The sequence below is a fragment of the Pseudomonas sp. W17 genome, from assembly GCF_040268305.1.
Lineage (GTDB): Bacteria > Pseudomonadota > Gammaproteobacteria > Pseudomonadales > Pseudomonadaceae > Aquipseudomonas > Aquipseudomonas protegens.
In genome coordinates, this window is the sequence record NZ_CP158490.1 from 5012501 (window position 1) to 5070171 (window position 57671).

The following is a 57671-nucleotide window of genomic DNA, read 5'->3' on the forward strand; positions in this document are numbered from 1 at the left end:
CGGAGCCGAGAACGGCATTCAGACCGCCGCCCTGGGCGTCATGATTGCTGCTCTCTTTGTTGCACCCATAGGCATAGTCCATGCCGGCGCCGCACTACTGACCCCCTCCCTGATCCCGGTTGCCCTGGGAGTCGCCATCTTGTCCACAGCCCTCCCCTATAGCCTGGAGATGGTTGCCCTGACTCGCATGCCAGCCCGTACCTTCGGCACCCTGATGAGTATCGAGCCCGCTTTCGGCGCGCTTTCCGGCCTATTGTTCCTCCACGAGTACCTGTCCCTGTCCCAGTGGACGGCAATCGCTTGCATCATCCTGGCTTCCGTAGGCGCCACCATGACCATGCGCCGCGAGGCCAAACCAATAGTTGCAGTTGATTGAGATTCAACTCTGGTAATTGGTGCTCATTTAGGCCATGTTTAGCCGGCTACTCAACGTCGCCCAGGGAGTTGCCGGACAGGGATATCGCACACGCAAAAGACGACAAGTAATGCAGTCACACTCGGACGCCAGATCCGGGGCTAGCGATAAGGACGGGGATGAAACGATTTTTGATACTGTTGGCCGTACTTGCAATTGCAGGCTGCGCGGCGACCGCGAAAACCGAAGTCAAACGGGGCAAGAAAGGACTCCACATCAACTGCTCGGGTTTATCTTCTTCCTGGGAAAAGTGCTACACCAAGGCGACTGAGTCCTGCGGCCCCAAAGGCTACAAGGTCATCGCCAAGTCCGGTGATGCCGTGGAAGACCCAGGCGACTACCCCTTCGGCCTGAACCCTGCCGGCTACACCAGCCGCAGCATGATCGTCATCTGTAAATAGCCTTGCCGGTCAACTTGCGGGCAGCCGCTCCAGCTGCCCGATGATCTGCTCATGGCTGGACGCCAGTACCTGATGCTGAATGGCTGGGTTCACCAGCATTCGCGCTACCACCAACGCGCCAACGCACTGGGACAGGATCGACCAGGCCAGGCTCTCGCTGCCCAGAGTCTGCGCCCAAGCCTGGTGCAAGCGGCAGATCCAGTCCTGCGCTTCCTGCCGCACCTCTAGGCTCCCCCGGGCAATCTCCGCACCCAATGCCGGCAGTGCGCAGCCAGCACCCGGCTGTTGCAGATGCGCCACGCTCAAGTACTGCTTCAGGCAGCGACGCAACTTCTCCTGATTCTGCTGCCCCTCCCCGCCCAGGCGCGCCAGGCTCTGGCTCAACTCGCGCTCGACAATCGAGCTGAACAATTCGTCCTTGGAGGTGAAGTGGCTATAGAAAGCCCCGCCACTCAGGCCAATGGCTTTCATCAAGGCATCCACCCCCACAGTGGAAAAACCTTCGTTCTTGGCCTGCGCCGCGCTGCTTTGCAGCAGACGCTCGCGGGTTTCCTGCTTGTGACTGGCTGAATAACGCATTCCCTGACGGGCTCCCAAGTTCTCTTGACGACTGAAAAATCATAGCATAACGTTCGTTTAGTTAACGATCGTTTACCAAAGAGCGAACCTCCCATGACTGCAACCTTGAACAAGAACAAAGTCGTACTGGTAGTGGGTGCCGGCGACGCGACCGGCGGTGCCATTGCCAAGCGTTTCGCCGCCGAAGGCTTTATTGCCTGCATGACCCGCCGCAGCGCGGACAAACTGCAACCCCTGGTGGACGCTATCCAGCAGTCCGGCGGCCAGGCCCATGGTTTTGGCTGTGATGCACGCAAAGAGGAGGACGTGATCGCGCTGATCGAGCAGATCGAAACCCAGATCGGCCCTATCGAGGCCTTTGTCTTCAATATTGGCGCCAATGTGCCCTGCAGCATTCTTGAAGAAACCGCACGCAAGTATTTCAAGATCTGGGAAATGGCCTGCTTTTCGGGCTTTCTCAATGCGCGGGAAGTGGCCAAGCGCATGGCCAAACGCCAACGCGGCACTATTCTGTTCACCGGCGCCACCGCAGGCGTACGCGGTGCCGCCGGCTTTGCCGCCTTCGCCGGGGCCAAGCACGGCATTCGCGCCTTGGCCCAGAGCATGGCGCGGGAACTGGGCCCCCTGAACATCCATGTCGGCCATGTCATCGTCGACGGTGCCATCGACACCGATTTCATCCGTACCAGCTTTCCCGAAAAATACGCCCTCAAGGACCAGGACGGCATCCTCAACCCCGAGCATATCGCCGAAAACTACTGGTACCTGCACAGCCAGCCCCGGGACGCCTGGACCTTCGAGCTGGACCTGCGCCCGTGGAACGAACGCTGGTAAGGCCTTCTCCGATAACAACAATCAAGGAGTCTAAAACATGAGCAAAAAGGTGGAGTTCTTCTTCGACCTGGGTAGCCCGACCTCATACCTGGCCTATACCCAACTGCCAAAAATCTGCGTCGAAACCGATAGCCAGCTGGTGTATCAGCCCATGCTGCTGGGCGGGGTCTTCAAGACCACCGGCAATGCTTCCCCCATCAGTGTTCCCGCCAAGGGCCGGTACATGCTGCACGACCTGGCGCGCTTTGCCCGGCGCTATGGGGTGGAGCTCAACTTCAATCCGCACTTTCCCATCAATACCCTGCTGCTGATGCGCGCCACCACCGGGGTACAACTGCGCCTGCCGGAACGTTTCGGTGAATTCCTCGACTGCCTGTTCTGCGCACTCTGGGTGGACAAACGCAACCTCAACGACCCGGCCACCATCACCCAGGTCCTGGAGCAAGGTGGCTTCGACCCGCAGCAGATCCTCGACCTGAGCAATGACGAAGAGGTCAAGGCCGCCCTCAAGGACAAGACCGAACAGGCGTTGCAAAAAGGTGTGTTCGGCGCGCCCAGCATGTTCGTGGGAGACGAACTGTTCTTTGGCCAGGACCGCCTGGATTTCGTCCGCGAAGCCTTGAACGCGCAGTAACCTGCCCTGTCCCTGGCAGCAGCCACGCCATTGCCAGGAACCCATCGCGTGACGTCACCCGCCTTGCGCGGGTGACATCTTTGCTCAGATAGCCGCAGTACGAACCTGCAACCACTCCAGGGCCGGGCCCTCCAGCAGCGGGCTGAGGCGCCGGCGGACTTCGGCGTGATAGCCGTTGAACCATTCGCGCTCATCCTCGGTGAGCAGCGATGGCTCCAGGCAACGGGTATCGATCGGGCACAAGGTCAGGGTTTCGAAGTTCAGAAACTCACCGAACTCGGTCTTGCCCGCCTCACGGTTGAGCGCCAGGTTCTCGATTCGTACGCCCCAGCGGCCAGGGCGGTAGGTCCCGGGTTCGATCGAAGTGATCATCCCCGGTTGCATCGCGGTCTGCGGCGTCGCTGCGGCCTGATAGGCAATCACCTGCGGGCCTTCGTGAACGTTGAGAAAATAACCGACGCCATGCCCGGTGCCGTGCCCGTAGTCCACACCCTCGGCCCAGATCGGCGCCCGGGCGATGGCATCCAGCAACGGCGACAGAATGCCCCGCGGAAACTGCGCCCGGGACAGCGCGATAACGCCCTTGAGCACCCGGGTGCAATCGCGCTTCTGCTCGGCACTCGGCGTCCCCACCGGCACCATGCGCGTGATATCGGTGGTGCCCCCCAGGTACTGGCCGCCGGAATCGATCAGCAACAGGCCATCACCCTCGATCACCACATGCTCTTCAGGCGTGGCGTGGTAATGGGGCATGGCGCCGTTGGCGTTGAACGCAGCAATGGTATTGAAGCTTAGCGAGACATAACCCGGGCGCCGCTCACGGGCGGCCGTCAGGCGCTCATCGATGGTCAGTTCGGTAATGCGTTCACGCCCCAGGGCGCTGTCCAGCCAGGCGAAGAATTCGCAGAGCGCCGCGCCATCCTGCTCCATGGCCTGGCGAATGTGCTCGGCGTCCGCCAGGCTCTTGCGCGACTTGGCCAGGGTGGTGGGGTTGAGCCCCTCCAGCAGCTTCACCCCGGGGTTCAGGTGCTCCAGCAAGCCCGCGGTGACGCGCGCCGGGTCGATCTGCAACGCTACGCCCTCCGGCACTGCCTGCAAGGCCGCGGACACCTCTGAATAGTCGCGCAGGCTGACGCCATCCATCTCCAGTTGCGCGCGCAATGCCTCATCGACCTTGCTCAAGGCCACGAACAAGGTCGCCTGCTGTTGGCTGATCAGGGCAAAGGAGACAAACACCGGGTTGAAGGACACATCGGCGCCGCGCAGGTTGAACAGCCAGGCAATGTCATCGAGGGTAGCGATGAAATGCCAGTCGGCGCCGCGCTCCTTGAGGGTTTCGCGCAACGCCGCAAGCTTCTCGACCCGGCTCTGGGTGGCCTGGGGCGGCAGATGCTGATAGACCGGTTGATCAGGCAATGACGGGCGGTCGTTCCAGGCTTCTTGTAGCAGGTCGATATCGGTACGCAGGCTGGCCCCGCGTTCCTGCAGCTTGCTGCCCAGGGTACGGGCCGAAGCCAAGGCCATGACCGCGCCGTCCACCGCCACCACCGCACCTTGCGGGGTCTGCTCGGCCAGCCAGTCCAGGGGCCCGGGCTGGCCCGGTTGCAACTTCACCAGTTCGATGCCGCTGCCCTTGAGTTCCTTGGTGGCCTGCTCCCAGTAACGGCTGTCGGCCCATACGCCGGCAAAGTCAGCGGTCACGATCAAGGTCCCGACCGACCCATGAAACCCCGACAGCCACTGGCGCCCTTGCCAGTAGCCCGGCAGGTATTCCGACAGGTGCGGGTCGGCCGAGGGCACCAGCAAGGCGTGAATGCCTTCGCGGCTCATCAGCTGACGGACATGCGCCAAGCGCTGGGGGACCACTCCATTGGTCGAAGGCTGGGTACTCATTGTGTCTCCTTAACCGGCTTAATCATTGTTATGGAAGATCGAAGTCACTCGACCCTCAAGGTTGTGTTGTGGCCCAGAACGCAGGGGCTGAAGCGGTCGCCGCCTGGATCAGTTGAGCGGCGCGATCCACATCCTGTTCGCTGGTGAAACGCCCGAGGCTCAAGCGGATGGTACGCGCGGCCTGCCCGGCATCATGCCCCAGCGCCAGCAATACATGGGAAGGCGCATTGCTTGCCGAGTTGCAGGCCGAAGTCGCGGAAAAGGCCAGGGCCGCGCCCAACGCCGCCCCATCAAAACCTCCCTCGGTGAAGGTCAGGCTCAGGGTGTGGGGAATGCGCTGGGTGACACTGCCATTCAAGCGCAGGCCGGCGATACCCGCCAGTTGCTCCAGCAGGCGCCCGCGCAGGCGCACGATGGCGGCGGTTTCTTCCTCGAACAGTTCGCCGGCCAGGGCGAAGGCGGCGCCCATGGCCGCGATCTGGTGGGTGGCCAGGGTTCCGGAGCGCAAGCCGCCCTCATGGCCGCCGCCATGAATCTGCGCCTGCACGTGTTGCTGCGCCCGCGGCCCGACATACAGCGCGCCGATGCCCTTGGGGCCATATAGCTTATGGGCCGAGAACGACATCAGGTCCACCGGCCACCGGGCCAGATCGATGGCCACCTTGCCCGCACCCTGGGCGGCATCCACATGCAACAGGGCGCCACGCTCACGCACCACCTGGCCAATGGCCGGAATGTCGTTGAGGGTGCCCAGTTCGTTGTTCACCAGCATCAGCGACACCAGGAAGGTGTCGTCGCGCAGGGCTTCGCTGACCGCTTGCGCGGTGATCAGGCCATCGGCATCCGGCACCAGGTAGGTCACTGCGACCCCGGCCTCCTGCAGTTGCCGGGCGGTGTCGAGCACCGCCTTGTGTTCGATCTGGCTGGTGATGACATGGCCGCCGCTCACGCCCCGGGCCTGCATCACCCCCTTGAGGGCCAGGTTGTTGGATTCGGTAGCGCCGGAGGTCCAGACAATCTTCTCGGGCTGCGCACCGACCAGTTGTGCCACTTGTTGCCGGGCGCGCTCGACGTAGCCGCGCGCTTCCCGGCCGAAGGCGTGTGAACTGGACGCCGGATTGCCGAAATGGGCGTTGAAACCCAGGCACTCCAGCATGACCTGAATGACTCGCTCATCCACCGGCGTGGTGGCGGCGTAGTCGAAATAAAGAGGACGCTTGTTCATGACTGAAAACCCGCAGAGCTTGTTCCAGGGTCGGCATATGCTGGCAAAAAGGCGAGGCAGCCATGCGCCATGCATAGGCGGCGCGGCAACGGCTGGCCTTGAGCAATACCCGATCGGATGCAGTTAAAGAAGAACATCTTCGTTTAAAAGTGCGTAGGAACGCTCCTGCATCGCAGCTTACAGGCTCGAGGCAGCGCCATGAAGCGCCGTTCAACTCATCTTTTCGAACAACAGCGGTGCCAGGGAAAGCACCAGCAAGGCGGCCATCAACAGATTGAACAGGCGCAACCAGCGCGGGTTGCGCAACACATTGCGCAGCAAGCTGCCGCACGCAGCCCAGAGGCTCACCGTGGGCGCATTGATCAGCGCGAACACCGCGGCAATCACCAGCACATTGGTGAAGTAGCCCTGCAACGGGGTGTAGGTACTGATGGCCCCCACTGCCATGACCCAGGCCTTGGGATTGACCCACTGGAACGCCGCGGCGCCCCAATAGCCCAGCGGCCGACCATGGTGCTGCTGTTCATCGGACAGCGGCCCGGAACGGGCAATCTTCCACGCCAGGTACAAAAGGTACGCTGCGCCAACGTAGCGCAGCACGCTGTACAGCAGCGGGTAGGCCTCGAACACCGCCCCCAGGCCCAGGCCGACCGCCAGCACCAAGACAAAGAAACCGCAGCTGATGCCGAGGATGTGAGGAATGGAACGGTTGAAGCCGAAGTTCACCCCCGAGGCCAGCAACATGGTGTTGTTGGGGCCGGGCGTGATGGAAGTGACCAGGGCAAACAGGGCGAAGGCCAACAGCAGGTCAGGGGAAAGGCTCATGGGGGCAAGGTCCGGGGCAGGTCGGTCAGGCCTCGACCCTAACCCAGCCTCAGGCTGAAACCCACGGACAGTTGCTGAAAACTTGGACCAGTACAGTTTTTCTCAACTGGCAGGTTGATGGCGACTGATATTACGCTGCGCACTCATTTCACCCTGGCTGTCGAAGCTCGCCGGGCGGCCCAGCAACTCGGCCTTTTTCTGCTGGTATTCATCGAAGGACAAACCGCGCCGGTTCAACGCCTCCATAGCCAGCTCCCGGGTTTCCTGCGCGGTATAGGGCCGCAACTCCGGTGCACCGGGGCTGGCACAACCGGCCAGCACACTGGAAACCAACAACAGCAAGACAGCAGAGAAAGCCTTCATGGCGAGCACCTGGGGCGGGTTGCGAACAATGGACACAGGCTACTCGCGCGCCATCAGCGGCAAAAATCACCCTGCTCGATAGTGGCTATCGATCGTTGCAAGGCCAGGGGGCTGCGCACCTTCATATTCAATAAAGCTCTATAAATATGGAAACAAGCTCTTTTGAGGAATAACAACAAGCCTTTATAACAGTCCCATCTCGCCCGCCAACTGTTGCCAGAGCAACTGTTGGCCAGGCAACAGCCGATCAACAAAACAGCGGTTGGGCAACAGCACCCGGCAACTGCAGATCAGCGCAAAACCGCGCCGTACAAGGGCTGCAAGTCTTTGGTACAGCTCTTGCTCCAGAGCCCGGGACCTGCCACTGCTCGTTGAGCCACTGTTTAAAAAGGAAGTGATCATGTCCCGCCCCTTGAACGTCGTAGCCCTTTCCGGTGGAACCTGGCGCCCATCGCGCACCCTGGTGCTGACCCAGGCCCTGCTGGCTGAACTGTCCGGGCACCTGTCCTTCAACGCCCACCTGATCGAACTGGGGGATATCGCCCGCCCGGTGGGTGCCGCCCTGTCGCGCCAGGAACTGCCGGCCGAGGTTGAAGCCGAACTCCAGGCCATCGAGAACGCCGACCTGCTGATCGTCGCCGCCCCGGTGTATCGCGGTTCCTATCCCGGCCTGCTCAAGCACCTGTTCGACCTGATCGATCTCAATGCCCTGATCGATACCCCGGTGCTGCTGGCCGCGACGGGTGGCAGCGAACGCCATGCCCTGGTTCTGGATCACCAGCTACGCCCACTGTTCAGTTTCTTCCAGGCCCTGACCCTGCCGATCGGCGTGTACGCCACCGAGGCCGACTTCAGCAATTACCAGATCACCAGCGACCTGCTCAAAGCGCGCATCCAGCTCGCCGCCGAACGGGCCGCGCCGCTGTTTCGCGCCCACCCGACCCACCTGCTGAAAATCGCCTGAGGAGCTGTCATGGATGTGTTCTGGTTTCTTCCGACCCACGGCGACGGCCATTTCCTCGGCACTGCCCAGGGCGCGCGCCCGGTCACCCTCAACTACCTCAAGCAAGTGGCCCAGGCCGCGGACAGCCTGGGCTATCACGGTGTGCTGATTCCCACCGGGCGCTCCTGCGAAGACTCCTGGGTGATCGCCTCGGCCCTGGTGCCCCTGACCGAACGCCTGCGCTACCTGGTGGCGATCCGCCCGGGGATCATCTCCCCCACGGTTTCCGCGCGCATGGCCGCGACCCTGGATCGGCTGTCCAACGGCCGCCTGCTGATCAACGTGGTCACCGGCGGCGATCCGGACGAAAACCGCGGCGACGGCAGCTTCCTCAGCCACAGCGAACGCTATGAAGTCACTGACGAATTCCTGCAGATCTGGCGTCGGGTGCTGCAAGGCGAAGCCGTGGACTTCGAAGGCAAGCACCTGCATGTGCAGAACGCCAAGGCGCTCTACCCGCCCGTGCAGAAACCCTACCCGCCGCTGTACTTCGGCGGTTCCTCCGAGGCCGCTCATGAACTGGCGGCGGACCAGGTGGATGTCTACCTGACCTGGGGCGAGCCACCGGCGGCGGTGGCGCAGAAACTGGCCGACGTACGCGAACGTGCAGCGCGCAAGGGCCGCACGGTGAAGTTCGGCATCCGCCTGCATGTGATCGTGCGTGAGACCGAGGACGAAGCCTGGAAAGCCGCGGACAAGCTGATCGAGCACATCAGCGACGACACCATCGCCGCCGCCCAGCAGTCCTTTTCCCGCTTCGACTCCGAAGGCCAGCGGCGCATGGCAGCGCTGCACGGCGGGCGCCGCGACCAATTGCAGATCGCCCCCAACCTCTGGGCCGGGGTCGGCCTGGTGCGCGGTGGCGCCGGTACCGCCCTGGTGGGCAACCCGCAGCAAGTGGCCGAGCGCATCAAGGAGTACGCGGACCTGGGAATCGAGAGCTTCATTTTCTCCGGCTACCCGCACCTGGAAGAAGCCTATCGCTTCGCCGAGCTGGTGTTCCCGCTGCTGCCGGAGCCCTATGCCAGCCTGGCCGGCCGCGGTGTCACCAACCTCACCGGGCCGTTCGGCGAAATGATCGCCAACGACGTGTTGCCCAACAGCCGCTGAAATCCCCAATGCTGTTGCAGGAGCCGGCTTGCCGGCGAAGGCGATCTTCCGGCCCGCTTCGCTGGCAAGCCAGTTCCTGCAGCTCGCAGCACCTTTTCCCGGCCGCCACAACGGCCACGAACGAGGAACACCGCGTGACTGCCAAACCGCAAAGCGCCCTGTTGTCCCCCCTGCAGACCGCCCGCCAACTGGCCGCCGAGTTTGCCCTGACCGCCGTCGAACGCGACGAGCGCGGCGGCACCCCCAAGGCCGAGCGTGACGCGCTGCGCCAAAGCGGCCTGCTGGCCCTGAGCATTCCCAGCCAGTTCGGCGGGCTCGGCGCGCCCTGGAGCGAGACGCTGAACATCGTCCGCGAATTCGCCCGGGTCGACAGCTCCATCGCCCATGTCTTCGGCTTCCACCACCTGATGCTGGCCACCGTGCGCCTGTTTGCCAAACCCGAACAGTGGCAACCCTGGTTCGAACAGACCGCACGCAAGAACTGGTTCTGGGGCAACGCCCTGAACCCACTGGACACCCGCACCGTGGTCCGGAACCTGGGGGGCTGGCGCGAGTTTTCCGGCAAGAAGAGCTTCTGCTCCGGTGCCAGCGACTCGGAAATGCTCATTGCCTCGGCAGTGGATGAAAGCAATGGCGGCAAGTTGCTGATCGCCGCGATCCCCAGCGGCCGCAGCGGCATCACCCTGCACCACGACTGGAACAACATCGGCCAGCGCCAGACCGATAGCGGCAGCGCCACCTTCGAACGGGTACGGGTGGAGGAGTCGGAACTGCTGCTGGACCCCGGCCCGCTGAGCACACCATTCGCCTGCCTGCGCCCGCTGATCGCCCAACTGACCTTCACCCACATGTTCCTCGGCATCGCCGAAGGCGCCTTCGAAGAAGCCCGGCAGTACACCCTCGGCGAAACCCGGGTCTGGCATAAGTCCAGCGCCCAGGACGTGCGCCAGGACCCCTACATACTCAGCCACTACGGCGAATTCTGGGTCGCCCTGGAAGGCATCCGCCTGCTGGTGGAGCGGGCCGCCGCGCTGCTGGACCAGGCCTGGGCCAAGGGCCCGGCCCTCAGCGCCGAAGAGCGCGGGCACCTGGCCACGGCCATCGCCACCGCCAAGGTCGCCGCCAGCCGCCAGGGCCTGGAGCTGTGCAGCCGCCTGTTCGAAGTCACCGGCGCGCGCTCGACCCACGCCTCCCTGGGCCTGGACCGGCACTGGCGCAACCTGCGCACCCAGACCCTGCACGACCCGCTGGACTACAAGCTTCATGAGCTGGGCGACTGGGCGCTGAACCAGTCCCTGCCAACCCCGACTTTCTACTCCTAGCCTTCTGTTCGACGGAGAGTGCCGATGCAGCTTCTGACCCTACCCCCTTCGCCCGCCCTGGCGACCTCGATCCGCGCCACCGCCCAGGTGTTCGAGGACCCGAAATCCCAGGCCCTGCTGGCGCACCTGCAACAGGTGGCACCGAGCGAAGCCAGCGTGCTGATCATTGGCGAAACCGGGACCGGCAAGGAGCTGGTGGCGCGCCATATCCACAACCTCAGTGCCCGGCGCAACCGACCGTTCGTGGCGGTGAACTGCGGTGCCTTCTCCGAATCCCTGGTGGAGGCGGAACTGTTCGGCCATGAGAAAGGCGCCTTTACCGGTGCCCTCAGCGCCAAGGCCGGGTGGTTCGAAGAGGCCGACGGCGGCACCCTGTTCCTCGACGAGATCGGCGACCTGCCCATGGCCATCCAGGTCAAGCTGCTGCGGGTGCTGCAGGAGCGCGAAGTGGTGCGCCTGGGTTCGCGCAAGAGCATTCCCATCGATGTGCGCGTACTGGCCGCCACCAACGTGCAACTGGAAAAGGCCATCAACGCCGGGCATTTTCGCGAAGACCTGTATTACCGCCTGGACGTGGTCAGCCTGGAACTGAGCCCGCTGCGCGAGCGCCCCGGCGACATCCTGCCGCTGACCCGGCACTTCATCGAGGCCTACAGCCAGCGCCTGGGCTACGGCAGCATCAGCATCAGCCCCGAGGCCGAGCACAAGCTCAAGAGCTACAGTTGGCCGGGCAACATCCGCGAGTTGGAAAACGTCATCCACCACACCCTGCTGATCTGCCGCAACGGGGTGATCCAGCGCGACGACCTGCGCCTGTCCAACATGCGCATCGAACGCGCCGACGACAGCCACCCGAGCCACGACGACTCTGCCGAGGCCCTACTGGAACGGGCCTTTGAAAAACTCTTCGCCGAACAGGCCGGGGCCCTGCACGAAAAGGTCGAGGATGCCTTGCTGCGCGCGGCCTACCGCTTCAGCCACTACAACCAGGTGCACACCGCCAACCTGCTGGGCCTGAGCCGCAACGTCACCCGGACCCGGCTGATCAAGATCGGCGAACTGGCGGTGAACAAGCGGCGCCCCATCGATGCGCCCAACGAGCGCACCCTGCAACTGTCGATCTAGCCCGGCAGGTCGCAGTGCAAGGCATTGTCGTGGCTACGGGCGATGCTGCTGCGCACTTGGAATGAACCGAAGGTCACGGTCTTGGCCTGGTGGGCGAGGATCAACTGCCAGAAATCCTGCTCGCCGTTCTCGAAGCGCCGGAACGCCGCTTCGCCGGCTTCCCGGGATTGCCATTGCAGGTAATTGAGCACCCGCCGGCCATCGTCGCTGGCCTGCACGCTGGCACTCAGAAAACCGCCATAGCCCTGGGCCAGGCGCTCGGTCTGCTCGGCCAGGGCCGATACCAGGGCCTGTTGCTGATGGGGCTCGATCTCGAACTCGATCAATTGGGTAAAGCTGCGGGTCTTTTCAAAGGCGCTCATGGATCACTCTCCACTGGGGGCAAACAGAATATTGCTGTTGAATGCGCCGCAGGGTAAAACCTCTAGTTAAGTCAAGGTCAAGCGTATTTTTCCTCCCGAGGTCCACTGATGATCGAACCCGACTCCCGTCATAAAGAGCTGAGCGTCGGCCAACTGTCGGCCCGCAGTGGCGTAGCCGTCACCGCGCTGCATTTCTACGAAACCAAGGGCCTGATCCACAGCCATCGCAACGCGGGCAACCAGCGCCGCTACCCACGTTCGGTGCTGCGCCGGGTGTCGCTGATCAAGGTGGCCCAGCGCCTGGGCATTCCCCTGGCAGAGATCGGCCAGGCCCTGGCGACCCTGCCCGCTGACCGCGCGCCCACTGCCGCGGACTGGCAGCGCCTGTCGGAACAGTGGAGCCGCGAACTGGACGAACGCATCCGCCAACTGAGCCTGCTGCGCGAGCGGCTGAACCAGTGCATTGGCTGTGGCTGCCTGTCCATGGAAGGGTGCCCGCTGCGCAACTATGGAGATGCCCTGGGAGACGCCGGCCCGGGCGCCCGCCTGCTGGAGCCCGACGCCGCCACCGACACCCCGTAGCCAGCGCCTGCAGCAACATCGCGTTCATATTCGTAGGAGCCGGCTTGCCGGCGAAGGCGATCTCACGGGTCTCTTCCCTCGCAAGCCGGATTCCCGCTCAGCGCTGACAGGTAAGAAAGCCTGTGGAGCATCGTAAGTAAAAACGTCCCTATGCTAATGTCGCGTCCTGCTTCCTACGACGAGCTCCGCTTCCATGCCAAGGACTGCCACTTTCGAAAAGCCACGCTGGCTGCGCGATCTGCTGCGCTTTCTCCCACTGAAAAGCCAGTTCGTACTGTCCGGCAACGTCCGCGACCTGCAGGCCAGTGAGGTCGCCCCCGGGGTTATCACCCCCCAGCCTTTCAACCTCAACCTGCGCGATGAACTGCTGGCAGCCGGCTATGCGCAGGTGCTGAGCTGGGATCCCCTTGGCGGCCTCAGGGTTTTGCTGCCCCCCGGCAGCGAGCCGGCCCAGGCCGATAACCTGCTGCGCGAGCTGGGCCTGACCCCGGTGGACGGGGCCGCGCCGGCCGGCCTCGACCTGTTGTCGGCGACCTTGCCGCGCCTGGTGGAGCGCCAGGGCGCGCCCCTGGCCCTGATTGTCGATTTCGCTTCACGCCTGGTGATCCGCAACGACGCCCTGAGCGCCGCAGAACACCAGCTGTTCACCCAGGCCCTGGTGCTGTCCCACCAGGCCCGCAGCCGCCCGGCCGGGGAACAGCGCACGCCGTTCTTCAACAGCATTCTCTGGGTGGTGGAAAAGGAAGGCGACCTGCCCGACTGGATGCTGATCGACAACCCACGCCTGCGGCCGATTCCCGTGTCCAAACCCGACCAGCAGGCCCGCCAGGCCCTGGCTCCGGCACTGTTGCGCGGCCTGCCCGGCGCCCAGGAGGCAAGCGAAGAAAGCCGCGACAGCGCGGTGCGGGCCTTCGTCGAAAACACCGAGGGCCTGCTGCTGCTCGACCTCAACGCGATCGTCCAGCTGGCCCGGGTCGAAGGCCTGGCCATGGAACGCATCGGCGATGCCGTACGCCGCTATAAAGTCGGGGTCACCGAAGACCCCTGGCTGAAGATCGACCGCCAGCGCATCCGCCAGGCTGACGGCTTCATCCGCCAGCGGGTCAAGGGCCAGGGCCACGCCGTGACCCACATGCTGGATATCGTCAAGCGCGCCATGACCGGGGTCGGCGCCAGCCGCAAGGGCAACCGGCCCCGGGGCGTGGCCTTTCTTGCCGGGCCCACCGGGGTCGGCAAGACCGAACTGGCCAAGACCATCACCAGCCTGCTGTTTGGCGATGAAAGCGCGTACATCCGATTCGATATGTCGGAATTCAGCGCCGAACACGCCGACCAGCGCCTGGTAGGCGCACCACCCGGCTATGTCGGCTACGACGTGGGCGGCGAACTGACCAACGCGATCCGCGAAAAACCCTTCAGCGTGGTGCTGTTCGACGAGATCGAAAAGGCTCACCCGCGGATCCTCGACAAGTTCCTGCAGATCCTTGATGACGGTGTGCTTACCTCAGGCCGGGGCGACCGGGTGTACTTCTCCGAGGCGCTGATCGTCTTCACCTCCAACCTGGGCATCTACCGCCAGGGCGACAACGGCGAGCGAGTCGCCAACGTCCAGCCCGGCGAAGCCTTCGAAGCGGTGCAAGGCAAGGTCCAGGGCGAGATCGAGCGCTATTTCAAACTGGTGCTCAACCGCCCGGAAATCCTCAACCGGATCGGCGAGAACATCATCGTCTTCGACTTCATCCGCCCGGACATCGCCGAGCAGATCTTCCAGCAGATGGTCGGCAATATCCTCGCCGACCTGGCGGCCCAGGCCCTGCATGTGCAGCTCGATGACGACTCGCTGCACAACCTGCGCCAGCTGTGCCTGCAGGACCTGTCCAACGGTGGCCGGGGCATTCGCAACCAGTTGGAGGCGCACCTGCTCAACCCCCTGGCCCGGGCCCTGTTCGACCAGGATGCGCAGCCCGGCCAATCCTTCGAAATCCGCCAACTGCAGGCCGGCGGCCTGCAACTGCTTGCCCGCGCCTCGTGAACATCAGCCTGTCGCGGGTGCACTTCCCGGTCACCACCCTGGGGCCGGGGCAACGCCTGGGCCTGTGGTTCCAGGGGTGCAGCATCCGCTGTGCAGGCTGCATTTCCGCGGACACCTGGGGGCCGGGCAAGCACCCCTTGCCGTTGGCCCAGGTGCTGGACGACCTGCAACCCTGGCTGGCCCGGGCCGAAGGCATCACCCTGTCCGGCGGCGAGCCCTTCGACCAGCCCGAGGCGCTGCTGGCCCTGCTTCGAGGCCTGCGCGAGCGCACCGGGGTCGACATCCTGGTCTACAGCGGCCACTCCCTGGAAACCCTGCAACCGCTATTGCAACAAGCCGAAGGCCTGCTGGATGCATTGATCTGCGACCCCTTCGAGCAACAACAGGCGCAAACGCTGGTCCTACGGGGCAGCGACAACCAGCGCCTGATCTTCTTGACCGAGCTGGGCCGCCAGCGTCTGTCCACCTACCAGCGCCCGCTGCACCACGAAGACCGCGCGCTGGATGTGATGTTCGACGACGACGGCAGTGTCTGGATGGCTGGAATTCCCCGGCGTGACGACGTGCTGCGTCTGCGCGACCTGCTGCACGACCAGGGCCACCAACTCCAGATCAGCGCCCACACCTCACGCCGCCGTTAACCGGAACCGCTATCGATGATACGTTTTTGCCCCAATTGCCAGACTGAACGCCCACTGGCCGAAATTTTCTGTGAAGGCCAGGTAGACAACCGGGCCTGCGGCTGGGAACTTTCCGCCGAAGCGATTCATCCCGAAGGCTGGCACCCACAACCGGTCATCACCCTCGAAGCGCTTGAGCCGCAGCCACCGGTCGCGGCGGACAGCGGCTCCCCCCTGCTCTGCGGCAACGGTCATGCCATGGCGGATGGCGACTTGATGTGCCTGGTCTGCGGCGCCGACCCGCTCGCCCCGGAGCAACAGCCACCCGCAGCGCCCCCAGCCGCCGACAGTGAAACCGTGATCGAAGGCTGGCGCCTGCTGCGCCAGATCAGCAGCGGCGGCGTGCGCGAGCGCTTTATCGCCGAGCACCGGGAAACCGCGCACCAGGCGGTGCTGACCCTGTACCAGGCCGGCGCCGAACCCGACCCGTCGGTGTACGAAGCCCTCAAGCGCCTGCCCCGGGAACACGTGCCGGAAATCATCCTCACCGGCCGCTGGGACGAGCGCGCCTTCGAAGTGGCCGAGGAACTCACCGGCGGCACCCTGGCCGACCTGGGGATCGTGGTCAGCGACAGGGCCGCGGTGCAGCACATCGTCCGTGAACTGGGCCAGGCCCTGCATGCCTTCAGCGAAGCCGGCCTGCGCCACCGCGACCTGCGCCCGGCCACCTTGCTGGTGCGCAGCCGCGAGCCCCTGGACCTGGTGATCAGCGGCTTCGGTTCGGCGCGGCTGTCGGAGTTCGACCTGGACATCGTCTCGCCCCTGGAAACCAGCCGCTACATGGCCCCCGAAGCCATTGCCGGGGGCGTGGCCGCGGCCTCCGACTGGTGGAGCCTGGGGATGATCCTGCTGGAACAGCTGACCCAGGGAGAATGCTTCGCCGGCATCAATGCCAACGCCTACCTGATTCACATTCTGGCCAACGGCGTGCTGCTGCCGGATGACCTCGACCCGCGCCTGGAACTGCTGCTGCGCGGCCTGCTGGCCCGGGACCGCCACCAGCGCTGGCAATGGCCTCAGGTGCAGGCCTGGCTCCAGGGCGAAAGCCCCAGCGTCCCGGCCTCGGTCGCCAGTGAAGAGGACGCCGAGGAAGGCGCCAGCGTCGCCCTGGGCAGCCGGCGCTTTCGCCGGCCAGGGCCGTTCGCCCTGGCTGCCGCCGAAGTCGAACACTGGCCCCAGGCCCTGGATCATCTGCTGCGCGGGGTGATCGTCACCTGGGCCGAACAGGCCGGTTTGTCCGCACGGCAGCTGGCGGGCCTGCGCCAGGTGGCCCAGCACGAAGGGCTGGACGATGATACCCGGCTGATGCTCGCCTTGAAACTGCTGAACCCGGAAATGCCCCTGATCCAGCGCGGCGAGATCGTCACCCCTGGCTGGTTGCTGGAGCATCCCCTGGACGGTTACCGCTTGATCAGCGGCCCGGCCCCGGACCTGCTGGAACGCCTGGAGACCGAGCACTGGCTGTCGCGGCTCAAGCTGCGGGCCGAACAGGTACGCCAGCGCGCCCAGCACCAGGCCATCGAACTGGACGAGGAGCAACTGCGCATCTACCTGCTCTCCAGCTCCCGCGCCCGTCTGGCCGCACAGTGGGAAGAACGCCAGCGCCTGCTGCCGGACAGCGAGCACAACGGCATCCTGTCCCTGGCGGACCGCCGCTCCATCAGCGAAGAAGACCTGATCGTGCTGCTCAGCGCCGCCATCGGGCAGTTCCGCTCGGTGGACGCGATCCTCGAAGAAGCCGCCACCCTGGCCCGCGAAGCCGTGGTCCTGAGCTTCGATGCGGCCAGTGCGCGTGCCCTGCTGGGGCTGCCGCGCCCGGCCTTGTACCGTGAAGTCGACGAGCGCATCAGCGGCTTTGCCCGTTGTGGCGTGCCGAGCGTCGATGAATGGGCCGAGCAGTTCCGCCTGGAACGCCGCATGCCCCTGGCCAGGGCCCTGGTGCTGCTGGCCATCGGCGCAGAGCAGTGGCTGGAGCCGCAAAAGCAGCACTACGTGTCGCAGATCCTCGACTTCTTCGAGAAGAAGGTCGCCAGCGTGGTGCTGCGCGGCCCGCTGGTGCGCATGAGCATCGGCAAGACCACCGCCCGGGTCGACCTCAACGAATTGCACAGTGAGCGCAGCCCGGCCCCGGCGCTGCTGGATCACCTGGTGGCGCGCAACGCCCAGCCCATCAGCCTCGACCCGGCGTGCTTCGCCGAAAACCCGCAGCTGGATGCACGGCTCAACAGCCTGTACCGCCAGAGTTCGCTGTACAAGCGCGACACCGGGATCGATGGCCTGTACCTGGGCTTCCCCTTCCTCCTGACCCGGGACGCGCGTGGCACCACTCGCACCCGCATCGCGCCGTTGCTGCTGTGGCCGGTCAAGCTGCTGCTGGAAGTCGGCAGCCGCGGCAAGGTGGCCCTGGTCTTCGACAGCGAGCGTGAAGAGGTGCGCCTCAATCCGGGGCTCGACACCTTGCTGGGCATCGATGCCGCCAAGCTCTGGCGCAAGGCCGCCGATGAACTGCTGGGGCGTTCGGCGCTCAAGGCCGCCGACGTGATGGACGCCTTCGGCATGCTGGCCACTGCCAGCTCCCGGGTGCTCGGCAGCCTGCCACCGCCGAGCACCGAAGTGCAGCCCTACCAGGATCAACTGGCCTGTGCCGCCGTGCTGTTCCATGTGGCCTTCATGGGCCAGGCCATCGGCGAGGACCTGCGCCAGCTCAAGGCCCTGCCCCCCGGCGGCACCGGCCTGGAAACCGCCCTGCGCCTGAACCCCGCGGAGCCCGACAGCGGCGACAGCGCTGCCACCGCGCTCGCGCCTGAACTGCAGCGCTTCTTTACCGTGGCCAGCGACCCCTCCCAGGAAGCCGCGGTGCTCCAGGCCCGTCACGCCCCCGGGCTGCTGGTGGAAGGCCCGCCCGGCACCGGCAAGAGCCAGACCATCGTCAACATGGTGGCCGACGCCATCGGCCGCCAGCGCAGCCTGCTGATCGTCTGCCAGAAGCACGCCGCCCTGGAAGTGGTGCACAAGCGCCTGGTGGCAGAAGGCCTGGGCAACCGGGTGGTGATGCTCAACGACATCAACCGTGACCGCGAACCGGTGATCCGCAGTGTCCGCGAACAGCTTGAGGCCCTGTTCAAGGACGATGCCGTCCAGCAACCCTGGCTGCACCAGCGTGAACGCCTGGCGGCACGCATCGAAGCCCTGGAGGGCGAACTGGATCGCTTCCACCAGAGCCTGCACCGCATCGATGAACACTGTGGCTTGAGCTACCGCCAGTTGATCGGCGAGCTGATCGGCCTGGAACAGGGGCCAGCGGCCCTGGATGTCCCGGTATTGCGCCAGCACCTGGCGGCCCTGGACATCGCCAGCCTGACCCGCCTGGAAGAGGCCTGCGCGCCGCTGATCCGCCTGTGGCTGCCGGCCCACTATGAACACAGCGCCCTGGCCCAGCTCCAGCCCTTCCCCACCGACGCCGCCACGGTGCAAGCGTTCAACCAGGGCTTCGAGCGCCTGCTGAGCTGCGAGGAACAGCGCCTGGAAACCCTGCAGGCGCACCCGGCCGACTTCGAAGTCGACGACCCGGCGCCCTACCGCGCCTGGCTCGACCAGCACCTGCACAGCCTGCTGGGCCTGGACGATGAGCGTCGCCAACGGCTGGCACGCTGGCTCCCGCTGTTTCGTGGCAGCAACGGCCAGGCCGCAGAGGGCGACGGGCTGATCCAGGCCCTGCAGGCACTGGCTCAACAACTGGAACAGTGCGACGCCGCCGCTTACCAGGCCGACCTGGCGCCGGGCCTCAGCGCCCTGCCCGCGGCCCAACTGCGCACCCTGCAGCAACGCGCCCGCGCCGTTATCCAGGGTCGCTCCTGGCTGGCGCGGCTCAACCCGCTGCGCCTGATCCGCCAGCGCCAGTTACTGGCCTTCCTCGCCGAACAGGGCGCCGCGGCCCAGCCGCAGCGCCTGCCGGAACTGCTGGCGGCGGCCCAGTTGGAAAGCCAGTGGCGGCCATTGCGCAACCAGTTGCAGCAACTGCATCAGCAACTGAGCCTTGCACAAATCGCCAGCGATTGCGGCCCGGGCCTGCTGCCGCAGGTACGCCAGGACCTCGGGCAACTGCAAGCAATGCGCGCCCTGGCCATGACCCTGGCGCAAGCCCCCCGGGTGGAGCAGTTGGATGCGGTGGTACTGACCGGCGAGCGGCGCTCCCTGGACAGCCTGCTGGCCGGCTACGACGCCGCGTTTATCCGCCACAGCGTGCGCCAGGACAGCCTGAATGCCCTGCAGCGCCTGGATCAGTGGCTGCAACCCGAGCTGCTGGGCCAACTGCGCCAGCGCGTGGAGCACAACCAGGGCAATCAGTCGGCCCTCAACCGCCTGCGCGACGCCTTGCCGACCCTGAGCGCCTACCAGGCTTTCCGGGCCCGGGCCGGCCAGCTGTCGCCGGCGGACCTGGAGTTGCTGGTAGTCCTGCGCGATTACCAGGACGCCCTCGACGCCATTCCCGCCGAGCAACTGGAAGCCGTGGTGCGGCGCATGCTCAACCGCGAAGCGCGGCTGGGCTGGAAGCGCCAGATCGAACAACGCCAACCCGAGCTGATGCTCGAGCACAGCGAAACCGCGGCGAAGATCGCCAGCCTGGGCGAGGCCGACACCCAGATGCGCAACCTCAACCGTCAGTTGCTCAGTGAAGGCATCGAGCTGTCGCGCCTGGGCACCCGCAAACAGTGGGAGGACGTGACCCGCCTCACCGGGCGTCGTTCGCGACGCTTGCGCGAGTTCATGGAAATGGGCGCCGGCCTGGGGCTGATGAGCCTGCGCCCGGTGTGGCTGATGAACCCGGACGTGGCCAGCCGGGTGCTGCCGCTCAAGCCCGGGCTGTTTGATACGGTGATCTACGACGAAGCCTCGCAGATGCCGGTGGAGTTCGCCCTGCCGACCCTGTACCGGGGCCGGGTCACGGTGGTCAGCGGCGACGAGAAGCAGATGCCGCCCACCGCCTTCTTCTCCAGCCGGGTGGAAAGCGACGAAGCCGAACTGTTCGATGGCGACCAGCCGGACGCCGATGCCGACGAGGAACAACGGGAGGCCTTCGAAGACACCTGGAACCGCCGCGAAATCAAGGACTGCCCGGATCTGCTGCAACTGGCTCGCAGCTCGCTACCCTCTACCACCCTGCAGATCCACTACCGCTCGGCCTACCGCGAACTGATCGGTTTCTCCAACGCCTCGTTCTACGGCAACCGCCTGAGCATCCCGGTACGCCATCCCCAGGCCAATATCCTCGCCATCAAGCCGCTGGAGCTGATCCGCGTGGACGGCGTCTACCAGCAGCAGGTCAACCCCGACGAGGCCGAACGGGTGGTGGACTACCTGGCCGAGCTCTGGCAGGCGCCCTACGCCGAACGCCCCTCGGTGGGGGTGGTGACCTTCAACCGCAAGCAGGCCGACCTGATCGAAGAGCGCCTGGAGTTGCGCGCCGAGCAGGATCCGACGTTTCGTGCAGCCTACAGCCAGGAGCGAGAACGTAGCGAGGACGGCGAGGACATGTCGGTGTTCGTCAAGAACGTCGAGAACGTCCAGGGCGATGAGCGCGACATCATCGTGTTCTCCTCGACCTTCGGGCGTAACAGCCAGGGCAGCTTCCGCCGCAACTTCGGGGTCCTGGGGCAGACCGGCGGCGAGCGCCGGCTCAATGTGGCGGTGACCCGGGCCCGGCGCAAAGTGGTGATGATCACCTCGATGCCGATTGCCGATATCTCCGACATGCTCACCACCCAGCGCCCGCCCGCCAGCCCGCGGGACTACCTGCAAGGCTACCTGGAGTACGCCCGCGCCCTGTCGGCCGGGGAGTTTGCCAGCGGCCACAGCCTGCTGGGGCGCCTGGTCACCGAGCGCCAGGATGCAAAGGTCCAGCACAACGCCCACAGCGACGGTTTCACCCAGGCGGTGGCGGCGTTCATCCGCACCCTGGGCTGGAGCCCGGTCAGCGCCAACGAAGGGGATGCCTTCGGCCTGGACTTTGCCATCGAGCATCCCGATACCGGGCTCTATGCCCTGGGCATCGAATGCGATACCCCGCGCCACGGCCTCCTGGCCCGCGCTCGCTCCCGGGAAATCTGGCGCCCTTCGGTGCTGCGCCGGGCCATTCCCCACCTGCACCGGGTCTCGTCGCAGGCCTGGTACCACGACCCGCAAAGCGAGCGCGCTCGCCTGCAGGCCGCCATCGAGCAGGCCCTGCAGCCGCTGGCCGGTGCCGATTCGGTGACGCAGCCCCAAGCCCTGGCAGACACGGAGCAAACCCCATGAGCGGCCCGAAAGTGGTGCGTATCGTCACCCGTGAAGAAATCCTGGAGATCTGCGCCGGCCACCTGCGGCGCCTGGAACAGGTGATTGCCCGCTGGGAAGAGCAGGCACAACGCCTGGGGCAACTGACCGAACAGGAACGGGCCGCCACCCACGAGCGGTTCAAACAGTTGCGCCAATTGATCGAGGCCGATCGCCTGCAGGACCTGCAAAAGCAGGTACCGATCGAGATCGAGTTCCTCAAGGACGATCTGCAACAACGGGAAAACCGCGCCGTGCAGCAAGCCACGCAACAGCGCCAACTGGCCCGCCGCCAGCGGGAAAACGCCGCCATCCTGTTGGGCGCCCTGCAAGGCAAGCCGCTCGCAGCCCAATTGCTGGAGCCGTTGCGGGCGATTGCCGATGGGCAGCCGGTGCCGGCTGTGGAGTCGATCCTGGCCCAGGGTTTCGCCAGCCTGGGGGCGGCAGTCGAAGAACAGGGCCTGAGCGAGGCCCAGCAGCAACTGGCCCGGCGCCTGCAAGGCGAAACCCCAACCCAGACCCTGGCGCAGTGGCGCGCCGCCCATGAGCAAGCGGAACCCAGACTGGAACGCATCGAGCAGCACATTGCCCAGTTGCTGACCCTTGATGATCAGGCCAGCGCCGAACCCTACCTGGCCAAGTTGCGCCAGATAGATGCAGAAACCCGCGTGCAGCAGCGCAACCTGCTGCTGGACAGCCTGGTGCTGGAGCTGGCCCAGGCCACCCGCGACAGCCAGGAGCGCCGCGCGCGCCTGGCGCGCCTTGAGGAACTGGCCAGCGAAGTGGCGACCTTGTGCCCCGCAACCGCCGAGAACGAGCTGGCCCAGGCCGGCCAATGCAGCCTGGCCCATATGGCGCCAGTGGACGGGCTGATTGCCCGTTTCAGTGCGCTGATCGAAGCCGAGCTGCAACAACGCGCCGCCCTGGCCCGCCGCCAGGCGGTACTCGAAGGGTTGGCCAGCCTGGGCTACGAAGTTCGCGAGGGCATGGCCACCGCCTGGGCCCAGGACGGCAGGGTGGTGCTGCGCAAGGGCGCCACTCCGGGGTATGGCGTGGAGGTGGGCGGCAATGCCGATAACGGCCGGTTGCAGGTACGCGCGGTAGCCCTCAGCGCCCAGCGCGATACCCAGCGCGACAAAGACATCGAGACCATCTGGTGCGGCGAGTTCCAGCGGCTGCAAGCCCTGCTGGCGGCCCGGGGCGACGACCTGAGCATCGAGAAAGCCCTGGCCGTAGGGGCGGTGCCGCTCAGGGAGGTGCTGCTGGACGACACCCAGCAGCAATACCGGGAGCAGGCGCAACAGCGCACCTGACCCGCCTCGCCCTGTGGGAGCCGGCTTGCCGGCGAAGACGATCTCTCGGGCCTCTTCGCTGGCAAGCCAGCTCCTACAATCCGCCTCCCCGTAGGAGTCGGCTTGCCGGCGAAGGCGATCTCGCGGGCCCGTTCGCTGGCAAGCCAGCTCCTACAAGGGGGCAGATGCTCAGAAGCCGGGGGCGATCTGGCCTTTGTAGCGGGTCAGGATGAACTGGCGCACGGCGTCGGAGTTCAGCGCCTTGGCCAGTTTCTGGATCCGCGGGTCGTTGATGTTGTCCGGGCGCGCCACCAGAAATTCGATGTACAGGTCCTTGCCCTTCTCCACGATCAAGGCGCTGTTGGTATCGATCCCGGCTTCCAGGGCGTAGTTGGCGAAGACAAACGCCAGGTCCACCTGGCTTACCGAGCGGGCCAGCAAGGCGCCTTCCAGTTCACGGATCTTCAGGTGCTTGGGGTTCTCGACAATGTCGCGCTGGGTGGCCAGGGTGTTGCTCGGGTCCTTGAGCTTGATCAGCCCCGCTTCATCCAGCAGCACCAGGGCCCGGCCGGTGTTCACCGGGTCGTTGGGAATCGACACACTGGCCCCGTCCTTGAGCTCGGCGATGCTCTTGATCCTGGTGGAATAGGCGCCGAACGGTTCGATGTGCACCCCCACCACGGGCACCAGGTCGGTGTGCCGGGTCTTGTTGAAGTCATCGAGGAACGGCCGGTACTGGTAGTAGTTGGCGTCGAGGTTCTTCAGCGCCAGCTGCTGGTTGGGCTGGATGAAGTCGGTGAACACCTTGATCTGCAGGTCCACGCCTTCCTTGGCCAGTTGCGGTTTGACGAATTCGAGGATCTCGGCGTGGGGCACCGGGGTCGCGCCCACCAGCAGCTTTTCGTTGGCGTTGACGCTCAGGGACAGTACGGCGGCCAATACGGCCAGGGTCTTCTTCATGGGTTGCTCCTAAGGCAGAGGCAGGCAGCCGTCGTGGGGCGCACGTGGGGCCGTGTTTCGGGTTGGGTTCGAAGAAATCGCTTCAACGGCGGCTGTAGTGCGCCACCAGGCGGTCGCCGGTCATCTGCAGGGCCTGCACCAGCACCAGCAGCAGGACCACGGTGACCACCATCACATCGGTCTGGAAACGCTGGTAGCCGTAGCGGATCGCCAGGTCGCCCAGGCCGCCGCCACCGATCACCCCGGCCATGGCGGTGTAGTCCACCAGCACGATGGCGGTCACCGTGACCGCCGCCAGCAGACCGCCCCGGGCTTCGGGCAGCAAGGTGTGGCGAATGATCTGCCAGGTGCTGCCGCCCATGGCCTGGGTCGCTTCCACCACCCCGCGGTCCACTTCCCGCAGGGCGGTTTCCACCAGCCGGGCAAAGAACGGCGTGCAGCCCACCACCAGCGGCGGGATAGTGCCCGGCACGCCAAGCGAGGTGCCCACCAGCAAGGTAGTCAGGGGAATCAGCACGATCAGCAAGATGATGAAGGGCAAGGAGCGCAGCATGTTGACTAGCACCGACAGCACCCGATACAGGCCCACCGCTTCATGCAACTGGCGCTTGCCGGTGAGAAACAGCAGCACGCCCAGGGGCAGCCCCAGCAGCACGGTAAAACCCAGGGCCGCGCCGAGCATGCTCAGGGTATCGACGCAGGCCTGGGCGATATCGGCCCAGTAAATGTTCTTGAACAGTTCGGCCATGGTTCAGGACCAGTCATGGCGCGGTGGCTTGATGTCGTTGAGCAACCAGTTGCCCACCACGTGGTATTTCCAGCGCACCGGGTCGTGCAGGGTATGCACCCGGGCGTTGCGCCAGTGGCGGTCGAAGTTGTGGCGCTTGAGGGTGGAACGGGTGCCCCCCAGTTCGAACAGTTTGTTGCTGGCCTCGATGGCGATTTCAGTGGTCAGCACCTTGGCCTTGGCCACCGCCAGGGAGGCCCGGGCCACATTGTCTTCATCGGGCGCCGGGCGGGCCGCGTCCAGGGCCAGGCCGGCCCGTTCCAGCAGGGCCTCGGCGGCTTCCAGGCGAATTTCCAGGGCCCCCACCTGGATGATGGTCAGCGGGTCTTCACTGGCCTTCTCCACCCCGGCATCGATCCACGGCCGGGCATGCTCACGCACGAAGGCGATGGTGTCGCGCAGCGCCGCCCGGGCAATCCCGGCGTCGATGGCGGCCGTGGTCAACTGGGCGAAGGGCCCGGCCAGGGTCGGGCTTTCGTAGGAACGGTAGGTGGGAAACAGGTTGAAGGCCGGCACCTTGAGGTCCTGGGCCAGTACGGTGCCACTGGAGGTGGTGCGCTGGCCGATGCTGTCCCAGTCGTCGATCACCGCCAGCCCCTCGCTGCCGCGAGGCACGAATGCCAGCTGGCCCCTGCCCTGCTCGTCCAGGGCCAGCACCGCCAGCCAATGGGCATACAGCGAACCGGTGCAGTAGCCCTTGCGGCCATTGATCACATAACCGTCACCCGAGCGGCGGACAGTGGCCTGGATGTCCTGAACGTTCTTGCCGCCGGTTTCCGACAACGCATTGGCAAAGCGATGGCCTTGCAGGGCCAGGGTGAAAAAGTGCGCCTGTTGCTCCGGCGTGCCCTGCAGGCGGATGTCTTCCAGCAGGCAGTAGTGGTTCTGCGGGATCTGCCCCAGGGACGGGTCGGCAGCGGAAATGATCGCGATGACCTCGGCCAGCACTGCATAAGACACCTGGGCGCCGCCGAATTCGCGAGGCACGCTGATGCCCCACAAGCCACTGTTGGAGTACAGGTCGACCACCTGCGCCGGTACTTCCCGGGTACGGTCGCGCTCGGCGTCCTGCTCCAGCAGGATCGCGGCCACTTGCCGGGCCACGGCCAGGGCTTCGGCGCCATCGCGGATCACATGGGCAGCGGGAGTGTGCAGGGGATAAACGGCAGATTCAGGCAATGCAGGCATACGGCGCTCTCGAGCGAATGAAGGTGACTGCCGCTCATTGCAGCTTCTGTGCCTAAAGCCTGCCCCAATGAATTCAAGGACTTGGGTAGGTATTTCACCCCTGCCTCAGGCCCTCTGCCGGGCAGATTGCTGGAACGCTGTTGATGGGCCAACAGTAGGCCAGTGTTGCCTGGACAACACCTCGTCGGCCCGTGCCGGGCAGGCAAGGGCCCGGGTATAGAGTGAAGCCTGCTCCACGCGGCGTCAGCGTCGCCCCAACAACAAGATCAAGGAGAAACCCCGATGAGCGTCAATCCCATTCCCGAAGGTTTCAGCGGCGTCACCCCTTACCTGGGCATCCAGCGCGCCGCCGAGGCCATCGAGTTCTACAAGAAGGCCTTCGACGCGGTGCAGATCATGCGCCTGGACATGCCCGACGGCAGGGTCGGCCATGCCGAACTGCGCATCGGCGGTTCGGCCATCATGCTCGGCAGCCCTTGCGAACAAACCCCGATGGGCAGCCCGGAAGCCCACAAGACGTCGGTCGGGCTGCACCTGTATGTGGAAGATGTCGACAGCCGCTTTGCCCAGGCGATCGCCGCGGGCGGCACCGAAGTGTCGGCGGTCAAGGACCAGTTCTACGGCGATCGCAGCGGCAGCCTGCGCGACCCTTTCGGGCATGTGTGGTTCCTCGCCAGCCGCAAGGAGGAACTGAGTGCCGAGGAAATCGGCCGGCGGGCCCGGGAAATGTTCCAGCAACAGGCCGGCTGAGCTTGCCCCTGTAGGAGCCGGCTTGCCGGCGAAGGCGTCTCGCGGCCCCGTTCGCGGGCAAGCCCGCTCCTACGGGGCCATGGGCATTGGCCAAACCAGTCAAGCAGCGGCTTTCACGAGGGTTTCGCAGCTTCGTAACATTTACTTTCATATCGCCTTTCGGGATTTACGATTCTCATTCGTCTTAATTAGATGCAGCAGGCCGCGTTGGCCCAGGCTATGCCCGGCGCTTTTTGTCCCGGGCCCGGTCCCGGGTTCCAGTGCCGCTCCATTCCTCGAATCAAGACGCCCATTCAATGTCGAAGAAGTCCCGTTCAAAAATCTGGTTTCTGGTGCACAGCTGGCTGGCCCTGCCCATCTGGTTCTTTGTGCTGATTGTCTGCGTCACCGGCACCCTGGCGGTGGTCAGCCAGGAGATCGTGTGGCTGGCCAACCCCGACGTGCGCGCCAGCAAGCCCAGCGATGACGCACAACCGCTGAATTACGACCAGATCGTCCAGGCCATCAAGCGTGCCGAACCCCAGACCCGGGTGGACACCATCGTCACCCCGGATGAAAGCCACTTCGCCCTGAGTGTCAGTGTCAGCTACCCGGACGGCCGCTCGCCGACGCTCTACGTCAACCCCTACACCGGGGTGATCCAGGGCACTAGCCCGCAGTTCGATTTCCAGGGCTTCACCCGCGCCCTGCACGGCTGGTGGCTGGTGCCCTTCACCAACGGCTACAGCTGGGGCTGGTACCTGGTGTCCTTGCTGGGCCTGCCCATGCTGGTGTCGCTGATCACCGGGCTGGTGGTCTACAAGAAGTTCTGGAAAGGCTTTCTCAAGCCGACCCTGCGCCTGCGCCACGGTGCACGGATCTTCTGGGGTGATTTCCATCGCCTGAGCGGTATCTGGTCAATCTGGTTCATCGCGGTGATCTCCATCACCGGCACCTGGTTCATGATCGAAGCGATTCTCTCGGACAACCACATCAGTATCTCCAGCGAACCCGTGGTCCCGGTGATCGCCCGCGAGCAAGTGCCAACCACGGGCGATGGCAGCCCGGCGCCGATGATCGGCCTGGACCAGGCCATCGGCATTGCCACACAGAAAATCCCCGGCTTCGACATCAGCTTCGTCAGCCTGCCGAGCAACGCCTACAGCCACCTGTATGTCGGCGGCCGCGGCTGGTATCCGCTGATGTACCAGACGGCCAACATCAACCCCTATACCGGCTCCCTGGACACCTCGCACCTGCTGGCGGACCGCAACACCCTGGAGTTCGTCACCGAATCCATGCGCCCGTTGCACACCGGTGATTTTGGCGGCCTCTGGATCAAGCTGATCTGGTTCTTCTTCGGCCTGGTGCTGAGCATGATGGTCCTCAGCGGCCTATTGATCTGGACCAAGCGTACCGCCCTGGCCACCGCCAACGCCCTCAAGCGTGAGGAGAAGGCCGCTCGTGCGCGTCCCGCCAGCAAACCCGTGCCGACGCCCACCCCGGCCATGAGCATCGAAACTTCGGAGAGCCACTCGTGAGCCAGACCCACAGCGCAACCGCGCCTTCGTTGCTGAGCCGGCTTTGGCACAAATGGCGCTTTCACCTGAACATCCTGCTGTTGCTGATCCCCCTGGGCTTCATGCCCAAGTACTTCGCCGACGTCGCATTGTTTCGGGGTGAAAGCGGCCTGGGGGAACGAGAAATCGGCGAAGTCCAGGTTGGCCCCTGGAGCCTGCGCCTGGCCGAGATGCGCAACGAAGCTCCCCGCAGCGATGGCCCCGCCGGCTACCTGAAAAGCTTCAACGCCGCCCTGTGCCAGGCCTGCATCGAGCCGGTCAAGGCCACCTACCTGCGCATCGGCAAGCCCCGCAGCCTGCGGGCCGCCGGGGTGATTTTCTTTGGCAGCCCGTACCGTATGGGCGCCAGCCTGCCCATCCCGGAAAAGACCAAGGCCGATTCCGAGCTGTGGATCACCATGGAAGGCTGGGACGGCAGCATGCACCAGGCATCCATTCCCCTGAGCCAGGCGTCACCGGCCACCGTGGCCTGGCTCGAAAAACAAGGAGGCAAACGATGAGTTGCGCAGTATCCACCCGGCGCCTCGGCGCCGTTGCCCTGTTGCTGCTGGGCGGCGCCTTCAGCCACAGCGCCCTGGCCCACAACCCGATGTGCGAGTGCAAGGCCATAGACGCCGAGCAGATCCGCTGCACCGGTGGTTTTTCCGATGGCAGCGGCGCCCCGGGGGTGACCCTGGACGTGATCGGCTACGACGAAACCATCCTGGTGCCGGGCAAGCTGGGGGCCGACTCGACCCTGACCTTCAAGAAACCTTCCAGCGAGTTCTACGTACTCTTCGATGCGGGCCCCGGCCACGTGGTCGAGATCGACCAAGCGGATATCGAGGCCCCATGACTCCTGCCACCACCCAGGTCGTGCGCCCCGCCGGCGCCGGCCATGAAACCCTCTATGTACTGTTGCTGTGTGCACTGATTCTGAGTGTGGCTGCCACCGTGGTGCTGTGGCGCGGCGAAGAAACCGCGACCGGCAGTGTCGCCAGCCACCAGCTGGACGCGCGCCGCGACCTCAGCGCAGGCGAACAGGGCATCTATGCCGACCTGCGGGTGACCCTCGACGAAATCCACCTGCTGCGCGCCGAAAGCCAGGACCTGCCGACCCCCGAGGAGCTGGCCGGCGAAGGCTTCGCGCCCTTCGCCCAGGACGCCAGTTCGGTGAGCCGCGGTGGCCATATCTGGACAGTGCAGAACCAGGCCTACCTGGGTCTGAGCCAGAACCCGCAAGTGGCCGGCTCCTTTCTGATGCGCATCGACGCCGAAGATGACACCCAGGTGGATATCTGGCTCAACCGCGCCCCTTCTGCCGCCCTGCCCGCTGACCTGGGCGACGAACCACTGGCCGCCGCCGGCTGGCAACAGGTGGTGGCGCAATTCGATGCCGGAGTAACCCGCCAGCATCGCCACTGATCATTCGCATTCACCCGAGAGAAGACCGCTTGCCCATGCCTATTTCATCTCAACGCCGCCCCTTTCTGCAGGTGCTGCTGGTCAGTCTGCTGGCCCTGATGCTCAGCCCCCTGGCCAGCGCCGACCCGGCCAAGCGCCTGCGCATCGGCATCACCTTGCACCCCTACTACAGCTACGTGGCCAATATCGTCGGTGACAAGGCCGAGGTGGTGCCGCTGATTCCCGCCGGCTTCAACCCCCACGCCTACGAACCCCGGGCCGAGGACATCAAGCGCATCGGCACCCTGGACGTGATCGTGCTCAACGGCGTGGGCCACGATGACTTCGCCGACCGCATGATCGCCGCCAGCGAGCGCCCGGACATCCCGGTGATCGAAGCCAACGAAAACGTGCCGCTGCTGGCCGCCACCGGGGTGGCCGCGCGAGGCGCCGGCAAAGTGGTCAATCCGCACACCTTCCTCTCCATCAGCGCCTCCATCGCCCAGGTCAACAACATCGCCCGGGAGCTGGGCAAGATGGACCCGGCCAACGCCAAGACCTACACCCAGAACGCCCGCGCCTACGGCAAGCGCCTGCGGCAGATGCGCGCCGACGCCCTGGCCAAGCTGACCCAGGCGCCCAATGCTGACCTGCGGGTGGCCACGGTGCATGCTGCCTACGACTACCTGCTGCGCGAGTTCGGCCTGCAAGTCACCGCGGTGGTGGAACCGGCCCACGGCATCGAGCCCAGCCCCAGTCAGCTGAAAAAGACCATCGACCAACTGCGGGAACTGGACGTCAAGGTGATCTTCTCGGAGATGGACTTCCCCTCCACCTACGTCGAGACCATCCAGCGCGAATCCGGGGTCAAGCTCTACCCGCTGTCGCACATTTCCTACGGCGACTACAGCGCCGAGAAATACGAGAAGGAAATGAAGGGCAACCTCGACACCGTGGTCCGGGCCATCCAGGAGGCCGGGGCATGACCGCCATCGAGACCCTGCTGCGGGGCCCGGCCATCGAGTTCGATCAGGTCAGCCTGACCCTGGGCAACACCACCATCCTCGACCACGTGACCTTCCAGGTGCAGCCCGGCAGCGTGCACGCACTGGTGGGCCCCAACGGCGGCGGCAAGAGTTCGCTGATCAAGACCCTGCTGGGGCAGATGCCGCACCAGGGCCAATTGCGCCTGCAATGGCCGGATGCGCCCGGCACCCTCGGCTACGTGCCCCAGGCCCTGGAGTTCGACCGTGGCCTGCCGATGACCGTGGACGATTTCATGGCTGCCATGTGCCAGCGCCGCCCGGCCTTTCTCGGCCTCAGCCGACATTACGCCCAGGCCATAGGCGAGGCCCTGGAACGGGTCGGCATGCAAGACAAGCGCAAACGGCGCATGGGGGCTCTGTCCGGCGGTGAACGCCAGCGCGTGCTGCTGGCCCAGGGTCTGATCCCGGCCCCGCAACTGCTGGTACTGGACGAACCGATGTCGGCCCTGGACGAGGCCGGGATCCAGGTCTTCGAACGCCTGCTCCACGATTGGCGCCAGAGCGGCATCACCCTGCTGTGGATCGAGCACGACCTGGAAGCCGTGGGCCGTCTGGCAGACCGGGTCACCGGCCTCAATCGCCGGGTGCTGTTCGACGGCCCGGCGCAGCAGACCCTGACCCCGGAGCGCCTGCTCAGCCTGTTCTCCACTCATCCACGAACCGCCGGGAGTGCTGCCTGATGACCTATGAAGCTTTTCGCCTGATGGTCCAGGGCTGGGCTTCGGCCGGCTACCTGCCCGAAGCCCTGGCCTACGGGTTCGTGGTCAACGCCCTGCTGGCCGGCCTGCTGATCGGGCCGGTGCTCGGTGGCCTGGGCACCCTGGTGGTGGTCAAGCGCTTCGCCTTCTTCTCCGAAGCGGTAGGCCACGCTGCCCTCACCGGGGTGGCCATCGGCATTCTCCTGGGCGAGCCCTACACCGGCCCCTACGGCAGCCTGTTCGGCTACTGCCTGCTGTTCGGCATCCTCCTCAACTACCTGCGCAACCGCACCGGCCTGGCCCCGGACACCCTGATCGGCGTGTTCCTCTCGGTGTCCCTGGCCCTGGGCGCCAGCCTGCTGCTGATCCTCGCCGGCAAGATCAACGTGCACATCCTGGAAAACGTGCTGTTCGGCTCGGTGCTCACGGTCAACGGCAGCGACCTCTTGGTGCTGCTGATCGTCGGCGCCCTGGTGCTGGGCCTGAGCCTGCCGTTGTACAACCGCATCATGCTGGCCAGCTTCAACCCGCAGCTGGCGGCGGTACGCGGCGTAGCGGTGAAGACCCTGGACTACCTGTTCGTGATCCTGGTGACCCTGATCACCGTGGCCGCGGTCAAAGTCATCGGCGCCATCCTGGTAGGCGCCCTGCTGGTGATTCCGGCCGCCGCGGCACGCCTGCTGAGCCAGTCGCTCAAGGGCTTCTTCTGGATCTCGGTGAGCATCGCCACCGTCAGCACCCTGTGCGGCATCCTGCTGCCGATCGTCTTCGACCTGCCGGTGCCCTCCGGCGCCGCGATCATCCTGGTGGCCGGTGTCGCCTTCGCCCTGGCCGCCATCGCTCGCGGCACTGTCCCCAGCCTGAAAGGGAATATCGGATAAATGCACAGTTCATTGCCTCACCTGTCACTGCGTCGCCTGACCCTGGCCCTGGCCCTCGGCGGCCTGATCAGTACTCCGGCCCTGGCCGAGCGCGACCACTTCGAACCGATGCGCGTGGTCGCCAACCACGGCATGGGCAACACCGCGCTGCACAGCGCCACCTCAAGCAAATCACCGACGGTGCTGGCTTCCCTACCGGTAACTTTCGGCCTGGGGCAGATCCTGCTGCAGGGTACCGACATCAAGCTGGAACGGGCCGCCCCGGCCAACCTGCCGGGCTCGCGGCAGACTGCCTATTTCACCGGGCGTGGCGCTCCGGCCCTGGCCAAGCTGGCGCTCAATGCCGACGCAGTGATCGGCCTGCGCTCGATCTGGCCGGACGACCCGCTGTACCCCAACGCCCGGCGCAGCAACATCCGCATCGTCGAGATCGACGCTGCACGCCCGGTGGACGGCGCCCTGCCCGGGGTGGCCCTGCAACCGGGCAAGAGCGACGGGCTCAACGCCCAGCCCTGGCTGTCCAGCAACAACCTGGGGCGCATGGCCGACGTGCTGGCGGCGGACCTCGCGCGGCTGGCGCCCGAAGCCAAACCGCAGATCGAAAGCAACCTGGCGGGCCTCAAACAGCGCCTGCTGAAACTCAGCGCCGACAGCGAAGCGCGCCTGGCCGAGGCCGACAACCTCAGCGTGCTGAGCCTCTCCGAGCACTTCGGGTACCTGGTCAGTGGCCTGAACCTGGAACTGCTGGAAGTGGACGCCCGGGCCGACAACGAATGGACCCCCGAGGCCCTGAAAAAGCTGCAAGCCCGGCTCAAGGACAACGATGTGGCCCTGGTCCTGCACCACCGCCAGCCGTCCGATGCACTGAAAGCCGCCATCAGCGCCGGCGGCAGCCAGCTACTGGTGCTGGAAACCGACAGCGCCGACCCGCTCGCCGAACTGGAAGGCAACCTGCAGAAAGTCACCCAGGCCCTGAGCCTGTAGCCGCTGCCGCAGGCTGCGAACGGCTGTGCAGGAGACGCTGCTCTTGAGATCGCTGAAGGTCCTGCGGACCTTGGCGCAGCTTCGCCATGGCTCAGCAGCGGCTACAGTCGGGGTCAGGGGGCCGGGGCCGCTTACATATTCCCTCAAGATCGCGCGCATTTCCCGGTGCTAGTCTGCGCTTCGCCAAAAGCCCAGAGAAGAAGCCCGCGCCATGAGCGACTACGTAAAACTCAACAAGACCAACTGGGACGAACGCGCGCCCCTGCATGCCGCCTCGGCGGACTACGCGGTGCAGCGTTTTGTCGACGAAGCCGGCTATCTGTCCGACGTGGTGCAGTTCGACCGGCCCTTGCTGGGGAATATCCGAGGCCTGCGCGGGGTGCATCTGCAATGCCATATCGGCACCGACACCCTGTCCCTGGCCCGCCTCGGCGCGCAGATGAGCGGCGTGGATTTTTCCCCGGCGTCCCTGGCGGAAGCCCGAACCCTGGCCCGACGCTGCAATACGCCTATCGACTACCACGAGTCCGACGTGTTCCTGGCCGCCGAGGTACTGCCCCAAGGCAACTTCGATCTGGTCTACACCGGCATCGGTGCCCTGTGCTGGCTGCCGAGCATCGAGCGCTGGGCGCAGACCGTCGGCGCCCTGCTCAAGCCCGGTGGCCGGCTGTTCATCCGCGAAGGCCACCCGATGCTCTGGGCCATCAACGAAGATCACCACGACTCATTGCGGGTGGAACTGCCCTACTTCGAAACCCGCGAGCCTCTGGTCTGGGACGACGAAAACACCTACGTGGAAACCGACAGCCCCCTCAAGGCCACCATGACCCACGAATGGAACCACGGCCTGGGAGAGATCATCAGCGCCTTGCTGGCCCAGGGCCTGGACATCACGGGACTGGTGGAGCACCAGAGCATCCCCTGGGAAGCCCTGCCCGGGCAGATGGTGGTGGATGAACGCGGCGAATGGCGACTCAAGGAAGCGCCATGGCGCCTGCCACTGAGCTACACCTTGCAGGCCGTCAAACGCGGGGGCTGATCGCCCGGCATGAAAAACCGCCAAGCTCAAGAAGGCACCGCCTCTGTAGCCGCTGCCGCAGGCTGCGAACGGCTCCGTAGGAGGCGCTGCTCGTGAGATCGCTGAAGGTCCTGCGGCCCTTTGCGCAGCTTCGCCATGGCTCAGCAGCGGCTACAGAACAATCTTGATCCGGGATCTTCGTAGCCGCTGCCGCAGGCTGCGAACGGCTCCGCAGGAGGCGCTGCTTTTGAGATCGCTGAAGGTCCTGCGGCCCTTTGCGCAGCTTCGCCACGGCTCAGCAGCGGCTACAGAACAATCTTGATCCGGGATCTTCGTAGCCGCTGCCGCAGGCTGCGAACGGCTCCGCAGGAGGCGCTGCTCTTGAGATCGCTGAAGGTCCTGCGGCCCTTTGCGCAGCCTCGCAGGCTCGGCAGCGGCTACAGGTCAGCCGGCTACGGCCTGCTGGTCCATCTTCTGGCGCAGGCTCAGGGGGCGCATGTCGGTCCAGACTTCTTCGATGTAGGCCAGGCAGTCCTTCTTGAAACCGCTCTTGCCCACAGTGCGCCAGCCCTGGGGCACGGCCTTGTAGTCGGGCCAGATCGAGTATTGCTCTTCATGGTTGACCACCACCTGGAACAGGATGTCCTCACGGTCGAATACTGAAGTCATTGCTTGTCTCCATCACTGATAAGGTTCGCCGCGCTCAGCGCACGGCGGTTGTGTAGAAGGAACGAAACGGCGGGGCAAAAAATTAGAGGCTGGCCACTGCCGCCGCTACGGCTTTGCTGAAGATCTGGGCCACCTGGTCGATCTGCGCTGCGGTGATTACCAGCGGCGGCAGGAAACGCACCACGGCGCCGTGGCGCCCGCCCAGCTCCAGGATCAGCCCGCGCTTGAGGCATTCGCGCTGCACCAGCGGTGCCAGGCGCGCATGCTGGGGTGGATGGCCCTGGGCATCCGGCACGCCGGCCGGGTCCACCAGCTCTACCCCGAGCATCAGGCCACGACCACGGATATCCCCCAGTTGCGGGAAGTCGCGCTGCAGGATCAGCAGGTGCTCGCGCAAGCGCTCGCCCATGGCCGCCGCGTGCTCGGGCACCCGGTGTTCCTTGAGGTAGCGCATCACCGCGGAACCGGTGGCCATGGCCATCTGATTGCCGCGGAAGGTGCCGGCGTGGGCACCCGGCTGCCAGGTGTCGAGCCAGTCGCGATAGACCATCACCGCCAGCGGCAGGCTGCCGCCGATGGCCTTGGACATCACCACCACATCGGGAATGATCCCCGCGTGCTCAAAGGCGAACATCTTGCCGGTGCGACCGAAGCCGCTCTGGATTTCATCGACGATCAATGCCACCCCGGCCTTCTCGGTGATGCGGCGCACACCTTGCAGCCATTCCAGGTCGGCCGGGATCACCCCGCCCTCGCCCTGCACCGCCTCGACAATCACTGCCGCTGGCAGGGCCACCCCGGCTTCCGGATCGGTGAGCAGGTTTTCCAGGTAATGCAGGTTGACCTTGACCCCTTCGGCGCCCCCCAGCCCGAACGGGCAGCGGTAGTCATAGGGGAACGGCAGGAACTGCACGCCGTTGTTCAGCAGCCCGGCCAGGGCGCGCTTGGGCCCCAGGCTGCCCATCAGGCTCAGCGCACCCTGGCTCATGCCGTGGTAACCGCCCTGGAACGACAGCACGGTGCTGCGCCCGGTAGCGGTGCGCGTAAGCTTCAGCGCGGCTTCCACTGCATCGGTGCCGGTGGGGCCGCAGAACTGGATCCTGGCCTCGCCAGCCAGGGCCTCGGGCAACAGGCCGAACAGGTCCTGGACGAACTGGTCCTTGACCGGGGTGGTCAGGTCCAGGGTCAACAGCGGCAATTCATCGGCCAGCACCTGCTGGATCGCGGCGATCACCACCGGGTGATTGTGGCCCAGGGCCAAAGTCCCGGCACCGGCCAGGCAATCGATGAAACGCCGGCCCTCGACGTCTTCGACGTGAATGCCGCTGGCCCGCTTCAGGGCCAGGGGAATGCGTCGCGGATAGCTGCGGGCATTGGATTCCTGGCGGCTCTGGCGGGCCAGCAGGGGCGACTCGTCGAACTGGTAAAGCGTCTCTTGCGGGGCGGCGCCAAGGCCCACCGGCGAATCTTCCATCAGGCTGGTAACGGCTGACATGTCTCGAACCCTCACGCTGCAATTTGAGCAAAACGGCCACCGGCCGGATGCGCAGCCCAAGCGCGGGCGCGCACTGACAGGTTTTCCTGTTCTAAAAACGCTTCAGCGCGGCGGGGATTTACACCCCAAGGCGAGGAAATTGCACATGCCGCCCCGTAGGAGCCAGCTTGCTGGCGAAGGCGGTCTAAAGGGCCTCTCCGCTGGCAAGCCGGCTCCTACAGTGGACGGTGATGGGTCAGGCGCGGTGGGCAGGCAGGGTCAGTTCGACGCGCAGGCCGTCGGGGCGGCTGTCGAAGTGCAGCTCGCAACCGCAACGCTGGACAATGGCCTGGACAATCGCCAGGCCCAGGCCGCAACCGCTGCTCTGGCTGTCACGCCAGAAGCGCTGCGTCAGGTGCTGCAGGTTTTCTGCGGGGATGCCCGAGCCATGGTCACGCACCTGGAAGCGCAGGCGACCGGCGACAATCTCCAGATTCAACTCCACCGGGCACTCTTGCGGCGTATGCCGCAGGGCGTTGTCCAGCAGGTTGCGCAAAGCGGCAATGGCCAAGGTCGAGGGCATTTCCACCGGGGCCTCGGCAGCGTTGTCCCCCAGGTGCACCTTGACCCGGGCGCGGGCGCCCACGGCAGCATCCTGGATCGCCAGGCGCGCCACCTGCTCGGCGTTGCAGTGCACACCGTCATCGAACGACAGGCTGCCCTCGACCCGGGCCAGCAACAGCAGTTGCTCCAGGGTCCGGTGCATGCGGTCGGCGCCTTCTTCGGCTCGGGCCAGGGACTGGTCACGGGCCGCACCTTCGGTCATGCGCGCGACTTGCAGGTGAGTCTTGATTGCGGTCAACGGGCTGCGCAGCTCGTGGGCTGCGTCACCGGTCAGCCGGCGCTCGCGTTCGATGGTCTTGGCGATGCGCTGGAACAGCTGGTTCTGGGTTTCCAGCAACGGCCGCAGCTCACTGGGCATGGGCTGGATCTGCAGCGGCTCCAGGGAATCGGCGCTGCGGCGCATCAGGGCGTCGCGGATCCGGTTCAGTGGTGCCAGGCTCTGGCCGATGCCCAGCCACAGCAGCCACAGGCAGCCGAGCAAGGCCACGCCCACCGGCACCGAAGCCGCCAGCAGCACCGACATGTTCAGGGCTTCGCGCTCGACCTGGCGATCCGCGGTGGTGATGCGCATGTCGCCGCGCACCAGGGTGAAGGTGCGCCAGGGCGCGCCGTCGATCATCTGGTCGTGAAAGCCCAGTTTCTCGGCTTCCAGCGGGTGCTCCGGAGTGCTGTGGCTGCGGGCCAGGATCTGCCCACGCAAGGAACTGACCTGGCAGGCCATGCCCCCGGGAATGGTCAGGGCCGCACTATTGATCTGATTGCCCGGGGCGTGGGACGGCAGCGTCGGCATCTGTTCCAGCAGGCCGGCCACCATGCGCGCCGAGGCCACCAGGCGCTGGTCCAGGGAGAACATCATCTGATTGCGCAGATCACTGAGCATCCAGGCCGCGGCCAGGGCCCAGATCAGAATGAAGGCAGCGCCGAGGGTCATGCTCAGGCGCAGGCGCAGGCTCCTCACTTACGGATTCTCCTCGCCATCCGCCGGGCCCAGGCGATAGCCCAGGCCACGCACGGTTTCGACGATACCGTTGCCGAGTTTGCGTCGCAGGTGGTGGATGTGCACATTCAGCGCGTTGCTCTCCAGCTCATCGTTGAAGCCATAGACGCTGTCCTTGAGCTGCTCGCTGGAGAGCACCCGGCCGCGGTTGTGCAACAGCGCCTGGAGCAGCGATTGCTCGCGCCGGGACAAGTCCACCGGCTGGCCGCCGAGCAGGGTTTCCCGGGTGCTGGGGTCGTAGGTCAGGCGTCCGTGTTCAATGAGGTTGACGCTGCGACCCGCCACCCGGCGCAACAGGGTGTGCAGGCGCGCCGCCAGTTCCCGCAGGTCGAAGGGCTTGAGCAGGTAATCGTCGGCACCGGCCTGCAAGCCATCGACCCGGTCGGTCACCGAGTCGCGGGCGGTGAGGATCAGCACCGGAATCTCCAGGCCCTGCTGGCGCTGCTGCTTGAGCAGCTTCAAACCGTCTTCATCCGGCAGGCCAAGATCCAGTACCATCACGTCGAAATCGGCCACGCCGAGCATGGCCCGCGCTGCCGAAGCGGTGGCCACATGCTCGACCGTCAGGCCCTGGGCCGTGAGGCCGGCGACTATCCCGCTGGCAATCAGCTCATCATCTTCACAGACAAGTACGTGCATGGTCGGTCCTGTACAAAGGCGTTGATTAAGCGGGCTGCGGATTAAGCGGACATTATGCCCGCCGTTTCCTGGCCACAAGCCAAGTATGGTTAATCATCGGTTAATCAGGACCGGCCATTGTGCTCGCAACTTGCACCGGTTTAAGGCTTGGCCATGCGTCGATTGTTTCTCCTGTTGTTCATGCTCTTCACCACACTGGCGCACGCCGGCAACAACCCGTTCGAGGTCAAGCCCGACTTCCTGCCGGTGGGCAAGGCCTTCGTCTTCACCTCCGAGCGCCTGCCTTCGGGGGAAACCCAGCTGTTCTGGCAGATCGCCGACGGCTACTACCTGTATCAGAAGCGCCTGAAGTTCGACGGCGTGGCGCCAGAGCTGCAACCCACCCTGCCGGCCGGTGAAGACCACAGCGACGAATTCTTCGGCCAGCAGACGGTGTATCGCCAGGGCCTGGAAGTGAAGCTGCCGGCCGCCGCCAGCGGCAAGGTCAAGCTGGGCTGGCAGGGCTGTGCCGACGCCGGCCTGTGCTACCCGCCGCAAACCCTGGAAGTGGACCTGGGCGGTGCGCCCACAGTCGCTGCCGCCAACTCTGCGACAACCAGCAACGGCTCGGCCCAGGACCAGTTGCTGGCCAATGAGCTGCAACAGAAATCCTGGGGCCTGGGCCTGCTGGCCTTCTTCGGCTTCGGCCTGCTGCTGGCCTTCGCCCCTTGCTCACTGCCGATGTTGCCGATTCTCGCCGGCATGGTCGTCGGCAGCGGCGCCAGCCCGCGCCGCGGTTTGGCCCTGGCCTCAAGCTACGTGCTGTGCATGGCCCTGGTGTATGCCGGCATGGGGGTGATCGCCGCCCTGCTGGGCAGCAACCTGCAGGCCTGGCTGCAACAACCCTGGGTGCTGGGCAGTTTCGCCGCCCTGTTCGTGCTGCTGTCGCTGCCGATGTTCGGTTTCTTTGAATTGCAGATGCCCGCAGTCCTGCGCGACCGCCTGGAAGGTGCCAGTCGCCAGCGCCAGGGCGGTAGCCTGATCGGCTGTGGCGCTCTCGGCGCGCTGTCTGCGCTGCTGGTGGGCCCGTGCATGACCGCGCCCCTGGCCGGTGGCCTGCTGTACATCGCCCAGACCGGCAATGCCCTGTTTGGCGGCCTGGCGCTGTTCGCCCTGGGCCTGGGCATCGGCCTGCCCCTGCTGTTGCTGGTGACCGTGGGCAACCGCTTCCTGCCCAAGCCGGGGCCGTGGATGAACCTGCTCAAGGGCGTGTTCGGCTTCCTGTTCCTGGGCACCGCCATCTACATGCTGCGCCCGGTACTGGGCGCCAGCCTGTGGATAGGTTTGTGGGGCGCCCTGGCCCTGGTACTCGCCTACTGCGCCTGGCAACAGCGGGCCATCGCCGGGCGGCTGGTGCACGCCTTCGGTGCCAGCTCGGTACTGTTCGGGGTCTGGGGCAGCATGCTGCTGGTGGGCGCCGCCGGTGGCAGCGACGAGCTGTGGCGGCCACTGAAGGTCTACAGCGGTGGCGGTGTGGCCAGCAGCGTCACTGCCCATGATGCCTTTACCACCGTGAAGTCCCCGGCCGAGCTGCAAAGCGCCCTGGACAATGCTCAGGCCCAGGGCCAGTGGGTGCTGTTGGACTACTACGCCGACTGGTGCGTGTCCTGCAAGATCATGGAGAAAACCGTGTTCGGCCAGCCCCAGGTCCTGGATGCCCTGAAGGACGTGCGCCTGCTGCGCCTGGACGTGACCCTGGACAACGCCGACGGCCGCGAACTCCTGAGCCGCTACAAAGTGCCGGGGCCACCGAGCATGCTGTGGATCGGCCCGGACGGCAGCGAGCGCCGCAGCCAGCGCATCACCGGCGAAGTGGATGCCAGCACCTTCCTGCAACGCTGGACCCAGACCCGGGAAGCCCGTTGATGCTGACCTTTACCATCGGCACCTTTGCCATCGCCCTCAACCACCTGCTGCTGATCAGTGCCCTGGCCCTGGCCACCCTGGTGGGCTGGCGCGTGGCCAAGCGCGGCGGTGACAACCCTGAGTCGGTGCTGTTTTCGCTGTTCCTGCTGGGCATGCTGGCGGCGCGGATCAGCTTCGTCATCGCCTACTGGAAGCACTACCGCCACGACCTGTGGATGATCATCGACCTGCGCGACGGCGGCTTCCTGGCGTGGCCCGGGGTCATCCTCATGCTCCTGGCGGCCCTGGCCTGGGGCTGGAAACGCCCGGCGCTGCGCCGCCCATTGGGTGCCGGAGTGGCCAGCGGCCTGGCCTTCTGGCTGCTGGCCACCCTGGCCCTGACCCTCTACGACCAGGGCACGCGCCTGCCGGAAGTGGCCCTGCGCAACGCCGCCGGCGAAACCGTGCAACTCACCGACTACCAGGGCGGCCCGCTGGTGATCAACCTCTGGGCCACCTGGTGCCCACCGTGCCGCCGGGAGATGCCGGTGCTGGAAAGAGCCCAGCAGCAACGCCCGGACCTGACCTTCCTGTTCGTCAACCAGGCCGAAAGCATGCAAAGCGTCAGCACCTTCCTGGCCACCCAGGACCTGAACCTGAACAACGTGCTGTTCGACGGCAGTGGCCGCCTGGGCAAGGCCGTGGGCTCCATGGCCCTGCCGACTACGCTGTTCTATAGCGCCGATGGCCGCCTGCTGGGCAGCCACCTGGGGGAACTCTCGGAAGCCAGCCTGGCCCGGGCCCTGGAAAACTTCGACGGCGCCCACCCGACCTCGGTCGCCCCTTCAAGGAAACTGCCATGCCCTTCATCCGCCACTTGCTGAGCCTGTCTTTGGGCGCGGCGTTGCTCAACGCTCCGCTGCTACAGGCCGAGGAACTGCCTGCACCGATCCGCAAGATCGAAGAAAAAGGTGCCAAGATCATCGGCAGCTTCGACGCCCCGGACGGCCTCAAGGGCTACGCCGCGCAGTACCAGAACCGCGGCATGACCCTGTACCTCACCCCTGACGGCAAGCACGTGCTGCTGGGCAACCTCTACGATGCCGACGGCAAGGACCTGAGCGCCGAACCCTTGCAGAAACTGGTCTACGCGCCCATGGCCAAGGAAGTCTGGGGCAACCTGGAAAAGAGCAACTGGATCGCCGACGGCAAGGCCGATGCACCACGCATCGTCTACCTGTTCAGCGACCCCAACTGCCCCTACTGCAACATGTTCTGGGAACAGGCGCGGCCCTGGGTCAAGGCTGGCAAAGTGCAGTTGCGGCATATCATGGTGGGCATCATCCGCGAAGACAGCCCGGGCAAATCCGCCGCCCTGCTGGCCGCCAAGGACCCGCAGCAGGCCCTGCAGGATCACGAAAAGGCCGGCAAGGGCAGCGCCCTCAAGCCGCTGGCCAGCATTCCCGCAGCGGTGCAGGCCAAGCTCGACGCCAACATGAAACTGATGGAAGAGCTAGAGCTGTCGGCGACCCCGGCGATCTTCTACCTCGACGACAAGGGTGAGCTGCAACAGCAGCAGGGCGCCCCGGCCCCGGGCAAGCTGACCCAGATCCTCGGCCCGAAATAAATCCCCGCCCCTGTAGGAGCCGGCTTGCCGACGAAGGCGTCCTTGCGACGGGCGCCTGGCTTGCGGGCCCCTTCGCTGGCAAGCCAGCTCCTACGACGGAAAAATCGCGCTTCAACCATTGCGCTGTAAAAACGCCAACAAGGCCCGGGTCACGAATTCCGGGTTCTCCAAGCTGGAAATATGCCCGGCCTCGGGAACCAGCTGGTAAGGGCAGCCGATGCGTTCGGCCATCTCGATGGTTTCCGCCGGCGGCCGCGGCTGGTCCTGGTCGCCGCACAGCAGCAAGGTGTTGCGCGCATCCAAATGCGCCAACTGATCCAGCACATCCGCCCGGCTGAAGGTAATGCGCCCCATGGGAATCACGCTCTGGCGCAGGCGCTCGGCCGGCAGCGCCGCGAGGTTGGCGCGAAAATCCTGGAACAGCGCCGACTGCCGATCGATACCCGGACGGAAGAAGATCGGCACCACGATATCCAGCAGCGCTTCGGCGATCAGGCCGCTGTCCTCGATCTGCTGGAACAGGGAAAAGTAATACTGCCGGGTCGGCTCAGGCTCGGCGCCCAGGTAAGTGTCCATCAGCACCAGCCCGTCGATGCGCTGCGGCGCCGCCAGGGCCAGACGCGCGCCCCACATGCCGCCCACCGACAAGCCCACCAGGGTCACCCGTTCGATCTGCAAATGATCGAGCAAGGCCAACATCTGCCGTGCCACATCGTCCAGCGACGCGGTGCCTGCCGGCAACGGCCCGGACTGGCCATGGCCCCACAGGTCCACGGCAATCACCCGGTACTGTGCCGACAACGCCTCGATCTGCGGCGCCCACATGCTCGTGTCCCACAAATAACTGCCGGCCAGGAACACCACCGGCCCCTGGCCCTGGTCAAGGTAGTGCAACGGTTGTCCATCGAGGGTGGCGAAAGGCATCGGCTAGCTCCTATAGGGAATGACGAAAAAGGTCCGACAGACTGTGCCGTGAACCAGGCTCAGTCAATCGGACCGGGGCGACAAAAACGTATCAGGAGATGCCCGGATTCAGGCCCCGCGCTGGCCGTCGAGCAAGGCCTCCACCACCGCGCGGGCCATCTCCACCGAATGCACCATGGACCAGATCAGCCCGCGCTCCAGGCCGCTGCCCTGCTGGGTGATTTCATCGCAGACCTCTTCGGCGCATTTGAGCAACAACGCCACGTGCACCAAGGCCTCTTCGGCGCTAACGCCTTCGCGCACGCTGAACAGCGAGTCGGGGGAAACGGGTTTGGCTTGGGTCGTGAGCTGGAACAGCGCGGAGTCCAGCGGTTGCCGGGCCAGGGCCACGCGCAGGGTGGCGTTGGCGGCCTTGAGGGCGGGATCGCGATAGGACGTGGGGGGATCGGGGACGAGCTTTTTCATGGTCAAACTCCTGGTAATGACAAGGAGCTGACACCGTTCGCTTGCACACGAATAAGGTGGCAGCCGTACGCGGGTGTGCAAGACCGAGTTACCAGAACCCCGGCAGATCCGAAGATCTCCCGCGCACGGCCGCCATAACACGGCGAACATGAAATCGCTCAGGCATGACTGAGCGCTTATGCGTCTGGTAACGGTCGGACTTGCACATCCGAGCCATCGATTGGGCGATGGCTCCGGAACCCTAGCCCGCCCACCCGACGCATTCAAGCGGCCCGCAGTTTCTCGGAAATGCCTTACAAAAGAAAGCGACTAAACGCCATCCCAGCGACCTTTCAACCGGCTTGCCGGCGAAGGCGTCCGTCAGTTTGGCGCATGGCTTGTGGGCCTCTTCGCTGGCAAGCCAGCTCCTACAACACGTATCCCCACCCATCACACGTATCTACACCCGTAGGAGCCGGCTTGCCGGCGAAGGCGTCCTTCAGGCTGGCGGATGGCTTGCGGCCTCTTCGCTGGCAAGCCAGCTCCTACAGAGGGCGTGTACGCCTTAGGGCTGGGCCTCAGCGGTACTCTTCCGGCGCCTCGCGTTCGAGGATTTCCTCCAGGTCGCTCAGGTCACCGCGCTCCTTGAGAATGCCGCTGACCTGATCGATCCACTCCTGCTCCGAGGCAATCCCCGCCCAGGACTGGCTGCCGAAGCCGTGATATGGCCGATCATCGAAGGTGCTGATCAGCAACTGGTTGAAGCGCCTGGTGTCCAGGTTGTTGCGCTGGACCTGCACTTGCAGCGCCCCCAGCACTTTCTGCTGCTCTTGCGGGTTGGGGCGATAGTGGTAGAGCCGCGGCGTGCTGAGCACCAGGAACTCCGGTGGCAGGTTTTCATCGATGGCCGCCTGCAGGCGGTAATGACCATCGAGAATCAGGTGGCAGTTCAGGCCGCTGACATACCACAGCAGGATCGGCGGCAAGCTGCCTTCGCGGGCTTTTTTGCGCCACCATTTCAAGCGCCCGGAATGGGGGTCCACGGCATGCAGGCCGACCACCGCCCCGCCGCCCTCGTACAACTCGACCCAGCGCGCCGAGCCGGGCTGCTGATTGTCGAGGATGTTGCGGCCGTAGATCGCCCACTGCGGCATATGGCTCTGGGCATCTTCACCGCCCTTGAAGTACCAGGCTTCGGTGCCGCTGAGCAGCGGCCGCATGGGTTTCTGGGACGCCGGGCGCAAGGCCCGCACCAGCCAGGAGCCGGGGTAGAAGAAGTCCGGCTGGTGCTGCATCAGTTGCTCGACGAAGAAGCGGCTCCAGGCCTTGAGGCGCAGGGCCGGGTCGAGGCGCGCCTGTTGTTCAACCTGAGGCGAGTCGATGGGGCCCACCAGGGTTTGCGGCAGTTGCTCCGGCAGGTCATTGCGCACCAGCCACACGCCATAGCGGCAGTGCGACATGGTGCCCCAGAGCAGGGTCTGGTCCCCCAGCACCAGCTGCATGCGGCGGTTGTCGCCACTGAGCAGGCACAGGTTGGGCTTGCCACTGGCCGGGCGTTTGACGTCCACGCCGAGGCCGTTCCACTGGCCGGCCAAATCCTCGATGTCACGCCAGAAAATCTGTTCCACGATTGTCCATAATCCTTGATCAATGACCGGCCCTGCGGCGGGCAGGCGCGACTATAGCAGAGGGCTGGAGGGCGCATTCGCCTGTAGGAGCTGGCTTGCCAGCGAAGGCGGCCAGCGCTTTACCCATGGCGGCCAATGACCGCGTCTACTTCGTCTGCCAACCCTTGCCCGCCCAGGCACTGGCGCACCTCGTCGCACCACTGCGATTCCGGCTCGTTGCCGGCCCAGGCCGGGGTAGCGCTGCGGTATTGCGGCCGGTCATCGAACGCCTGGATCAGCACCCGGTTGAGGTGCTCGGTGCTCAGCGCCGGGTTGCGCGGCACCGCGTCGCCGCGCTTGCGCAGTGAATCCATGACCCGCTGCTGATGCTCCAGGCTCGGCGTGAAGTCGCGCTCGCGGGTGGCGCTGAGGACGATGAATGATGGCGCGAGGTTTTCCGCAATGGCCGCCTGCAAGCGGTAATGCCCATCGATGACCACATAGGAGGCCAGCCCGCCGACGTACCACAGCAGAATCGGCGGCAGGCTGCCTTCCCGGGCCTTCTTGCGCCACCATTTCAAGCGCCCGGCTTGGGGATCGACCCGGTGCAGGCCAATGAGCTTGCCGCCGCCGTGCCACCAGTCGATCCACTCCAGGGTCTGGGGTTGCAGGTTGTCGAGAAAATCCTCGCCGTACAGGTGCCAGCTGGGCACGTGGGTCAAAGGATCGATCACCGAGGTGAAGCGCCAGTGGTCCAGGCCGTTCGCGGTGCTGGAGGGCTCCGGCAGCAGGCTCTGGGCCAGCCAGAAACCGGGGGTGAGGAAGTGCCGAGCGCTTTCGCTGAGGCGGCTGACGAAATAGCGGCTCCAGGCCTTGATCCGTAGCTCAGGCGCCAGGGCTGCGTACTGTTGGACTGTGGGTGAGTCGATGGGGGCCAGCATTCGGCATTCGGCGCCTTCCGCCAGCGGGTTGCGCACCAGCCAGACGCCGCCGTGATCCCAGGCGAAGGTGGCCCAGAACAGTGGCGTGTCGTGGTGCATCAGCTTGATCCGGGCATTCGCGCCGGTGCGCAGGTACAACGGCGGTCTGTTCGTGGGGCCCGGTTCGACCTCGACACCGAGGCCACTCCAGTTGCCCAGGGAATCTTCGATGTCGCGCCAGTAAAGCTGTTCTGCCATGGTTCCGGTCCTTGAATGAAAACGCCCGGCGCAGGTGCTTGGACCTGGGCCGGGCGCGATCATAGCAGAGGACCTGCGGGCCTCTTCGCCCGTAGGAGCTGGCTTGCCAGCGAAGGCGTCGGCCAGGACGATGCAAGGCTTGCGGGCCTCTTCGCCGGCAAGCCGGCTCCTACGCCAGATGTCGGTCCTCCTGCTGCACGAACAACGCCCCACCGCTCATCCGTCGATCACAGCCCCTCCAGCTCGGCCATCAGGTCACTCAGGCGGTCGACCTTCTCCTCGCTGATTTCATTGGCACCCAAACCGTCGATGTACGCGGCCAACTCCTGCACCGTGCTGCATTCGAACATGGCCCGCAGCGGCACGTTGCGTTGCAGGGTCTTCTGTACCCGTGAAGCGATCTGGGTCGCCAGCAGGGAATGCCCGCCCAACTCGAAGAAGTTGTCGCGTACCCCCACCCGCTCGACCTTGAGCACCTCGGCCCAGATGTCCGCCAGGGTTTGCTCCAGTTCATTGCCCGGCGCTTGATAGTCCTGGCTCTGCAGCTGGCCGATCTCCAGGGCCGGCAGGGCCTTGCGATCGAGCTTGCCGTTGGCGTTGAGCGGCAGGCGCGCAAGCCACAACCAGTGCAGTGGCACCATGTATTCCGGCAGTTCGGCACGCAGCCGCGGCTTGATCCGCTCCAGGCATTCGCTCGGGCTCAGGTTCGTGTCACTGGCCACCAGGTACCCAACCAGATGCTTGCCGTTGACCCCTTCCTGCACCCCCACGGCGGCATCGCGCAGTTCCGGCTGTTCGTGCAGGCGCGCTTCGATCTCGCCCAGTTCGATGCGATAGCCACGGATCTTCACCTGATGGTCGATCCGGCCGACGTATTCCAGTACGCCGTCGCTGCGCCGGCGCGCCAGGTCGCCGGTGCGGTACAGGCGTTCGCCCGCAGCACCGAACGGATGGGGCACGAAGGCCAGCGCGGTACGCAACGGGTCGCTGACGTAGCCACGGCCGACACCGGTGCCAGCCACGCACAATTCACCCACCGCTCCCAGGGGCACCAGCTCCAGGGCTTCGTCCATCAGGTACAACTGGTTGTTGTCGGTGGGCGTGCCGATGGGCAGGTAGGCGCCACGGGTCGAGGCCATATCGACACGGAAGAAGGCCACGTCATCGGAGCACTCCGCCGGGCCGTAGGCGTTGACCAGGCCGATCTGTGGATAACGCAGCAGCCACTGGTGCGCCAGCTCGGGCGGCATGGCCTCGCCGGTGGGCAGCATCCAGCGCAGGCCAGCGAGGGCGATGGCGTCCTGGGCGAGCATGCCCTGGATCAGCGACGGCACGCTCTCCAGCACCGTGATGCCCTGCTCCTGGACGTGAGCCAACAGGCCCTGGGGATCGTGGGCGATGGTGTTGGGCACGATGTCGACCCGGGCGCCGAACAGCGGTGCGGCAAGGAACTGCCAGACCGAAATGTCGAAGCTCTGGGACGCGGTCTGGGCGATCACGTCGGCCTCGCTTAAGTGCAGGTACGGCACCTTGCTCAACTGGTTGTTGAGCATGCCGCGCTGCTCCACCATCACGCCCTTGGGCAGGCCGGTGGAACCGGAGGTGTAGATCACGTAGGCCAGGTTGTCCGGCGCGCTGTAGCGGCCCGGGTTGTGCTCGGCATGCCCGGCGGCTTGCAGCTCTTCCCAGACCAGCAGCCGCGGACGCCCGGCACAGGCGAACTCGTCCAGCAGGGCCTGGGCCTGTTCGCGGCAGGCCGCGGTGCAGACCAGGATCGGCGTGCGGCTGAGCTCGATGATACGGCCCAGGCGCTGGCTTGGCAGGCCCGGGTCCAGGGGCAGGTAGCCGGCCCCGGCCTTGAAGCTGCCGATGATCATGCCCAAGAGTTCCAGGCCGCGCTCGGCCAGCAGGGCCACCGGCTGATCAAAGCCCACGCCGTGGGCAACCAGGGCGTGGCCCAGGCGGTTGCTGCAGCGGTTCAACTCGGCGTAGCTGTAGCGCCGGTCCAGGCAACTGGCGGCGATGCGTTGCGGATGGGCCGCCACCTGGGCCTCGAACAGTTCCACGTAGCTGCGCTCCAGCGGGTACTCATGCTCGCTCTGGTTGCAGCCGGCCAGCAGGAAGTCCTGCTCTTCTTCGCCCAGCAGCGGCAGTTCGGCCATGTCGCCATGGAAGCCCTGCATCAGCGCCAGCAGCAGGCGCTTGAACTCGCCGAGCATGCGCTCGATGGTCGCCTGCTCGAAGTAGCGCTGGTCGTAGGACAGGTGCAGGCCCAGGTCATCCCCCGGGTAGCACACCGCGGTGATCGGGAAGTTGGTGTGGGTACGGCCGGAATCCGAACTGGCATTCAGGCTCTGGGCACGGTCCAGCACCGAGACTTCCACCGGCGCGTTCTCGAACACGAACAGGCTGTCGAACAGCGGCTGGCCCTTGGGCAGTTCGCTGGTTTCCTGGATCGCCACCAGCGGCAGGTACTCGTACTCACGCAGCTGCATGTTGCTGTCGAGCAAGGCGCTGAGCCACTGGCGCACACTGCAGCGCTCACCGTCCTGGGGCAGCTTGACCCGCAGGGCGATGCTGTTGATGAACAGGCCGACGGTGCGTTGCATCTCCGGCATTTCCACCGGGCGCCCGGCCACGGTAACGCCGAACAGTACGTCGCGATCGCCGCTCATGCGCCGCAGCACCAGGGCCCAGGCCGCCTGGGCAAAGGTGTTGATGGTGAGCTGATGCTGCTGCGCCAGTTCCCGCAGTTGCGCACCATCCCGGGCATCCAGGCGGGTGTAGCAGTCGCCGACGATCATGCCGCCGCTGTCGCCGGCGTGTTCGCGCAGGAACGGCCGGTCGCTGGGGATCGGCGTGGTGCGTTCAAAACCTTCAAGGTTCTGTCGCCACCACTGCCGCGCCTGCGACAGGCTCTGGTGCTGCAGCCAGCCGATGTAGTCGCGGTAACGCGGCGGCACCGCCAGCTGCGCCTCGCGGCCTTCGCCCAGAGCGGTATAGATTTCGAAGAAGTCGTTCATCAGCAAGGAGCGGCACCAGGCATCGATGAGGATGTGGTGGTTGCTCATCATGAACCAGTAGCGCGCAGCGCCGACGCGGATCAGCCGCAGGTGGAACGGCGCCTGGTTGAGCAGATCGAAGCCGGCCTCGCGCTCCTGTTTGTGCAGGGCTTGCAGCTTGGCTTCCTGCTCGGCCTCGGGCACCGCGCTCCAGTCGAGAAACTCGATCGGGGTGCGGCCCGGCTTGTGGATAACCTGCAGCATGTCTTCGCCGACGTTCCAGCAAAAAGACGCGCGCAAGGCTTCGTGGCGCGCCACCACCGCCTGCCAGGCCTGGGCGAAACGCTCCGGGTCCAGTTCGCTGTTGATGCGGTAGCGGTCCTGCATGTAATACAGGCCGGTGCCCGGCTCCAGCAGGGTGTGCAACAGCATGCCCTCCTGCATCGGGGTCAGCGGGTAGACATCCTCGATCTGCACAGCCGGTACCGGCAGGCCATCGAGCTGGGCCTGGGTCAGGCGCGCCAGGGGGAAGTCCGACGGCGTCAGGCCACCGGCATCGTCCTTCAGGCAATGGGCGATCAGGCTGTGCAGCTCGCCCAGGTAGGCGTCCGCCAGCTCGCCGATCAGCTCGGCGTCGAAACGTTCGCTGCTGTAGGTCCAGCGCAGCACCAGCTCGCCGCCATACACCTGGCTGTCGATGCTCAGTTCGTTGGGCAACGGTGCCTCCGGTGCGTGGGCCGGGCCGACGGATTCATCCAGCGGACGCAGCAGTGCGTCGGCGCCGAAGCTCTGGTCGAACTGCCCCAGGTAGTTGAAGGTCACCGGCGCCAGCGGCAACGCCGCCAGGGCCTCGCGGCAGCTTTCATCCGCCAGGTAGCGCAGCACGCCGTAACCCAGGCCCTTGTGCGGCACGGCCCGCAGTTGTTCCTTGATGGCCTTGATCGAGGCCCCCTGCCCGGCCGCTTCTTCCACCTGCAACGGGGTCAGGCGCAGCGGATAGGCGCTGGTGAACCAGCCCACGGTGCGAGTCAGGTCGATCTCGTCGAACAGCGCCTCGCGGCCGTGGCCTTCCAGTTGCACCAGGGCCGAAGGCTGCCCGCTCCAGCGGCACAGCACCCGGGCCAGGGCGGTCAGCAGCAGGTCGTTGACCTGGGTACGGTAGGCCGCCGGCGCCTGTTGCAGCAGTTGCCGGGTGCGCTCGGCATCCAGGGTCACGCTGTGGCTGCGGGCCTGCTGATGCTGCTGGCTGCCAGCGGCATTCAAGCCTGGCAGTTGCGCGGCCGGGCCGGCCAGTTGCTGCTGCCACCAGCCGAGTTCTTCACGCAGGGATTCGCTGCCGGCATAGGCCAGCAGGCGGCTCGACCAGTCCCGCAGGGCACTGGTCTTGGCCGGCAGGTTCAGGGCCTGCCCGGCTTGCAACTGACGATAGGCGTTTTGCAAATCTTCCAGCAGCACGCGCCAGGACACGCCATCCACCACCAGGTGGTGGATGGCCAGCAACAGGCGTTGCTCGCCTTCAGGGCCGTCCACCAGCACCGCCCGCAGCAGCGGCCCGTGTTCCAGGTCGAGGCTGCGCTGGGCATCGGCGAACAGCGCCTCGCAGGTGGCCATGGACGGCACCCGCACCTGCCACAACAAGGGAGCATCGGACAGCGGCAGGTACTCGGCGCGCCACTGCCCGCCCGCCTGGTTGAAGCGCAGGCGCAGGGCGTCGTGCTGCTCCACTAGCGCCAGCAGGGCTTGCTCCAGCAACTGGGCATCAAGGACACCCAGCGGCTCCAGCAGCAGCGCCTGGTTCCAGTGCTGCGGCTGGGGAATGCGGCTGTCGAAGAACCAGTGCTGGATCGGCGTCAGCGGCGCTTCGCCACTGAGCTGGCCCTGCTCGGCGCTGACGCGCTGAGTGTGGCTGGCAACCCGCGCCAGGGTTTGCACCGTCTGGTGCTGGAACAAATCGCGCGGGGTGAAGTGGATCCCCAGCTGGCGGGCGCGGCTGACCACCTGGATCGACAGGATCGAGTCGCCCCCCAGTTCGAAGAAGTTGTCGTTGAGGCCCACTTGCTGCACGTTCAGCACTTCGCCCCAGACCCTGGCCAGGGTCTGTTCCAGCGCGTTGCTCGGCGCCACGTACTGCTGGCGGTTGAGCTCCGGGTCCGGCAATGGCAGGGCCCGGCGGTCGAGCTTGCCGTTGGCGGTCAGCGGCATGCTGGCCAGGAGGATCAGGTGGGTCGGCACCATGTAGTCCGGCAGCTGGGTTTTCAGCTGCTGCTTGAGGGCTTCCCGCAGGTTGGCCTGCTGCACCTCGTTGTGCTCGGCCACTTCGCTGACCAAATAGCCGGCCAGCTGCTTGCCGGCCGGGGTGTCGAGAGCCAGCACCACCGCTTCACGCACGGCCGGATGATCCAGCAGGCGGGTTTCGATTTCCCCCAGCTCGATGCGGAAACCGCGGATCTTCACCTGATGGTCCACCCGGCCGATGTATTCCACCTGGCCGTCGGCGCACTGGCGCACCAGGTCCCCGGTGCGGTACAGGCGCCCGCCATCGGTGGCGAACGGATCGGCGACAAAACGCTCGGCACTCATCCCCGGACGACGGTGATAACCCTGGGCCAGACCGGCGCCGCCGACATACAGCTCACCGGTCGCCCCTTGGGGCACCAGCGCCAGATCGGCATCGAGGATATAGGCCACCCGGGCCCCGACGATGCTGCCGATGGGCACGCTGGCCACGCCTTCGGCCAACTGCTGCGGCGCCAGGCTGGCCAGGGGCATGACCACGGTTTCGGTGGGGCCGTAGGCGTTGAAGAACAGGTTCGGCTGGAAGGCCGCACGGATGCGCTGCAGGTGTTCGCCGGTCAGGGCCTCGCCGCCGGTGATGCACATGCGCACCGGCAGGGTCTGCTGCTGGGTCGCCAGATACTGGGCCAACTGGCTGCCGTAGCTGGGGGTGAAACCGAGGATGCTGATGCGGTGCTGACGGATCAGTTGGCAGATCTCTTCGGCGTCCCACTGGCCCTGGGCCCGCAGTACCACCTGGGCGCCGCTGAGCAGCGGCACCAGCAAGCGCTCGGTGGCGGCGTCGAAGTTGATGGAATAGAAGTGCAGCTCGCAGTCGTCCGGGCGCATGCCGAAGCGGCGGATCACCGCCTGGCAGTGCATGGCGATTTCCCCGTGGGACACCACCACGCCCTTGGGCTGGCCGGTGGAACCGGAGGTGTAGATCAGGTACGCCTGATGCTGGGGCAGGCTGATGAAGGGCAATTCGCCCGCCGGGTAGTCGGCCAGCAGCGCACCGTCCTCTTCCAGGCACCAGCGGCCGACTCCGGCCGGCAGCTCGCCCAGGGCGGCGAACATCCGCGCATCGCTGAGCAGCAGGCCGATGCCGCTGTCTTCGATCATGTAGTGCAGGCGGTCCAGGGGGTATTCCGGGTCCAGGGGCACGTAGGCGCCGCCGGCCTTGAGGATCGCCAGCAGGCCGACGACCATTTCCAGGGAACGCTCCAGGGCCAGGCCAACCCGCACCTGCGGGCCCACGCCACGCTCACGAAGCATCCAGGCCAGGCGGTTGGCGCGGCTGTCCAGCTCGCTGTAGCTCAGGGTCTGCCCGGCGAAGGTCAGGGCCGGTGCGTCCTTGCGGGCCAGGGCCTGTTCGCTGAACAGATGATGGATGCACTGATCCAGGCGTTGCTCGCCGGGCTCGACGCTCAAACTGTCCAGTAGGTGCTGCTGTTCATCGGCCTGCAGCAGTGGCAATTCGCACAGGCGCCGTTGCGGGTCGTCGATCAGGGCCTGCAGCAGATTGCGCCAGTGGCCGGCCATGCGCGCAATGCGCGGCTCGTCGAACAGGTCGGTGCTGTAGGTCAGGCAGCAGCCCAGGCGCTGGTCCAGGTCGGTGACTTCCAGGTTGAGGTCGAACTTGGTGGCCCGGGCATCGTTGACCAGGTATTCCACGGTCATGCCCGCCAGTTGCCGGCTTTGCTGGAATTCCCAGCGCTGGACGTTGCACATCACCTGGAACAGCGGGTTGTAGGCGGTGCTGCGCGGCGGTTGCAAGGCTTCCACCAGATGATCGAACGGCAGGTCCTGGTGGGACTGGCCCTCGATCACGGTGTGGCGTACCTGCTCCAGCAACTGACCGACGCTCATCTGCCCGTCGAGCTGGCAACGCAGCACCTGGGTATTGAGGAAGGCGCCGATCAGCCCTTCGCTTTCCGGGCGGATGCGGTTGGCCACCGGCGCACCGATGCGCAGGTCGCTCTGGCCGCTGTAGCGGTACAGCAGCAGCGACAACGCGGCGGTCATGGTCATGAACAGGGTCAGGCCGTGCTCGGCATTGAAGGCCCGCACCCGGGCCGCCAGCTCGTCGCTCAAATCGAAGCGATAGAGTTCGCCCTGGTGGCTTTGCACCGCCGGGCGTGGCCGGTCGCTGGGCAGCTCCAGCAGCGGGTGTTCGCGGCCCAGTTGCCCGGTCCAGTAGTCCAGCTGGCGCTGGCGCTCGCCGGATTCCAGCCACTGGCGCTGCCACACGCTGTAGTCCAGGTACTGCACCGGCAAGGGTTCCAGGGGCGATTCGCGGTCGTCGAGGAAGGCTTCGTACAGCGCGCCCAGCTCGCGGGCGAAGATGTCCATGGCCCAGCCTTCGGTGACGATGTGGTGCAGGGTCAGGACGAAGTAATGCTCCTGCTCGCCGGCCTTGACCAGGCAGGCGCGCAGCAAGGGGCCGGCCTCCAGGTCGAAGGGCTGGTGCGCTTCGCTGTCCGCCAGTTGTTGCAGGCGTTGTTGCCGGGCATCCGGGGCCAGGGCCGAGAAGTCCTTCCAGGCCATGCGCAGGCCGGTGTCGGCATGCACCTGCTGATGGGCCACGCCATTGACGCTGGGGAAGGTGGTGCGCAGGGTTTCGTGACGCAGGATCAGCGCTTGCAGCGCGGCCTCGAAGCGGCCCACGTCCAGCACCCCGGACAGCCGCGCCATGCCACCGACGTTGTAGGCCGGGCTGTCGGGCTCCATCTGCCAGAGGAACCACATGCGCTGCTGGGAATAGGACAGCGGCACCGGCTGGCTGCGGTCGACCCGGGCAATCGGCGGCTGCTGATTGCGCGCACCGGATTGCTGGATCAGCAGCACCTGTTCGGCAAAGGCCCCCAGTTCGCTGGCTTCAAACAGTGCCCGTAACGGCAGTTCGACATCGCAGGCCTGGCGGGTGCGGGAAATGATCTGGGTGGCCAGCAGGGAATGCCCGCCCAGGGCGAAGAAGTCGTCCTTGAGGCCGATCCGTGGCTGACCCAGCACTTCGCGCCAGATCTGGGCGATCTGCCGTTCCAGATCGGTGCCCGGCTCGACGTGCTCGCGCACCTGCCATTGCGGCTCCGGCAAGGCCCGGCGATCCAGCTTGCCGCTGGGGCTCAGGGGCATGGCGTCCAGGCGCAGCAGTTGCGCCGGCACCATGTACTCCGGCAGTTCAGCGGCCAGGGCATTTTTCAGCCGGGCGCTGTGTTCGGTTTCATCTTCGTCGGTGACATTAGCGGTGTAGTAGCCGATCAGTTGCGCACCGGCGACGGTGTCCCGCACCAGCACTGCGGCCTGGGCCACGCCGTCCTGGGCCAGTAGCCGCGCTTCGATTTCCTGCGGCTCGACCCGAAAGCCCCGCAGCTTGACCTGCTGGTCGAGGCGACCGAGGTATTCCAGCACGCCGTCGGCGCACCAGCGTACGCGGTCACCGGTGCGGTACAGGCGCGCGCCCTCCTCGCTCAGCGGGTCCACCACAAAGCGTTCGGCGGTCAGCGCCGGGCGTCCCAGGTAACCCCGGGCCAGGCCCTGGCCGCTGATGCACAGCTCACCCGGAACTCCTGCCGGCAACGGATTGAGGTCCGCGTCCAGCACCCGGCACACCACGTTGCCCAGGGGCCGGCCAATGGGCGAACGCTCGCCGTCATCGACTGAACACTGCCAATGGGTGACGTTGATCGCGGTTTCGGTCGGGCCATAGCGGTTGTGCAGTTGCGCATTGGGCAACTGCTGCAACAGGCGATTGCGCAGCTCGGCCGGCAGGGCTTCGCCACCGGAGAACACCCGGCGCAGGCTGTGGCATTCGGCGCTCAGCGGCTCATCGACGAACAACTGCAACAGCGGCGGCACGAAGTGCAGCGTGGTCACGCCGTACTCCTGCACCAGCTGGGCGATGCGATGGGGATCGCGGTGCTCGCCGGGAGCGGCGATCAGCAGCCGGCAGCCGGTGATCAACGGCCAGAAGCACTCCCACACCGACACGTCGAAGCTGATGGGGGCTTTTTGCATCAGCACATCGTCGGCTTGCAGCTGGTAGCTGTCCTGCATCCATTGCAGGCGCTCCATCAGCGCGCGATGGGTGTTGCCGACGCCCTTGGGCTGGCCGGTGGAACCGGAGGTGTAGATCACATAGGCCAGGTGTTCGCCGTGCAGGTGCAGGCCCGGCGCGTGGCTCGGCCAGCTGTCGAGCTTGAGGCTGTCCATGGCGATGGCGCTGACACCCGGGGCTTCGGGCATCCGGCCCAGCAGATGGGTCTGGGTCAGCAGCAGGCCCACGCCGCTGTCTTCGAGCATGTAGGCCAGGCGTTCGGCGGGGTAGTCCGGGTCCAGGGGCACGTAGGCGCCACCGGCCTTGATGATTGCCAGAAGGCCGATCAGCAGTTGCGGCGAACGTTCGGCGGCGATGGCCACGCACACGTCCGGCCCGACGCCCTTGTCCCGCAGGTAGTGGGCCAGGCGGTTGGCCTGGGCGTGCAGTTCGGCAAAGCCCAGTTGCCCGCCGTCCCAGACCAGCGCGGTGCGTTCCGGGCTCTGGCGCAGTTGTTCGTGCAGGCGCTCCGGCAGCCACTGCTCGGCCGGCGCGCAGGGGGCCACGCTCCATTGCTGCAGTTGCGCCGCTTCGGCGTTGCCGAGCAACGGCAAGTCGCCCAGGGCGCAGTCCGGTTGCAGGCAGGCATGCTCCAGCAGGCTGATGAAATGCCCGGCCAGACGCTGGATGCTGGCCGCGTCGAACAGCTCGTCGGCGTAGTCGAAGGCCAGGCTCAGGCGGCCGTTGCGGTCCTCTTCGCTGTGCAGTTGCAGGTCGAACTTGGCCTCGCGGCTGTGCCACGGCAGCTCTTCGGCCAGCAGCCCCGGCAGGCGGCGCAAGGCACTGAGGTCGCGCTGCTGGTGGTTGAACATGACCTGGAACAGGCCCTGCTCACGGGCTTCGGGAAAGGCTTCGAGCAATTGTTCGAAAGGCAGGTCCTGGTGGGCCTGGGCCTCCAGGGCGGTACGGCGGGTCTGCTGCAGCAGGTCGGCGAAGGACTGGCGCGAATCCAACTGCCCGCGCAATACCTGGGTGTTGATGAAAAAGCCCAGAAGGCTCTGGGTCTCCAGGCGCGGGCGGTTGGCGTTGGGCACACCGATGCGGATATCGCTCTGCCCGCTGTAGCGGTGCAGCAGGGTCTGGAACGCCGCCAGCAACAGCATGAACGGCGTGGCCTGCCGAGCCTGGGCGGTCTGGCGCACGGCTTCACTGAGGCTCGCGCTCAGGCGCAGGTCATGGCGCGCGGCGCTGTGGCGGACCTGGGCCGAGCGCGGGTGGTCGGTGGCGAGGTTCAACACCGGGGCTTCGTCCGCCAACTGCTGTTTCCAGTAGTCCAGCTGGCGCTGGCCTTCGCCCTGGGCCAGCCACTGGCGCTGCCAGCTGCCGTAGTCGGCGTATTGCAGGGCCAGGGGCGCCAGCTCCAGGCTCTGGCCCTGGGCCGCGGCGGCATAGAGCCGCGAGAACTCGTCGATCAGCACATTCAGCGACCAGCCGTCGGCGATGATGTGGTGCAGGGTCAGCAGCAGTTGGTGTTCTTCGTCATCCAGGCGCACCAGGGTCGCCCAGTACAGCGGCCCCTTCTCCAGATCGAACTGGGTCCGGGCCTCGTCTTCGCGGATCTGCCGCGCCCGGGCTTCACGCTCGGCCGGTGGCAGGTCGCTGATATCGATCACCTGCAGGTTGAATTCGCCGGCGGCATCCACCTGTTGCAGGGCCTGGCCGTCACGCTCGAAGAAGCGCGTGCGCAGCGCTTCGTGGCGCTGGATCAGTTGCTGGAAGCTGGCGCGCAGGGCCTCTTCGTCCAGCTCGCCGCGCAAGCGCAGGCCGCCGGGAATGTTGTAGGCGCTGCTCTGCGGGTCCAGTTGCCAGGTGATCCACAGGCGGTTCTGCGCCAGGGATTGGGGCAGTGGCTGCTGGCGCGACAGGGCATTGATACTGCCCTGGGCCACGCCGCCATCCTGCTGCTGGCGCGCCACGGCAGCGCTGAAGGCACCCAGGGTCGGAGCCTCGAACAGCAGGCGCAAGCCCAATTCCAGCCCCAGCTCTTCA

The 57671-nt window shown here is 65.7% G+C and carries 45 protein-coding genes (2 of these 45 running past the window's edge); 26 read left to right on the plus strand and 19 right to left on the minus strand.

Features of this window, described 5'->3' with window-relative positions:
- Both rhtA and ABCR88_RS22875 read left to right on the plus strand, forming a co-directional pair.
- Positions 1-376, plus strand: partial view of a threonine/homoserine exporter RhtA gene (gene rhtA / locus ABCR88_RS22870; RefSeq protein ID WP_350403594.1) — the final stretch only. It extends 512 nt beyond the left edge of the window; the window shows 376 of its 888 coding nt (coding positions 513-888); its start codon lies off the left edge, out of view; the stop codon is at positions 374-376.
- 158 nt (positions 377-534) lie between these two features.
- Positions 535-816 carry a hypothetical protein gene (locus tag ABCR88_RS22875; protein WP_011062423.1) on the plus strand — a complete coding sequence of 94 codons (282 nt, stop codon included), beginning with the start codon at positions 535-537 and terminating at the stop codon, positions 814-816.
- Positions 817-825: 9 nt separating this feature from the next.
- Here ABCR88_RS22875 and ABCR88_RS22880 read toward each other — a convergent pair whose 3' ends face one another.
- Positions 826-1395, minus strand: a complete 570-nt coding sequence (locus ABCR88_RS22880; RefSeq protein ID WP_011062424.1) for a TetR/AcrR family transcriptional regulator — start codon at positions 1393-1395, stop codon at positions 826-828.
- 93 nt (positions 1396-1488) lie between these two features.
- Between ABCR88_RS22880 and ABCR88_RS22885 the strand changes: the two genes are divergently transcribed.
- The gene (locus tag ABCR88_RS22885; RefSeq protein WP_019092954.1) at positions 1489-2229 is read left to right on the plus strand and encodes an SDR family oxidoreductase; all 741 of its coding nucleotides are present in this window, start codon (positions 1489-1491) and stop codon (positions 2227-2229) included.
- 37 nt (positions 2230-2266) lie between these two features.
- Positions 2267-2863, plus strand: a complete 597-nt coding sequence (locus tag ABCR88_RS22890; RefSeq protein WP_350403595.1) for a 2-hydroxychromene-2-carboxylate isomerase — start codon at positions 2267-2269, stop codon at positions 2861-2863.
- Between the two features lie 84 nt (positions 2864-2947).
- On the opposite strand, the gene ABCR88_RS22895 is transcribed toward ABCR88_RS22890, so the two are convergent.
- The 5 genes from ABCR88_RS22895 to ABCR88_RS22915 all read right to left on the minus strand — a co-directional run bounded on the left by ABCR88_RS22895 (position 2948) and on the right by ABCR88_RS22915 (position 7571).
- A complete protein-coding gene (locus ABCR88_RS22895) occupies positions 2948-4756 on the minus strand; it encodes an aminopeptidase P family protein (RefSeq protein WP_041119311.1) in 1809 nt (602 codons plus the stop codon).
- A gap of 55 nt (positions 4757-4811) precedes the next feature.
- Complete coding sequence (locus ABCR88_RS22900; RefSeq protein ID WP_041119313.1) at positions 4812-5981, minus strand: aminotransferase class V-fold PLP-dependent enzyme; 1170 nt, start codon at positions 5979-5981, stop codon at positions 4812-4814.
- 210 nt (positions 5982-6191) lie between these two features.
- Complete coding sequence (locus ABCR88_RS22905) at positions 6192-6806, minus strand: LysE family translocator (RefSeq protein ID WP_015636467.1); 615 nt, start codon at positions 6804-6806, stop codon at positions 6192-6194.
- A gap of 102 nt (positions 6807-6908) precedes the next feature.
- A complete protein-coding gene (locus tag ABCR88_RS22910; RefSeq protein WP_019092950.1) occupies positions 6909-7169 on the minus strand; it encodes a hypothetical protein in 261 nt (86 codons plus the stop codon).
- Between the two features lie 183 nt (positions 7170-7352).
- The gene (locus ABCR88_RS22915; RefSeq protein ID WP_350023042.1) at positions 7353-7571 is read right to left on the minus strand and encodes a hypothetical protein; all 219 of its coding nucleotides are present in this window, start codon (positions 7569-7571) and stop codon (positions 7353-7355) included.
- On the opposite strand from ABCR88_RS22915, the gene msuE reads away from it, so the two are divergent.
- The 4 genes from msuE (at position 7570) to ABCR88_RS22935 (ending at position 11729) form a co-directional block, all read left to right on the plus strand.
- The gene (msuE, locus tag ABCR88_RS22920; protein WP_015636469.1) at positions 7570-8133 is read left to right on the plus strand and encodes an FMN reductase; all 564 of its coding nucleotides are present in this window, start codon (positions 7570-7572) and stop codon (positions 8131-8133) included. The genes ABCR88_RS22915 and msuE overlap by 2 nt on opposite strands.
- A 9-nt stretch (positions 8134-8142) precedes the next feature.
- Entirely contained in the window at positions 8143-9282 is a 1140-nt protein-coding gene (ssuD, locus tag ABCR88_RS22925; protein WP_011062432.1) for an FMNH2-dependent alkanesulfonate monooxygenase, read from the plus strand.
- Between the two features lie 134 nt (positions 9283-9416).
- The gene (locus ABCR88_RS22930) at positions 9417-10604 is read left to right on the plus strand and encodes an acyl-CoA dehydrogenase family protein (RefSeq protein ID WP_011062433.1); all 1188 of its coding nucleotides are present in this window, start codon (positions 9417-9419) and stop codon (positions 10602-10604) included.
- Positions 10605-10628: 24 nt separating this feature from the next.
- On the plus strand, positions 10629-11729 hold the full coding sequence (locus tag ABCR88_RS22935; RefSeq protein ID WP_011062434.1) for a sigma-54 dependent transcriptional regulator: 1101 nt from the start codon (positions 10629-10631) through the stop codon (positions 11727-11729).
- Here the strand turns inward: ABCR88_RS22935 and ABCR88_RS22940 are convergent.
- Positions 11726-12091, minus strand: coding sequence for an antibiotic biosynthesis monooxygenase (locus ABCR88_RS22940; protein ID WP_011062435.1), 366 nt, complete (start codon positions 12089-12091; stop codon positions 11726-11728). The two genes, ABCR88_RS22935 and ABCR88_RS22940, sit on opposite strands and share 4 nt — an antisense overlap.
- Before the next feature lie 108 nt (positions 12092-12199).
- Here ABCR88_RS22940 and soxR point away from each other — a divergent pair, with 108 nt between their 5' ends.
- The 5 genes from soxR (at position 12200) to ABCR88_RS22965 (ending at position 23010) form a co-directional block, all read left to right on the plus strand.
- The gene (gene soxR / locus ABCR88_RS22945) at positions 12200-12673 is read left to right on the plus strand and encodes a redox-sensitive transcriptional activator SoxR (protein WP_011062436.1); all 474 of its coding nucleotides are present in this window, start codon (positions 12200-12202) and stop codon (positions 12671-12673) included.
- 193 nt (positions 12674-12866) lie between these two features.
- Entirely contained in the window at positions 12867-14705 is a 1839-nt protein-coding gene (locus ABCR88_RS22950) for an AAA family ATPase (RefSeq protein ID WP_350403596.1), read from the plus strand.
- Positions 14702-15346, plus strand: a complete 645-nt coding sequence (locus ABCR88_RS22955; RefSeq protein ID WP_011062437.1) for a 4Fe-4S cluster-binding domain-containing protein — start codon at positions 14702-14704, stop codon at positions 15344-15346. Before ABCR88_RS22950 ends, ABCR88_RS22955 begins: the two co-directional genes overlap by 4 nt.
- Before the next feature lie 15 nt (positions 15347-15361).
- Positions 15362-21679, plus strand: coding sequence for an AAA domain-containing protein (locus tag ABCR88_RS22960; protein ID WP_350403597.1), 6318 nt, complete (start codon positions 15362-15364; stop codon positions 21677-21679).
- Positions 21676-23010, plus strand: a complete 1335-nt coding sequence (locus ABCR88_RS22965) for a hypothetical protein (protein ID WP_350403598.1) — start codon at positions 21676-21678, stop codon at positions 23008-23010. Before ABCR88_RS22960 ends, ABCR88_RS22965 begins: the two co-directional genes overlap by 4 nt.
- 168 nt (positions 23011-23178) lie before the next feature.
- On the opposite strand, the gene ABCR88_RS22970 is transcribed toward ABCR88_RS22965, so the two are convergent.
- The 3 genes from ABCR88_RS22970 to ABCR88_RS22980 form a co-directional block, all read right to left on the minus strand.
- On the minus strand, positions 23179-23949 hold the full coding sequence (locus tag ABCR88_RS22970; protein ID WP_011062440.1) for a MetQ/NlpA family ABC transporter substrate-binding protein: 771 nt from the start codon (positions 23947-23949) through the stop codon (positions 23179-23181).
- 82 nt (positions 23950-24031) lie between these two features.
- A complete protein-coding gene (locus tag ABCR88_RS22975; RefSeq protein WP_011062441.1) occupies positions 24032-24697 on the minus strand; it encodes a methionine ABC transporter permease in 666 nt (221 codons plus the stop codon).
- A 3-nt stretch (positions 24698-24700) separates the two neighbouring features.
- Positions 24701-25924: an SfnB family sulfur acquisition oxidoreductase gene (locus ABCR88_RS22980; protein ID WP_171820727.1), complete on the minus strand. Its 1224-nt coding sequence runs from the start codon at positions 25922-25924 to the stop codon at positions 24701-24703.
- A gap of 282 nt (positions 25925-26206) precedes the next feature.
- On the opposite strand from ABCR88_RS22980, the gene ABCR88_RS22985 reads away from it, so the two are divergent.
- The 10 genes from ABCR88_RS22985 to ABCR88_RS23030 all read left to right on the plus strand — a co-directional run bounded on the left by ABCR88_RS22985 (position 26207) and on the right by ABCR88_RS23030 (position 34264).
- Positions 26207-26674, plus strand: coding sequence for a VOC family protein (locus tag ABCR88_RS22985; RefSeq protein ID WP_011062443.1), 468 nt, complete (start codon positions 26207-26209; stop codon positions 26672-26674).
- Between the two features lie 296 nt (positions 26675-26970).
- Positions 26971-28194 carry a PepSY domain-containing protein gene (locus ABCR88_RS22990; protein WP_041119320.1) on the plus strand — a complete coding sequence of 408 codons (1224 nt, stop codon included), beginning with the start codon at positions 26971-26973 and terminating at the stop codon, positions 28192-28194.
- Positions 28191-28733, plus strand: coding sequence for a hypothetical protein (locus tag ABCR88_RS22995; protein WP_041119321.1), 543 nt, complete (start codon positions 28191-28193; stop codon positions 28731-28733). The genes ABCR88_RS22990 and ABCR88_RS22995 overlap by 4 nt, the downstream gene beginning before the upstream one ends.
- Entirely contained in the window at positions 28730-29068 is a 339-nt protein-coding gene (locus ABCR88_RS23000) for a hypothetical protein (protein WP_041119322.1), read from the plus strand. Before ABCR88_RS22995 ends, ABCR88_RS23000 begins: the two co-directional genes overlap by 4 nt.
- Entirely contained in the window at positions 29065-29637 is a 573-nt protein-coding gene (locus ABCR88_RS23005) for a DUF6162 family protein (RefSeq protein ID WP_015636479.1), read from the plus strand. The genes ABCR88_RS23000 and ABCR88_RS23005 overlap by 4 nt, the downstream gene beginning before the upstream one ends.
- Positions 29638-29672: 35 nt before the next feature.
- Entirely contained in the window at positions 29673-30602 is a 930-nt protein-coding gene (locus ABCR88_RS23010) for a metal ABC transporter substrate-binding protein (RefSeq protein WP_041119323.1), read from the plus strand.
- Positions 30599-31342 carry a metal ABC transporter ATP-binding protein gene (locus ABCR88_RS23015; RefSeq protein ID WP_041119324.1) on the plus strand — a complete coding sequence of 248 codons (744 nt, stop codon included), beginning with the start codon at positions 30599-30601 and terminating at the stop codon, positions 31340-31342. Before ABCR88_RS23010 ends, ABCR88_RS23015 begins: the two co-directional genes overlap by 4 nt.
- A complete protein-coding gene (locus ABCR88_RS23020) occupies positions 31342-32241 on the plus strand; it encodes a metal ABC transporter permease (RefSeq protein WP_015636482.1) in 900 nt (299 codons plus the stop codon). The genes ABCR88_RS23015 and ABCR88_RS23020 overlap by 1 nt, the downstream gene beginning before the upstream one ends.
- The gene (locus ABCR88_RS23025) at positions 32242-33225 is read left to right on the plus strand and encodes a zinc ABC transporter substrate-binding protein (RefSeq protein WP_011062451.1); all 984 of its coding nucleotides are present in this window, start codon (positions 32242-32244) and stop codon (positions 33223-33225) included.
- Between the two features lie 211 nt (positions 33226-33436).
- Positions 33437-34264 (plus strand): class I SAM-dependent methyltransferase, encoded by an 828-nt coding sequence (locus ABCR88_RS23030; RefSeq protein ID WP_019092942.1) that lies wholly within the window; start codon positions 33437-33439, stop codon positions 34262-34264.
- Positions 34265-34687: 423 nt separating this feature from the next.
- Here ABCR88_RS23030 and ABCR88_RS23035 read toward each other — a convergent pair whose 3' ends face one another.
- The 4 genes from ABCR88_RS23035 to ABCR88_RS23050 all read right to left on the minus strand — a co-directional run bounded on the left by ABCR88_RS23035 (position 34688) and on the right by ABCR88_RS23050 (position 38646).
- Entirely contained in the window at positions 34688-34912 is a 225-nt protein-coding gene (locus ABCR88_RS23035) for an MbtH family protein (protein WP_011062453.1), read from the minus strand.
- A gap of 82 nt (positions 34913-34994) precedes the next feature.
- The gene (locus ABCR88_RS23040) at positions 34995-36407 is read right to left on the minus strand and encodes an aspartate aminotransferase family protein (RefSeq protein ID WP_011062454.1); all 1413 of its coding nucleotides are present in this window, start codon (positions 36405-36407) and stop codon (positions 34995-34997) included.
- A gap of 235 nt (positions 36408-36642) precedes the next feature.
- A complete protein-coding gene (locus ABCR88_RS23045) occupies positions 36643-37968 on the minus strand; it encodes an ATP-binding protein (protein ID WP_350403599.1) in 1326 nt (441 codons plus the stop codon).
- Complete coding sequence (locus ABCR88_RS23050) at positions 37969-38646, minus strand: response regulator (RefSeq protein WP_041119327.1); 678 nt, start codon at positions 38644-38646, stop codon at positions 37969-37971.
- 153 nt (positions 38647-38799) lie between these two features.
- Between ABCR88_RS23050 and dsbD the strand changes: the two genes are divergently transcribed.
- From dsbD to dsbG, 3 genes are read left to right on the plus strand one after another with little or no spacing between them, the layout of a single operon-like run.
- A complete protein-coding gene (gene dsbD / locus ABCR88_RS23055) occupies positions 38800-40551 on the plus strand; it encodes a protein-disulfide reductase DsbD (protein ID WP_350403600.1) in 1752 nt (583 codons plus the stop codon).
- On the plus strand, positions 40551-41414 hold the full coding sequence (locus ABCR88_RS23060) for a TlpA disulfide reductase family protein (RefSeq protein ID WP_041119329.1): 864 nt from the start codon (positions 40551-40553) through the stop codon (positions 41412-41414). The genes dsbD and ABCR88_RS23060 overlap by 1 nt, the downstream gene beginning before the upstream one ends.
- The gene (dsbG, locus tag ABCR88_RS23065) at positions 41390-42157 is read left to right on the plus strand and encodes a thiol:disulfide interchange protein DsbG (protein ID WP_011062459.1); all 768 of its coding nucleotides are present in this window, start codon (positions 41390-41392) and stop codon (positions 42155-42157) included. Before ABCR88_RS23060 ends, dsbG begins: the two co-directional genes overlap by 25 nt.
- A gap of 111 nt (positions 42158-42268) precedes the next feature.
- On the opposite strand, the gene ABCR88_RS23070 is transcribed toward dsbG, so the two are convergent.
- The 5 genes from ABCR88_RS23070 to ABCR88_RS23090 form a co-directional block, all read right to left on the minus strand.
- Positions 42269-43081, minus strand: coding sequence for an alpha/beta fold hydrolase (locus ABCR88_RS23070; protein ID WP_350403601.1), 813 nt, complete (start codon positions 43079-43081; stop codon positions 42269-42271).
- 108 nt (positions 43082-43189) lie between these two features.
- A complete protein-coding gene (locus ABCR88_RS23075) occupies positions 43190-43546 on the minus strand; it encodes a hypothetical protein (RefSeq protein ID WP_337154004.1) in 357 nt (118 codons plus the stop codon).
- 557 nt (positions 43547-44103) lie between these two features.
- Positions 44104-45153, minus strand: a complete 1050-nt coding sequence (locus tag ABCR88_RS23080) for a hypothetical protein (protein ID WP_350403602.1) — start codon at positions 45151-45153, stop codon at positions 44104-44106.
- Between the two features lie 119 nt (positions 45154-45272).
- On the minus strand, positions 45273-46310 hold the full coding sequence (locus ABCR88_RS23085; RefSeq protein ID WP_325985076.1) for a ParB/Srx family N-terminal domain-containing protein: 1038 nt from the start codon (positions 46308-46310) through the stop codon (positions 45273-45275).
- A 227-nt stretch (positions 46311-46537) separates the two neighbouring features.
- Positions 46538-57671: the 3' portion of a non-ribosomal peptide synthetase gene (locus ABCR88_RS23090; RefSeq protein WP_350403603.1), read on the minus strand. The gene runs 1883 nt beyond the window's last position; only the last 11134 of its 13017 coding nucleotides appear in the window; its start codon lies beyond the right edge, outside the window; it ends in the stop codon at positions 46538-46540.

Coding starts and splice junctions, on each gene's coding strand:
- ABCR88_RS23015 (WP_041119324.1), top strand. CDS start 30,599: ATGACCGCCATCGAGACCCTGCTGCGGGGCCCGGCCATCGAGTTCGAT.
- ABCR88_RS23070 (WP_350403601.1), bottom strand. CDS start 43,081: ATGCCTTTCGCCACCCTCGATGGACAACCGTTGCACTACCTTGACCAG.
- ABCR88_RS23000 (WP_041119322.1), top strand. CDS start 28,730: ATGAGTTGCGCAGTATCCACCCGGCGCCTCGGCGCCGTTGCCCTGTTG.
- dsbD (WP_350403600.1), top strand. CDS start 38,800: ATGCGTCGATTGTTTCTCCTGTTGTTCATGCTCTTCACCACACTGGCG.
- soxR (WP_011062436.1), top strand. CDS start 12,200: ATGATCGAACCCGACTCCCGTCATAAAGAGCTGAGCGTCGGCCAACTG.
- ABCR88_RS22905 (WP_015636467.1), bottom strand. CDS start 6,806: ATGAGCCTTTCCCCTGACCTGCTGTTGGCCTTCGCCCTGTTTGCCCTG.
- ABCR88_RS22970 (WP_011062440.1), bottom strand. CDS start 23,949: ATGAAGAAGACCCTGGCCGTATTGGCCGCCGTACTGTCCCTGAGCGTC.
- ABCR88_RS23030 (WP_019092942.1), top strand. CDS start 33,437: ATGAGCGACTACGTAAAACTCAACAAGACCAACTGGGACGAACGCGCG.
- ABCR88_RS23025 (WP_011062451.1), top strand. CDS start 32,242: ATGCACAGTTCATTGCCTCACCTGTCACTGCGTCGCCTGACCCTGGCC.
- ABCR88_RS23060 (WP_041119329.1), top strand. CDS start 40,551: ATGCTGACCTTTACCATCGGCACCTTTGCCATCGCCCTCAACCACCTG.
- ssuD (WP_011062432.1), top strand. CDS start 8,143: ATGGATGTGTTCTGGTTTCTTCCGACCCACGGCGACGGCCATTTCCTC.
- ABCR88_RS23010 (WP_041119323.1), top strand. CDS start 29,673: ATGCCTATTTCATCTCAACGCCGCCCCTTTCTGCAGGTGCTGCTGGTC.
- ABCR88_RS22960 (WP_350403597.1), top strand. CDS start 15,362: ATGATACGTTTTTGCCCCAATTGCCAGACTGAACGCCCACTGGCCGAA.
- ABCR88_RS23050 (WP_041119327.1), bottom strand. CDS start 38,646: ATGCACGTACTTGTCTGTGAAGATGATGAGCTGATTGCCAGCGGGATA.
- dsbG (WP_011062459.1), top strand. CDS start 41,390: ATGCCCTTCATCCGCCACTTGCTGAGCCTGTCTTTGGGCGCGGCGTTG.
- ABCR88_RS22910 (WP_019092950.1), bottom strand. CDS start 7,169: ATGAAGGCTTTCTCTGCTGTCTTGCTGTTGTTGGTTTCCAGTGTGCTG.
- ABCR88_RS23020 (WP_015636482.1), top strand. CDS start 31,342: ATGACCTATGAAGCTTTTCGCCTGATGGTCCAGGGCTGGGCTTCGGCC.
- ABCR88_RS22895 (WP_041119311.1), bottom strand. CDS start 4,756: ATGAGTACCCAGCCTTCGACCAATGGAGTGGTCCCCCAGCGCTTGGCG.
- ABCR88_RS22890 (WP_350403595.1), top strand. CDS start 2,267: ATGAGCAAAAAGGTGGAGTTCTTCTTCGACCTGGGTAGCCCGACCTCA.
- ABCR88_RS23035 (WP_011062453.1), bottom strand. CDS start 34,912: ATGACTTCAGTATTCGACCGTGAGGACATCCTGTTCCAGGTGGTGGTC.
- ABCR88_RS23040 (WP_011062454.1), bottom strand. CDS start 36,407: ATGTCAGCCGTTACCAGCCTGATGGAAGATTCGCCGGTGGGCCTTGGC.
- ABCR88_RS22940 (WP_011062435.1), bottom strand. CDS start 12,091: ATGAGCGCCTTTGAAAAGACCCGCAGCTTTACCCAATTGATCGAGTTC.
- ABCR88_RS22885 (WP_019092954.1), top strand. CDS start 1,489: ATGACTGCAACCTTGAACAAGAACAAAGTCGTACTGGTAGTGGGTGCC.
- ABCR88_RS22990 (WP_041119320.1), top strand. CDS start 26,971: ATGTCGAAGAAGTCCCGTTCAAAAATCTGGTTTCTGGTGCACAGCTGG.
- ABCR88_RS22900 (WP_041119313.1), bottom strand. CDS start 5,981: ATGAACAAGCGTCCTCTTTATTTCGACTACGCCGCCACCACGCCGGTG.
- ABCR88_RS22950 (WP_350403596.1), top strand. CDS start 12,867: ATGCCAAGGACTGCCACTTTCGAAAAGCCACGCTGGCTGCGCGATCTG.
- ABCR88_RS22880 (WP_011062424.1), bottom strand. CDS start 1,395: ATGCGTTATTCAGCCAGTCACAAGCAGGAAACCCGCGAGCGTCTGCTG.
- ABCR88_RS22875 (WP_011062423.1), top strand. CDS start 535: ATGAAACGATTTTTGATACTGTTGGCCGTACTTGCAATTGCAGGCTGC.
- ABCR88_RS23075 (WP_337154004.1), bottom strand. CDS start 43,546: ATGAAAAAGCTCGTCCCCGATCCCCCCACGTCCTATCGCGATCCCGCC.
- ABCR88_RS22965 (WP_350403598.1), top strand. CDS start 21,676: ATGAGCGGCCCGAAAGTGGTGCGTATCGTCACCCGTGAAGAAATCCTG.
- ABCR88_RS22985 (WP_011062443.1), top strand. CDS start 26,207: ATGAGCGTCAATCCCATTCCCGAAGGTTTCAGCGGCGTCACCCCTTAC.
- ABCR88_RS22980 (WP_171820727.1), bottom strand. CDS start 25,924: ATGCCTGCATTGCCTGAATCTGCCGTTTATCCCCTGCACACTCCCGCT.
- ABCR88_RS22975 (WP_011062441.1), bottom strand. CDS start 24,697: ATGGCCGAACTGTTCAAGAACATTTACTGGGCCGATATCGCCCAGGCC.
- ABCR88_RS23085 (WP_325985076.1), bottom strand. CDS start 46,310: ATGGCAGAACAGCTTTACTGGCGCGACATCGAAGATTCCCTGGGCAAC.
- ABCR88_RS23005 (WP_015636479.1), top strand. CDS start 29,065: ATGACTCCTGCCACCACCCAGGTCGTGCGCCCCGCCGGCGCCGGCCAT.
- msuE (WP_015636469.1), top strand. CDS start 7,570: ATGTCCCGCCCCTTGAACGTCGTAGCCCTTTCCGGTGGAACCTGGCGC.
- ABCR88_RS22935 (WP_011062434.1), top strand. CDS start 10,629: ATGCAGCTTCTGACCCTACCCCCTTCGCCCGCCCTGGCGACCTCGATC.
- ABCR88_RS22915 (WP_350023042.1), bottom strand. CDS start 7,571: ATGATCACTTCCTTTTTAAACAGTGGCTCAACGAGCAGTGGCAGGTCC.